Below are 56,190 nucleotides of genomic sequence, written 5' to 3'. Positions count from 1 at the left end.
ACCTGCTCGGGGTGCGCGGGTGAGGTGCGACTGACGGCGCCGCCCGCCTGCGGAGGCGGGCGGGTCCGGACGCGGCGGATCCGGGCGTGGCAAATCCGGACGCGGCGGATCCGGGCGTGCGGGGCCAACTCCCGTACAGAGGTCGCATCCTGAGCGTTTCGGGGTGACTCTTGGCGGTATGGCCATGCCTCCCGAGCCGCCGCCGCAGCCGCCGACACCACCGCCGTCCGGCGGGGGCTTCGGGTCTCCACCGGGCGGCGGTGCGTACGGGGGCGGCGGGTATGGATCCGGCGGCGGACACGGATCCGGTGGGTACGGCCCGCCTCCGGGTGGTGACGGCACCTCGGACGGGGGCTTCGGCCCGCCCGCCGGGGGACCGTACCCGCCGGGCGGTGAACCCCCGGGCGGGCCCCGGCGGCGCGCAGGCCTGCTCGCCCTGCTCGCCGTGATCGTCGCCGTGGGCGCGATCGCCGCGGTCGTCCTGTTCGTCACGAACGGGAGCGACGGCGCCGGGGACGGCGACTCCCCGGACCCCACCACCACGACCAAGAAGCCGACCCCGTCCCTGAGCATCCCGTCCGGCCTGCCGACCGAGATCCCCACCAAGCTCCCCACGCAGCTCCCGAGCGGCTTCCCCACCGAGCTGCCGAGCGGCATCCCCAGCGACCTGCCGAGCGGCATCCCGACCGCGCTCCCGACGGACTTCGCCTCGCCGGCGCCGCTCGGGACGGCGGCCGCGGGCGGGTGATGCCGCGTCATCGGGACCGGCGCCCGGGGCTGCGCGTTCCGCCGTCGCCACGGCCCTGTGTCGTACCCCGCGCGATACGAGCGCCGACGACCCAGCGGCGAATTCGGCCAACTGCTCGAACAGCCCGCTCAGTCAGCCTTCCGCGCGAAGAACGTGCCGCCGGGCCACTTGCCGCCGTTCGTCGGCGCCCGCACCATCCGGTCCGTCACCTCGAGACCGGCCCGCTCGATCAGCGCGGCGATCTCGTCCGCGGGCCGCAGATAACTCCCGTACGACACCGGGTGACCGCCGTAGGCCTGCGTCGGGTGGAGCTCCTCGCCGTCCCCCCACATGCCCCGAGACCATCAGGATGCCGCCGGGCGCGAGCACCCGCCGGAACTCGCCGAACACGACCGGCAGCGCCCCGGGCGGTGTGTGGTGCGTGCTGTAGTACGCGAGCACACCGGTCAGTTCGCCGTCCGCGAAGGGCAGCGCGGTCATCGAGCCCACACGGAAGGGCAGTTCGGGATGGCTCTCCCGCGCGAGGCGCACCATCTCGGGCGACAGGTCGACACCCGTCATCGTCAGGCCGAGCCCGGCGAGGTGCGCGGACACCTTCCCCGGCCCGCACCCCACGTCCGCGACGACCCCGCCGCCGGCCTCGCGCACCGACTCGGCGAACGCGCCGAGCAGCGCCCGCGAGAGCGGGTCGAGATCGGACGGCGCCGGGACCCGGTCGGCGTACGCGACGGCGACGGTGTCGTACGACTCGCGGACGGAGGCCAGGTACGACAGGTCGGGGGAGGACGGGAGGGGCGGGACGGGGGCGCTGGGCAAGGTCGGTTCCGGGGCGCTGGGCAAGGTCGGTTCGGGCACGACGGCGACCCTAGGCGATCTGCTCGCCGCCGAGGAGTCCCGCGAGCGCCGCCGCCGGATCCTGCGCCGCCCCGCCCGCGGGCACCCAGCGCCCCCGCTCCTTGCGGTAGGGCCACCAGCGGCCGTCGCGCCCGTACCGCAGCTGGGCCGGTGCGTCCGCCACGGTCCAGCGGTTGCCGGAGGCCTTCAACTGCGGCCGCTCGTCCGGCTCCCAGGCCGTGTCGAGCGCCGCCCGCGCCCGTACGGCCTCGTCCCCGGCCGGCGTCCACGCGTGCTCCAGGACGTCCAGCGCCGCCGCGCCGCCGAACTCCCACGCCTGCACGGCCAGTTCGAGCCCTTCGCGGCTGCGCCCGGAGCCCTCGGCGAGCCGCGCACGCACCGGAGCCGACGCGCCGAGCGCAAGGCGTACCGCGTCCTGGCTCGCCTCCAGCGGCGCGGGGAAGGGGAGTCCCGCCAGCGCGGCGGTCAGCAGCTGATGCGCCTCGTGCGCGGCGCGCTCCGCGAGGAACTGCACCGAGGAGACCTCGAGTCCGGGCGCCGGAGCCGTCTCCGTGTCCAGCGCGGGCGGCCGCCCCGGCGCCTCGGGCAGCGCCGGGAGCGGGGGCAGCGGCGGCAGGATCGCGCCCATCGCGTACGCCTCCTCGGCGCGGACGCCCTGCGCCGGCTCCGGCCGGTCGTCGTCCGCGTCCGGCTCGAGCGTCGAGGCCCGCGCCACGCTCCGCACCTGCAACTCGTCCAGGAGCGCCCGCTCGCCGCGCCCCCGCATCAGGAGCAGCACGAACGGGTCCTGGTCGAGCAGCCGCGCCATCTGGTAGCTGAGCGCGGCCGTATGACCGCAGTGGTCCCAGGCCTCACAGCTGCACTCGGGCTCCAAGTCGCCGATCCCCGGCAGGAGATGGATGCCGGCCGCCGCCGCGTCCTCGACGAGATGCGGCGGCAGCTCGCGGTCGAGGAGCGCCGCGATGTGCCCTGCGCTGTCCACGGCGAGGTCGAGGAGACGGTCCCACTCGTCCTCGCTCAGCTGCTGCAGGAGCACGTCGCTGCGGAAGGCGGCCCGCCCCTTCTCCTGGACCACGGCGGTGATCCGCCCGGGCCGCACCGACACGGCGCCGACGGCACCGGCCCGCGCGAGCCTGCGTCCCGCCTTGGTCATCTGGTTGTCCAGAGCCGTGTCCTCCAGGGCCTTGAGCCAGGCCTGGCCCCACCAGGTCGTGGCGAAGCCGCGCCCGTGGGCGGGCGGCAACGGCTCGAAGGTCCGCTCGGCACCGGCGTTCATCGCGTCCCCCGTCTGCATTCCGTCTTCCCTGTGCATCGCGTCCCCCGAGGTCATCGGCCCTCTCCTCGCAGCTGGACCAGCTCGGCCAGTTCGGCGTCGGTGAGTTCGGTCAGGGCGGCCTCGCCGGCGCCGAGCACCGAGTCGGCGAGGTCCTGCTTGCGCGCGAGCAGGGCGGCGATGCGGTCCTCGATGGTGCCCTCGGCGATCAGCCGGTGCACCTGCACCGGGCGGGTCTGCCCGATCCGGTACGCACGGTCGGTGGCCTGGGCCTCCACGGCCGGGTTCCACCAGCGGTCGTAGTGCACGACGTGCTCGGCCCGGGTCAGGTTGAGGCCCGTGCCCGCGGCCTTCAACGACAGCAGGAACACCGGGACTTCACCGTCCTGGAAGCGGTTCACCATCGCCTCGCGCTCGGCCACCGGTGTACCGCCGTGCAGGAACTGGGTGCGCACGCCCCGCGCCGCCAGGTGCTGTTCGAGCAGCCGTGCCATCTGCACGTACTGCGTGAACACCAGCACGCTCGCGTCCTCGGCGAGGATCGTGTCGAGCAGTTCGTCGAGCAGCTCCAGCTTTCCGGAGCGGCCGCCGATCGCGGGGCGCTCCTCCTTGAGGTACTGCGCGGGGTGGTTGCAGATCTGCTTGAGCCCGGTGAGCAGCTTCACGATCAGGCCGCGCCGCTCCATGCCGTCCGCCTCGGAGATCGCGGCGAGGGTCTCGCGCACCACGGCCTCGTAGAGCCCGGTCTGCTCGGCCGTGAGCGAGACGGCGCGGTCGGTCTCGGTCTTGGGCGGCAGTTCGGGTGCGATGCCCGGATCGGACTTGCGGCGGCGCAGCAGGAAGGGCCGCACGAGTTTGGCGAGCCGTTCGGCGGCGGCCGGGTCCGTGCCGCTCTCGACGGCCTGCGCGTACCGGCTGCGGAACGTCCCCAGGCGGCCCAGCAGTCCCGGCGTCGTCCAGTCGAGGATCGCCCACAGCTCGGAGAGGTTGTTCTCCACCGGGGTGCCGGTCAGTGCGACACGGGCCTTCGCGGGCAGGGTGCGCAGCTGCTTGGCGGTGGCCGAGTACGGGTTCTTCACGTGCTGGGCCTCGTCGGCCACGACCATGCCCCACGCCTGCGCGGCGAGGGTCCCGGCGTCCAGGCGCATCGTCCCGTAGGTCGTGAGGACGAACGCGTCGGGCGCGAGGCCGTCGAGGCTGCGGGCCTGCCCGTGGAAGCGGCGCACCGGCGTGCCGGGCGCGAACTTCTCGATCTCGCGCTGCCAGTTGCCCATCAGGGAGGTCGGGCAGACCACGAGGGTCGGGCCCTGCGTGGACTCGTTCTGCTGCCGGTGCAGATGCAGCGAGATGAGCGTGATGGTCTTGCCGAGCCCCATGTCGTCGGCGAGACAGCCGCCTAGGCCGAGCTCGGTCATCGTCGCGAGCCAACCCAGACCGCGCAGCTGGTAGTCGCGCAACGTCGCGGTGAGCGCGGCCGGTTGGGCGATTCCGGTGGTCTGCTCGGGGTGCGCGATACGGTCGCGCAGCGCGGCCAGCCAGCCGCTCGCGGCCACCTCGACCCGCCGGCCCCCGACCTCGGTGGAGCCGGTGAGCACCGCGCCGAGCGCGTCCACCGGAGTGACCTTGCGGTCCTCGTGCGCACGGGCGCGGCGGGCCTCCTCCGGATCGATGAGCACCCACTGGTCGCGCAGCCGGACCAGCGGCCGGTGCGACTCGGCGAGCGCGTCGAGCTCGGCGCGCGTCAGCTCCTGGTCGCCCAGCGCGAAACGCCAGTTGAAGGCGAGCAGGGCGTCCGGGGACAGCATCGAAGGCGCCCCGTCACCGGCCTGCGGATCACCCGCTCCGTACGGGCCCCTGCCGTCCTGCTCCTGTCCGTACAGGGCCTCGCCAGGCGGTCCGATCACCGCGCGGGCCGTCAGCCTGCGGGCCAGGCCCCGCGGCCAGTGCACCTCGACCCCGGCGCCCGCGAGGGTGCGCGAGGCCTCGCCGAGCAGTTCGGCGATCTCCTCGTCCGCGAGCTCCACCGCGTCCGGCACGGCGGCCGAGAGCAGCGGCGCCAGGGGCGCCCAGGCACGGGCCGCACGGCGCAGCGCGAGCAGCGCGTCGAGCCGGCTGCGCGGCCCGAACGCCCCTGCCGCGGCGCCGGATTCGGCCCATACGTCCGCGGCATCGGCGATACGGGAGGGGTCGGCGGCGCTGTGCATCTGGAGCACGGCACGGAACCGGGCCTCGCCCGGACCGTCCTGCGCTCCGGACCCGTGCAGCCCGGGCACTTCGATGCGCAGGGACAGCCGCACGCCCGCGTCGTGCCCGGCGGCCACATCGGCTGCCCAGTCGCGCTGCTCCGGGAGCCGCTGAGGCTCCCGGGCGGCGAATCCCGGATGCCCGGCGGCGAGCGGCGCGGCGGGGGAGCGCGGCAGCGTGTCGGCCACGGCGTCCAGGAACTGCCGTACCAGCGCTTCGGGTTCGGCCAGGAAGAGCTCGCCCGCCTCGGGTGCGCCGTGCCCGTCGTCCTCGACATCAAGGGGGACGGCGTGGGCCTGCGGTGGCATCGCCGCGGCGAGCTCTCGTACGAGCTCCAGGTCGGCGGCCGTGAGCGGACCGGCGCGCCAGGCGTCCTCGTCCCGCGCCGTGAGACCGGGCAACAGCAGCCCGCGGGCGGTCAGTTGGAGGGCGAAGAGCGTGGCCGCGCCCCAGAACGCGGCCGCGGGATGGGCGTCCTCGCCGCTGCGGGCGCGGGCCAGCACGGGCAGCGCCTCGCGTACGGACAGCAGACGCGCGGGCACGCGGACCGGCTCGACGGCGCCGTCGCCGGCGGGCAGGGCGACGGTCAGGTCCTCGACGGCGGTCGGAGCCTCGGCCGAGCCTTCGCCGACGGGCGAGACCGGCAGGCCGCCGTCCTCGTTCCAGAACGCGAACCGGCTGGTGCGGGCGGGAGCCGAGGGCAGGAACACCACGGCACTACGGGTGAGTTGAAGGATCTCTGCAGCGGTGAGCGGGGCGGGCCTGTGCGCAGGAATGGCTGATTCCTCAAGTTTGACTAGTCGAACCGGAGCAGCCGACGGTACCCGACGATCACCCCGGAACAGGGCCGAAGCGACGTGACGCCCCTCACACGGCCGCGGCGGGGGTGGTGCTGGATACACCCCGCCCTGGGGCTGGCCTCAACAGCTCCTGGGGGCACCACCCCCGCGTACACGGGTGGTGGCGCCATGGTCGCCGACGGTTGCGGAAATCTACGTTTATGCAGGTCAGAACGAGTTTCAACGCGCCACAGCGACCGGAGACCGGAGACCTGCCATGACGACCGCAGCCCCCGCAGCAGAGCGCCCCGCCACCAGAGCCGACGGCCGTGGCAGCGAGTTCGCACCGCTCCTGCGCACCGTCAAGGGCCAAGGCCTCCTCGAACGGCGCATCGGCTGGTACGCACGGAGCATCGCCGTGAACACCGTGGCGCTGGCGGCTGTGATCACCGCCATGGTCCTTGCCGGCAACTCGTGGTGGACGCTGCTGCTCGCCGTGCCGCTCGCCCTGTTCTCGGCGCGCAGTTCGTTCATCGGACATGACGCCGGGCACTTCCAGATCGCCCGGCGCCGCTCGGCCAACCGCGTCCTCGGGCTGATCCACGGCAACCTGCTCGTCGGCACCAGCGCCGCCTGGTGGAACGACAAGCACAACCGCCATCACGCCAACCCCAACCACGTCGACAAGGACCCCGACGTGGCGCCGGACGTGCTCGTGTTCGCCGGGGAACACGTCGAGGGGCGCACCGGGTTCAGGGCCTGGCTGACCCGCCACCAGGCCTGGCTGTTCTTCCCGCTCTGCCTGCTCGAAGGACTCAACCTCAAGGTCCAGGGCTTCAAGGACCTGCGCCGCCAGACCCCGCGCGAACGCACGGTGGAAGGCCTGCTGCTGCTCCTCCACGCCGTCGCGTACGTGACCCTGCTCCTGCTGGTCCTGTCGCCCGGCAAGGCGCTGCTGTTCGCCCTGATCCACCAGGCGCTCTTCGGCCTGCACCTCGGCCTCGCCTTCGCGCCCAACCACAAGGGCATGCCGATGCCCGACAGCACCACCGAGCGCTGGGGACACCTGCGCCGCCAGGTCCTGACCTCCCGCAACATCCGCGGCGGCCCGGTCACCGACTGGCTGCTCGGCGGCCTCAACTACCAGATCGAGCACCACCTCTTCCCCAGCATGCCCCGCCCGCACCTGCGCCTGGCCCGGCCCCTGGTCCGCGCGCACTGCCGCGACCTGGGCATCCCGTACACGGAGACCGGCGCCGTCGACTCGTACCGCCAGGCGCTCGGCCACCTGCGCGAGGTGGGCGAACCGCTGCGGGCCGAGTAGGGCCCAGCAGTCATCCACTGCCCGGACGTGCGGGCGGGATCCGCCGCCGACTAGGGGATCCGTCCGGGGCGGACCTCAGGGTCGAGTCAGGGTCCAGACTGGAACCAGGGCGGCGGCGGGCCCGTTCTCCACTGATGAGAGCGGCGGCAGCCGCGAAGGAGGCGACACTGATGTCCAGGAACGCGAAAATCGCCGCGGGTGGTGTGGCGGCCGGGATCATCCTGCTGATCTGGCTGCCCTGGTGGGCGGCGCTGCTCATCGTCCTCGGCGTGCCGACGGCGGCCTATCTGACCCTCGACGAATCACAGCGGCGCCGGCTGCGGCGCGTCACGCGCAAGGAGCTCGGGCGCTGAAAGTGCCTTGTCCGGTACGGGTACGGGGTGGGGGCGCGGGCCGTCGGGGTCCGCGCCCCTGACCGTACTGCGGAGTCCGGGCGCCGCGGCACCGGCAGGTGTTCAGGAGCGGCGTTCCGGAGGGACGTTCAGGAGGGGCGTACCGCCATCTTGTCCAAGGCCTCGAGCAGACCGGGGAGTTCGGGGCCGCGGCCCACCGGCAGCACTTCGCCCGGCTCCTCGTCGAGGAGCACGAAAGCGATGTCGTCGGTGCGGGCGACCATCGACCAGCCCGGTCCGTCGGCCCGCAGCGTACGGGCCTCGCCGGTGGCGAAGGCGGAGCGCACCCGGCCAAGGGGCGGGGGAGTGTCGATGTAGGCCCGGGCCTCGGCGAGGACGCGGCGGATCGCTGTGCGGGTGGAGGGCTGGTCCTCGGTGGGCGTGGAGCCTTCCGTGGAGGCGGAGTCCTCGGAGGAAGCGGTCCCGGAGTCCGGGGCGGACGCGACCGCTCCGGACTCGGTGAGCGGGTCCGGGGCGTCCGAGTCCGAGCCCGGTTCGCCGTCCTCGGCGCCCGCATCCGCCGTGGTGGCGTCGGTGTCGGCGGGGTCGTCGGTGTCCAGCGCGCCCGGTCTGTCCTCGCGCGTCCCGTCGGCCACGGAGGCGGAACCTTCCTGCTCCGCACCCGGGCCGCCCGCAGCCCCACGCTCGCCGTCCGCGCCTGACCGGGCAGCCTCCTGCCCGTCCTCGCGCGTCACGAACGTCGAGTCGTCGATCTGGGACCGCCACATGGCCCACTGCAGGGCGATCTCGTCGGCGCCGAGGCGCCGTTGGGCAGGGCCCCACGTCATGGTGTCCGGCGGCGAGAGGGTGAGCCGGTCCGGGTCGTCCGGGTCGGGCTCCGGATCGTGCGGAGCCGGAACGCCGGGCGCGGCCACGGCCACCTCGAGCGGCCAGCCGCCCAGGGCGGTGACCACAGTGCTGTCGTCCGGGGACAGGTCGTACTCCATGCCGCAGTCCCACGAGGCGATGGCGACCGCGACGAGCGACACGTCGTCGATCACCACGGTCCAGCGCGCGCCCTGCGAGTCCTGCCCGAGCACCAGTCCGTAGCCGTCGACGATCGGCAGCAGGCCGAGCGCCGCGCACGCCTCCGGGTAGTCGTCGCCGAGCACGCTCGGGAACTTCGCAGGCGTCAGCAGCACCGCGGTCAGCACATACAGCGCGTCGTCGTCGGCGGCAACGGCCTCGTCACTCCCGGCCATGGCAGTGCCCTCCCCCTTCATGAATTCCGTCGGCGCACCTTAACCAGTCGGTAATCGACTCGTCGAGGTCTGGGCGACCTTGAGGGCGCGAGCAGGAGGCGGACGGGGGCGGGCCGCTCAGGCGGCGGGCAGTCCGAGCAGGCTGCGGGCCACCTCGCCCGGCGGCTCGTCCCGTTCCCGGGCCAGTGCGATGACGGCGCGGCAGGCCAGTTCGTTGATGCCGAAGTGCAAAGCCTCGGGCTGGACCCAGCCGGCCGCCTCGTCCGCCTTCTCCTGGTCGTCGTCGACGCAGGCGGTCACGTAGGTCGCGGCCGCCTCGAAGATGTTGTGCGTACGCCGCCGGTCGTCGGCCGCACTCCGTTCCGCCGCCTTGCGCCCGGCCGGGGCCGCCGGCGCGGACTCGCCCGGCTCCCGCCCGTCCGGCTGGAACAGCCTGCCGATTCTGCGCAGCACCGGATGCAGCTCTCCCATGGGCGACCACCTTCCCCCTGCGTGGCGCGGCCGCTTCAGGTCGGTTCCGCGGCCGATCTTCCAAGTGTGCCGTATCCAGACGGAGTTGCTCAGCCCTCGCGTACGGCGAGAACCAGGAAGCGGGAGTCCTCGTCCACGTACGAACGCATCTGCCACCCCGAACCGGCGAGCAGCGGGCGGAGGTTGGGCTCGGCGCGCAGGTCGTCGGGGGTGATCTGCCGTCCGTGCCGCGCCGCGAGCGCCCTGCGGCCGACGGGGTGGAAGAGCGCGAGGAGGCCGCCGGGTCGCACCGCCCGGGCCAACTCGCGCAGATTCGCGGCCGGTTCGGGCAGATGCGAGATCAGGCCCGCGCCGAACACGGCATCGAGGACGCCGTCGCGCAGCGGCAGCCGCGCCACGTCGGTGAGCAGCAACCGGCCATCCGCGTCACGTCCGGCCTCGACCGCCTCCTTGAGCATCGCGGGGGTCAGATCCGCACCGAGGACGGTGCCCTCAGGGCCCACCGCGGCCCGCAGCACGGGCAGGGCGCGCCCGGTCCCGCAGCCGGCGTCGAGCACCTTGTCCCCGGGCCGCAGGCCGATCGCGGCGACACCGGCCGCGTACGCCGGACCGTCGTCGGGGAAGCGCGCGTCCCAGTCGGCCGCACGCGCGGAGAAGAACTCCTGGACATCCCTGGGGTCGTTGCTCATGCGATCCATGATTCCTCAGCCGGCGAGGGGACGGCGGAAAACGGTCGAACTGCCACGCGGGTGTCCACCGATGGCCCGTACGCGCGTGCGGTGCGCATGTTCGAGCGGGACGCGATCGTTCTTGCACATCTCTCTGTCATATTCGGCCAGCTTTCGTAATGCGCCCCCTCTTCACGCCTCCTTCACGACTAGCGTCCCGCGGCATGGGACACCTGGACCACGCCGCCTTCGGCTGGCTTACCCCCGCGCTGTCGTACGTGATGGCCTGCATCGGCGCCGCGCTCGGACTGCGTTGCATGGTGCGCGCGCTCGCCGCCACCGGAAAGTCGCGGCGCAACTGGCTCATCACCGGCGCCTCCGCGATCGGCTCGGGCATCTGGACGATGCACTTCGTGGCGATGTTCGGCTTCAGCGTCACCGGCACGGAGATCCGTTACAACGTGCTCCTGACCGTCGTCAGCCTCGTCGTCGCGATGGCCGTCGTCGGCGTGGGCGTCTTCGCCGTCGGCTACAGCAGGAACAAGGGGCGGGCGCTCTTCCTCGGCGGCCTGACCACCGGCATCGGGGTGGCGAGCATGCACTACCTCGGCATGGCCGCCCTGCGGCTGCACGGCGAGGTGAGCTACGACCCCGCCATGGTCGGCCTCTCCGTGCTCATCGCCGTCGCCGCGGCGACGGCCGCCCTGTGGGCGGCACTCAACATCAAGGCCCCGGTGGCCGTGGCCGTCGCCTCCCTGGTCATGGGCGCCGCGGTCACGAGCATGCACTACACCGGCATGATGGCCGTCAGCGTGGAGGTCACGCCCGGCACCGAAGCGCTCCCCGGGGCCACGACCATGCAGTTCATCTTCCCCCTGGCCGTGGGCCTCGGCTCCTATCTCTTCCTGACCTCAGCCTTTGTCGCGCTGTCCCCGACCGCCACCGAGCGCGAGGCCTCCGCCTCGGCCCAGCGGCCGATGGAGAGCGCACTCCCTTAGCGGTGCGGCCGGGCCGCCCGCCGACCGGCCCGGCTGCACCGCACCGTCCCTGATCCAGAGCGAGGAGGCCATGCGTACACCCCGCAACACCCCAGGCTCCCCGGGCCCGACCGGCCCGGACGCGGCGACCGCACCCCCGGTGCGCGGCCGCCGCGCCCACGCGGGACCGCCCGCCGACGAACAGCCTGACGAAGGCCCCACGGCACAGGCCGACATACCCACGCCGCCCGAGCGCGGCCCCATCTGGCAGCTCCGCCCCCGACGGGTCCGGGCGAAGATCGTCTGCCTCCTCATGGTCCCCGTCGTCTCGCTCATCGCCCTGTGGGCCTACGCCACCGTGACCACGGCCCAGGACGTCAGCCGGCTCAGCCAGTTGCAGCGCGTCGATGAGCAGGTCCGTACCCCGGTGGCCGCCGCCGTCGCCGAGCTCCAGGACGAGCGCGCCGCCGCCGTGGCCTACGCGGCCCGGCCGGACAACGCGCGCGCGGACGCCCTGCGCAACCAGGCCGGCCAGACCGACAAGGCGATCGGCGAACTCCGCCTCGGCGAGAAGCACACCGTCGCCGACGGCGCCGACTTCCCCGCCGGGGTCGCCGAGCGCCTCGGCGCCTTCGTCTCCGACGCGGACCGGCTGGTCGGCCTGCGCACCACCGTCCTCGACCGGCGCACCGGCTGGGACGAGGCGTACGACCAGTACACCGAGACCATCGGCAAGGCGTTCGCCGTCGGCGGCGCGCTCACCGGGGTGCAGGACGCCGAACTCGGCTCCGACGCCCGCGTGGTGCTCGACTTCTCCCGCGCCGGCGAGATGCTCGCCCGTGAGAACGCGCTGCTGTCCACCGCACAGCTGACCAACACCCTCGACGGCAAGCGCCTGCAGAGCTTCGTCGGCACCGTCGAGACCCGCCGCATCCTGCTCGACAACGTCGTCGAGGACCTGCGCGGCGAGGAGCGCACGGCCTGGCGCGACCTGGAGAAGGGCAGCGCCTACGCCGACGTCCTGTCGGTCGAGGACAAGGTCCTCGCCGCACCGGCCGGACGCAAGGCCGCCGAATCCGTCGACGCGGGCGTCTGGGACAAGGCGTACACGGAGATCCAGGACGACCTGCGCGCCATCGAGACCGACGCCGGACAGCGCGCGGCCGACCGAGCCGACCCGTTCACCCGCGGCATCCTCACACCCGCGGGCGCCGCCGTGCTCCTCGGCCTGCTCGCCGTCGCCGCCTCACTCGTGATCTCCGTACGCATCGGCCGCGCGCTCGTCGTCGAGCTGGTCAGCCTGCGCAACAGCGCCCTGGAGATCGCCCGCCGCAAACTCCCCAGCGCCATGCGCCGGTTGCGGGCCGGGGACGAGATCGACATCCGCGCCGAGGCCCCGCCGGGACCGCCCGCCGAGGACGAGATCGGACAGGTCTCCGAAGCCCTCGGCACCGTGCACCGCGCCGCGCTCAGCGCCGCCATCGAACGCGCCGAGCTCGCCAGCGGTATCTCGGGCGTCTTCGTGAACCTCGCCCGCCGCAGCCAGGTCCTGGTGCACCGCCAGCTCAACCTGCTCGACTCCATGGAGCGCAGGGCCGAGGACCCCAACGAGCTGAGCGACCTGTTCCGCCTCGACCACCTCACGACGCGTATGCGCCGGCACGCGGAGAGCCTGATCATCCTCTCCGGCGCCGCGCCCGGCCGCGCCTGGCGCATGCCGGTCTCGCTCACCAACGTCGTACGGGCCGCCGTGTCCGAGGTCGAGGACTACGCACGCGTGGAGGTGCGCCAGCTCCCCGAGACCGCCGTGATCGGCGCCGCCGTCGCCGACCTCACCCACATGCTGGCCGAACTCGTCGAGAACGCCGCCCAGTTCAGCCCCCCGCACACCAAGGTGCGCGTCAGCGGCGAACCCGTCGGCAACGGCTACGCACTCGAAGTCGAGGACCGCGGCCTGGGCATGGGGAAGGAACGTCTCGCCGAGGCCAACCGCCGCATCGAGCAGTCGGAGGCGCTCGACCTCTTCGACAGCGACCGGCTCGGCCTGTTCGTGGTCAGCCGGCTCGCCGCCCGCCACGGCATCAAGGTCCACCTGCGGACCTCCCCGTACGGCGGCACCACCGCGGTGGTGCTGCTGCCGACCGCCCTGTTGCAGGACGCCCTGCCCAAGGGCAACGGGCGCGCGGCACCCGACGAGATCGAACCGGCCGCCGAGCACACCCGGGTACCGGGCGCGGGCCCCGTCCGCGAGGTCGGCGTCAGCCCCGTGCGCGAAGTGGGCGGCGGAAACTCCCTGCCCGGCCCGCGGCCCGCGCTCGCGGCCATGCCGGACCCACCGGCCCCGCGGGGTGTGACCACCCTGCGGCTGCACACGCGGAGCAGCGAGGAACAGCGCGCACCGCAGCGCGAGGCCGCACCGACGCAGCCGTCCACGAACGGCGACGCCACCCCGAGCGCCGACCTGCCGCGCCGGGTACGCCAGGCGAGCCTCGCACCGCAGCTGCGCGAGGAACCCGCCGCCGAGACAACCGAACCACCCGCCCCGGCACACAGCACCGACGAGCGCACCCCGGAACAAGTCAGGGAACGGATGACCGCCTACCGCGAGGGCTGGACCAGAGGAGGGGGCCGCCCCGCAGGGCGCAGGTCCGAGGACACACCCGACTTCACCCCGGGCGGCGACCGCCGCGCGCCGGGCGGCAACAGCGAAGGAGACCCCGCATGATCCAGGACCCGAGCATCGGCACCGCGCACCGCTCCGGCGAACTCGACTGGCTCCTGGACGACATGGTCCTGCGCGTCGGCGAGGTACGTCATGCCGTGGTCCTGTCCAACGACGGTCTGGCCGTGGGCTCTTCGAGCGCGCTGCGCCGCGAGGACGCCGAACACCTCGCCGCGGTCGCCTCCGGCTTCCACAGCCTCGCCAAGGGCGCCGGCCGGCACTTCGGCGTCGGCGGGGTGCGCCAGACGATGGTCGAGATGGACGACGGCTTCCTGTTCGTGGCCGCCGCGGGCGACGGCTCCTGCCTCGCGGTGATGTCCTCGGCCGCCGCCGACATCGGCCTCATCGCCTACGAGATGGCCCGCCTGGTCAAGCGGGTCGGCGAACACCTCTACACGCCGCCGCGGTTCGCCGTACAGCCGCCGGCGGCCGGCTGAGCGGGGCGGTCGCCATGAGGAAACTACGGGGCGACGACCCGCCCGAGCCGGGAGCCCAGTGGTACGACGCCGAAGCCGGCCCGCTGGTCCGTCCGTACGCGATGACCGGCGGACGCACCAGCCCCGGCCCGAGCGGTGTCCGCTTCGACCTGATCGCCCTGGTCAGCCTCGACACCGCGGCGCCCGAGACCGGTGACGACACCGCTCTCGGCCCCGAGCACCGCGCGCTGATCGAGCTGTGCCGCATCGAGACGCAGTCGGTGGCCGAACTGGCCGCGGACGCCGACCTTCCGGTCGGTGTGGTCCGCGTGCTGCTCGGCGACCTTCTCGAGCTGGGCGTCGTGAAGGTGACCCGGCCGGTGCCGCCCGCGCAGCTACCCGACGAAAAGATCCTGAGAGAAGTGATCGATGGCCTCCGAGCACTCTGAAGGCGACGGCGCCGAGACATCCGCGCTGGCGCTGAAGATCCTGGTCGCGGGGGGATTCGGGGTGGGCAAGACCACCCTGGTCGGAGCGGTCAGCGAGATCCGTCCGCTGCGCACCGAGGAGCAGCTCAGCGAAGTGGGCGAGTCCATCGACGACGTGGGCGGCGTGGCGCAGAAGACCACCACCACGGTGGCCATGGACTTCGGCCGCATCACGATCCGCAGCGGCCTGTCGCTGTACCTGTTCGGCACCCCGGGCCAGGACCGCTTCTGGTTCCTGTGGGACGAGCTCTCGCAAGGGGCGCTCGGCGCCGTCGTCCTCGCGGACACCCGGCGGCTCGAGGACTGCTTCCCCGCGGTGGACTACTTCGAGCACCGCCGCATCCCGTTCGTCGTCGCCGTGAACTGCTTCGCGGGGGCGCGTACATACGGTGCCCAGGACGTCTCCCGCGCCCTCGACCTCGACCGGGGCACACCGGTCGTGCTGTGCGACGCGCGCGACCGCGACTCGGGAAAGGAGGTGCTGATACGTCTGGTCGAGTACGCCGGGCGGATGCACACCGCCCGGCTGCTCGACTCGGTGGGATGAGGCGGGGCGGCCTCGGGCTCAGTCGGAGACGCCGCCCTGGGCGAGCACCTTCGTGATCTTCACACGGACGAGGAGCTCGCCCGGCACCCCGTTGCGGGCGCCGAACTCCTCCGCCCGCTCCTCGCCCATGTAGCGGGCGGCGATCCGCGTCGCCCAGTGCCGCACCTCGTCGAGTTCCTCGCTGAGTACGGCTTCGCCCTGGATCACGGCGAAGGCGAAGGGCGGCCGGTCGTCGTCCACGCAGAGCGCCACGCGCCCGTCCCGGGCGAGGTTGCGGCCCTTCACCGTCTCCTTGCCGGTGTTGAAGACCAGGTCGTCCCCGTCGAGCACGAACCAGATCGGTGCGATGTGCGGCGACCCGTCGGCGCGGACGGTGGAGAGCTTGCCGGTACGCGTGCCCTCGGAAACGAAGGCCCGCCATTGTTCCTCGGTCATCTTCTGTGCCATGTGGCCATCATCGCTTGCCGATCGGTCGGCCTTGGGGAAGGCTTGCGGCCAAGTGCACGAGGGGGAGGGCCCCGGGTGTACGGGGGGAGGTCCACGCGATGCCAGAGGACACCGGACTCGGCTGGCTGCTCGACGACTTGACCAAGCGGGTCGACCACGTGCAGCACGCCCTGGTGCTGTCCAACGACGGCCTGGTCACCGCCACCAGCACGGGTCTCGTCCGCGAGGACGCCGAGCATCTCGCGGCCGTCTCCTCCGGACTGCACAGCCTGGCCAAGGGATCGGGCCGGCACTTCGGCTCCGGGAAGGTCCGGCAGACCCTGATCGAGTTCGACGAGGCCGTGCTCTATGTGATGGCCGCGGGCGAGGGCAGCTGCCTGTGCGTGCTGAGCACCGCAGAGGCGGACATCGGCCAGGTCGCGTACGAGATGACGCTGCTCGTGAACCGGGTCGGCGAACACCTCGGCGTGGAGGCACGGCAGCCCGGCCGCACACCCGTCGTGGACGTCTGACTCCCTTCCCGCACGCGGTACGTCTGACTCCCTTCCCGCACGCGGTAGATGAGGCCTGAGCTGGGCGTTCGGGAGTTATCCACAGGGCTCTGCGGGCTCGTTGCGTGCGGGCTACGGTCTTCACCGAGAGTAATCGGATGCACGCCGGACTCACGGGGAGACCACCATGACCGTCATCGACACGACCACCATGCCGTCCACCGGCCAGGACGGTGCGCCGTCACGGGACGCGCTGCTCGACCTGAGCCACCCGGCTCACTGGGCCGCCAAGGAACTGCTGCTCACACGGGCGGAGTTCGAGCTCGCGGTACTACGCGGCCTCATCGCCACCGTGCCGGGGGAGAGCGGCGGACAGCGCCGCGTGACCCGCCGCGAACTGGACCGGCTGCAAGCCGCCGAGGGCTTCGCGGAAGCGCTCCGTGATCGCGTGCGGCTGGCCGGCACCTCCGAGGCCGCCGACCTCCTGGGCATCACGAAGGACCGCTTCACGCGCATCGCCCGGGCCGGCCTCCTCACTCCGGCCCGCTTCCAGCTCAACCGCTACCGGTCGGTGGTCTGGTTCTACTTCGCCGATGAGGTACGGGAGTTGGGCGCCGCACACCCCGAACTGCTCGCGGGCCGGGCCCCGGAGGCGATGAGAAGCCGCCTGCGCGACGGTGAGGATCTACGGGCCCCGGGCTGGCGGGACCGGATGCACCAGTATCTGATGGGGCTCGCCACGGGCCCCTGGGAGCGGGCCGCCGTCACTGCCTCGTTCCTCGACCCGGTCGACGTGGCCGAGGTCGTCACCGATCCGCACGAACGGGCCCTGCTCAACCACCACCGCCTGGACCTCGGTTCGTCCGGCCGTCCGGGCGCGGTGCCCTCGCCGGGCGACCTGCTCATGGAGCGCATGATGTGCGCCCGCGTGCCGGAGGAGATCCACGGCTACCGGGTCCTCCTCGCCCTGTCGGCCGCGGTCGCGAGGGAGGAGGCGCCGCCGCGACCATGACACCGGGGGCCTGTCAGGGAGTTGGCGCCTTCAGCAGGCCGCGCGCTCAGAAGGTGGCGTCGAGATCCTTGGCGTACTCCTCCAACGCCGGGCGGTAGGCGGCGATCTGCGGATCCTCGGTGGTGGCGACGAGCAGCCCGAGCAGCAGCTCCATGCCCTCCTTGCCGCGACCGGCGTTGTGGAGCGCCAGCGCGAGGAAGGTGCGCAGCGCGCGGTCCTCGGGGAACTCGGCACAGCCCCGCTCCAGGGTCTCCACGGCCTCGGAGTAGCGGCCGAGCGCCCGGTAGGTGGATCCGAGCCCGAGCAGCGCGCCGGCGCGGTCCTCGGCGGGCAGCCCGGGCGCGGACACGGCGGTGACGTAGTACGGCACCGCCTCGGCCTCCAGGCCGAGCGTGTCGTGCACCCAGGCGGTCTGGTAGGCGACTTCGACGTCGTGGGGGAACCGGGCGGCGAGCGCCACGAGCAGCTCGCGCGCCTCTTCCCGGCGCCCGCTCTCGCGCAGCGCGATCGCGTCGGCGAGCTGTCGGTCGCGCTGCGGGGCGGCGCCCTGATGTGCGGGACCGGCGGGGACGTGGGAGGCGCTCGGCTCGATGCTCATGCCGGGCACGCTACAGGCCGCCCCGCCGCGCCGGTCAGGAGCCCGGCTTGGGCGCCCAGGTGCGGAACAGGCCTTCCTGCACCACCGAGACGAGCAGCCGGCCCTCGCGGTCGTAGATCCGGCCGCGCGCCAGACCACGGCCACCCGTCGCGATCGGGGACTCCTGGTCGTACAGGAACCACTCGTCCGTACGGAACGGACGGTGGAACCACATCGCGTGGTCCAGCGAGGCCATGTCGAACCCGCGCCGCCCCCACAGCGGCTCCACCGGAATACGCACCGCATCGAGGAGGGTCATGTCACTCGCGTACGTCAGCGCGCACGTGTGCACCAGCGGATCGTCGCCCAGCGGTCCGACCGCGCGCATCCACACGGCGCTGCGCGGCTCGGCGTCCTGGACCTCGTCGGAGGTCCAGCGCAGCCGCTCGACGTACCGGATGTCGAAGGGCTGGCGCCGGGCCATCCGCTCCAACTGCTCGGGCAGCGCGCCGAGATGCTCGCGGATCTCGTCCACCACGCTCGGCAGCGTCTCGGGGTCCGGGGCGTCGAGCCGCGGCGGCAGCTGGTGCTCGAAGGGCCCTTCCTCCGGCTGGTGGAAGGAGGCCGTGAGATTGAAGATCGTGCGGCCCTGCTGGACCGCCGTGACCCGGCGCGTGGTGAAGGAGCGCCCGTCGCGCACCCGTTCCACCTGGTACACGATCGGCACCCCCGGCCGGCCGGGACGCAGGAAGTACGCGTGCAGCGAGTGCACCGGACGGTCGCCGTCCGTGGTGCGGCCCGCGGCGACCAGGGCCTGGCCCGCGACCTGCCCGCCGAAGACGCGCTGGAGCGACTCCTCGGGGCTCGCGCCGCGGAAGATGTTGACCTCGATCTGCTCCAGGTCGAGCAGGTCGACGAGGCGTTCGGCGGGGTTGGTCATCGACTGTGTTCTCCGGTTGCTGCGAAAGGGGCGGGGGCTGAGCGGACGCGGTGCGGATCGGGCGGGACCCGCGCCGGATTCCCTACAGCTGGCCGACGTCCGTCACGCGGATGACCGCGAGGCCCTCCGCATCGGACGCCGTGAGATCGACCTCGGCGCTGATTCCCCAGTCATGGTCGCCGTTCGGGTCGGCGAAGGTCTGCCGGACGCGCCAGAGCCCGTCGTCGGGCCGCTCCTCGATCTGCAGCAGCTTCGGACCGCGCGCGTCGGGACCGGTGCCGAGATCGTCGTACTCGTCCCAGTACTTGTCCATGGCCTCACCCCACGCGTCGGCGTCCCAGCCCGCGTCGGCGTCCATCGCACCGAGCTCCTCGACCTGGTCGAGGGCTGCGAGTTCCACGCGGCGGAACATCGCGTTGCGCACGAGGACGCGGAAGGCGCGCGCGTTGGAGGTGACCGGCTTGACCTGGTCGGCCTTCTCCTGGGCCTCCTCGGCGGTCATCTCCTCCGGGTTGGCCAGTTGCTCCCACTCGTCGAGGAGGCTGGAGTCCACCTGGCGCACCATCTCGCCCAGCCAGGCGATCAGATCCTCCAGGTCCTCGGACTTGAGGTCGTCGGGGATCGTGTGCTCGAGCGCCTTGTACGCACTGGCGAGGTAGCGCAGGACGATGCCCTCGGTGCGGGCCAGCTCGTACCAGGCGGTGAACTCCGTGAAGGTGAGGGCGCGTTCGTACATGTCGCGGATGACGGACTTCGGCGAGACCGGGTGGTCGGCCACCCACGGGTGCGACTTCTTGTAGAGGTTGTACGCGTGCCACAGGAGGTCTTCCAGCGGCTTCGGGTACGAGATGTCCTGAAGGCGCTCCATGCGCTCCTCGTACTCGACCCCGTCCGCCTTCATCTGGCCCACGGCCTCGCCGCGCGCCTTGTTCGTCATGGCGGCGAGGATCTGACGCGGGTCGTCGAGGGTGGACTCGACCACGGAGACCATGTCGAGCGCGTACGAGGGCGACTCCGGCTCCAGGAGGTCGAAGGCGGCCAGCGCGAAGGTCGACAGGGGCTGGTTGAGCGCGAAGTCCTGCTGGAGGTCCACGGTGAGCCGGATGGTGCGGCCCTCGGCGTCGGGGGTGTCCAGCTGCTCCACGACCCCGCCGTCCAGCAGCGAACGGTAGATGGCGATGGCCCGGCGGATGTGCCGCAACTGGGCCTTGCGCGGCTCGTGGTTGTCCTCCAGGAGCCGGCGCATCGCCTGGAAGGCGTCGCCCGGCCGGGCGATCACCGAGAGCAGCATGATGTTGGTGACCCGGAAGCGCGAGGTGAGCGGCTCCGGCTCGGAGGCGATCAGCTTCTCGAAGGTGGTCTCCGACCAGGCGACGAAACCCTCGGGGGCCTTCTTGCGCACCACCTTGCGGCGCTTCTTCGGATCGTCGCCCGCCTTGGCGAGCGCCTTCTCGTTCTCGATGACGTGCTCGGGCGCCTGCGCGACCACGAAGCCCGCCGTGTCGAACCCGGCCCGCCCCGCCCGTCCGGCGATCTGATGGAACTCACGGGCGCGCAGGGTGCGCACCCGGTTGCCGTCGTACTTGGTGAGGGCGGTGAACAGGACCGTGCGGATGGGCACATTGACCCCGACGCCGAGCGTGTCCGTGCCGCAGATGACCTTGAGCAGACCCGCCTGCGCGAGCTTCTCCACGAGCCGCCGGTACTTGGGCAGCATGCCGGCGTGGTGCACACCGATGCCGTGCCGCACGTAACGCGACAGGTTGCGGCCGAACTTGGTGGTGAAGCGGAAGTTGCCGATCAGCTCGGCGATCTGGTCCTTCTCCTCGCGCGAGCACATGTTGATGCTCATCAGCGACTGCGCCCGCTCGACGGCCTGCGCCTGCGTGAAGTGCACGATGTAGACCGGCGCCTGCTTGGTCTCCAGGAGCTCGGTCAGCGTCTCGGTGATGGGCGTGAGCCGGTACTCGTACGACAGCGGCACCGGACGCGTCGCCGAGCGCACCACGGACGTGGGCCGGCCGGTGCGCCGGGTCAGGTCCTTCTCGAACATCGAGACGTCGCCGAGCGTCGCCGACATCAGGATGAACTGCGCCTGCGGCAGTTCAAGGAGCGGGATCTGCCAGGCCCAGCCGCGGTCGGCCTCGGCGTAGAAGTGGAACTCGTCCATGACGACCTGGCCGACGTCGGCGTCCTTGCCGTCGCGCAGCGCGATCGAGGCCAGCACCTCGGCGGTGCAGCAGATGACGGGCGCGTCGGCGTTCACCGACGCGTCACCGGTCAGCATGCCGACGTTCTCGGTGCCGAAGATCTTGCACAGCTCGAAGAACTTCTCCGAGACGAGCGCCTTGATCGGCGCCGTGTAGAAGGTGACCTCGTCCCGGGCGAGCGCCGCGAAGTGCGCCCCCGCCGCGATCATGGACTTACCGGAGCCGGTCGGAGTCGAGACGATCACGTTCGCCCCGGACACGACCTCGATCAGCGCCTCCTCCTGGTGGGGATAGAGGGTGATGCCGCGTTCCTGCGCCCAGCCTTCGAAGGCTTCGTAGAGGGCATCGGGGTCGGCTTCCGGCGGCAGCTGATCGATAAGGGTCACGCCCCCATCTTGCCTGCCCTGTCCCCCGTAAGGGGAATCGGCCGTCCGTACGAAGATCACGAACGCTACGCTGTGCAGCCGACCGGGACGCCGGCCGCCGCAACCGCGGACCGGCCCCGGGCGTCAACTGGACATCGGCACAACAGAGATGGGGCGGGTAGCGGCCATGATGGGTCCGGCACACTCACTGTCCGGCGCGGCGGCCTGGCTGGGGGTGGGTGCGGCAGCGGCGGCCCTGGACCACGCGATGCCGTGGCCCGTCCTCCTGGTCGGCGCCCTGATCTGCGCGGGCGCGGCCCTCGCCCCCGACCTCGACCACAAGTCCGCCACGATCTCGCGCGCCTTCGGACCGCTGTCGCGGGCCCTGTGCGGCATCGTCGACAAGATCTCCTACGGGGTCTACAAGGCCACGAAGTCCTCCAGGGACGCCCGCCGCTCCGGCGGCCACCGCACCCTGACGCACACGTGGCTGTGGGCGGTGCTGATCGGCGCCGGATTCTCGGCCCTGGCCGTCCTCGGCGGCCGCTGGGCGGTCCTCGGCATCCTCTTCGTGCACCTGGTGCTCGCGGTCGAGGGCCTGCTGTGGCGGGCGGCCCGGGTGTCCAGCGACGTCCTCGTCTGGCTGCTCGGCGCGACCAGCGCCTGGATCCTCGCGGGCGTCCTGGACCAGCCGGGCAACGGGGCGGACTGGCTCTTCACGGGCGACGGCCAGGAGTACCTGTGGCTGGGCCTGCCGGTTCTCCTGGGCGCCGTCGTCCACACGATCGGGGACGCCCTGACGATCTCGGGCTGCCCGATGTTCTGGCCGCTGCCCATCGCCGGCAAGCGCTGGTACCCGGTGGGCCCGCCGAAGCTGATGCGCTTCCGTGCGGGCAGCTGGGTGGAGCTGAAGGTCCTGATGCCGGCGTTCATGCTCCTGGGCGGAGCGGGCGGGGCGGCGGCTCTCGGATACATCTGACGAGCGCCCCACCGGGAAGGGGAGAGGGCGGGTGCGCCGCAGCACACCCGCCCACCCGGTCGATCCGCCGAAGCCCCTCCGGACCCGCCCGGGTCTCACCCGTGCCAGGACCGCCACAGCGCCGCGTAGGCGCCGTCCGCCGCCACCAGCTCGTCATGGCTGCCGAGCTCGCTGATCCGGCCGTTCTCCACCACCGCGATCACATCCGCGTCGTGCGCGGTGTGCAGCCGGTGCGCGATGGCCACGACGGTCCGCCCGTCGAGCACCCGGGCCAGGGACCGCTCCAGATGCCGCGCGGCCCGCGGGTCGAGCAGCGAGGTGGCCTCGTCGAGCACCAGCGTGTGCGGATCCGCGAGCACGAGCCGTGCCAGCGCGATCTGCTGGGCCTGCGCCGGGGTGAGGGCGAACCCGCCGGAGCCGACCTCCGTGTCGAGCCCCTCCGCGAGCGCACGGGCCCAGCCGTCGGCATCGACAGCGCCGAGCGCCGCCCACAGTTCGGCGTCCTCGGCGCCGGAGCGTGCGAGCCGGAGATTGTCGCGGAGCGAGCCGACGAATACGTGGTGTTCCTGGTTGACCAGGGCCACGTGCTCGCGCACCCGCTCCGCGGTCATCCGCGACAGCTCGGCGGAGCCCAGCGTCACCTCGCCGGTGCGCGGGGCGTAGATCCCGGCGAGCAGCCGGCCGAGCGTGGACTTGCCTGCACCCGACGGTCCGACCAGGGCGAGGCGCGTGCCGGGGCGTACCCCGAGCGACACCTCCCGCAGCACGTCCACCCCGGGCCGGTACCCGAAGTGCACATCCGCCGCCTCGACATGCCGGCCCTCGGGGCGTACGGACTCGTCTCCCGCACCGGGTTCGATCTCGCGTACGCCCACCAGGCGGGCCAGCGACACCTGCGCGACCTGCAACTCGTCGTACCAGCGCAGGATCAGGTTGACCGGATCGACCATCATCTGCGCGATCAGAGCGCCCGTCGTCAGCTGACCGACGCTGATCCAGCCCTGCAGCACGAACACGCCGCCCACGATGAGCGTCGATGCCAGCACGGTCGTGTGCGTGAGGTTGATGACCGGGAACAGCACGGACCGCAGGAACAGGGTGTACCGCTCCCACTGGGTCCATTCGCGCACGCGCCGGTCCGACAGGGCGATCCGCTCCTTGCCGAGGCGGTGCGCCTCGACGGTGCGGCCCGCGTCCACCGTCTCCGCGAGCACCGCGGCCACCGCCGCGTAGCCTGCCGACTCCGAGCGGTACGCGGAGGGCGCCCGCTTGAAGTACCAGCGGCAGCCCACCACGAGCAGCGGTACGGCGAGCAGCACCGCGGGCGCCAGCGGTGGCGCGGTCACGGTGAGACCGCCCAGGAGCAGCACCACCCACACGACGCCGATGGTCAGCTGCGGCACGGCCTCCCGCATGGCGTTGGCCAGCCGGTCGATGTCGGTGGTGATGCGGGACAACAGGTCGCCGGTGCCCGCCCGTTCGAGTACACCCGGCGGCAGGCCCACCGAGCGGACGAGGAAGTCCTCGCGCAGATCGGCCAGCATCCGCTCGCCGAGCATCGCCCCGCGCAGCCGCACCAGCCGCACGAAGAAGGCCTGCGCGAGCAGCGCCACGGTGAACAGCGCGACGGTGCGGCCCAGATGGAGGTCGTACGCGCCCGCGGAGGCCTTCTCGACCAGGCCGCCGAGCAGCCAGGGGCCGACCAGGGAGGCGATCACGGCCACCGTGTTCACGGTGATCAGGACCGTGAAGGCCTTGCGGTGCCGCCCGAACAGGTCGCGGACATAGCCGCGTACCGTCGCGGCCGAGCCCACGGGCAGGGTGTTCGCACTGCGAGGGGCCGCCGGGTCGTAGGCCGGGGGCGCTACGCCGATCATGCCGACTCCTCCGTTTCGTACGTGTCGCGTTCATAGGCCTCGGAAGCCTTCCTGGCTTCGTCGGCGGCTTGTTCGTCCTCGGTCTCGCGCGTGACGATCGCGCGGTAGCGGGGCTCGGTGTGCACAAGGTCGCGGTGCAGGCCCACCGCCGCCACCTCGCCCTCGTGCACGAGCACCACGCGCTCGGCGCGGTCGAGCAGCAGCGGCGACGAGGTGAAGACCACCGTGGTGCGGCCCTTGCGCAGGGCGCGCAGGCCCTCGGAGATCCGCGCCTCGGTGTGCGAGTCGACCGCTGAGGTCGGCTCGTCGAGCACCAGGACCTCCGGGTCGGTCACCAACGACCGCGCCAGCGCGAGGCGTTGGCGCTGGCCGCCCGAGAGGGAACGGCCGCGCTCGGTGATCGGCGCCTGCATCGGGTCGTCGTCCACCGACGCCTGCGCGAGCGCGTCGAGCACGTCCCCGCACTCGGCCGCCCGCAGGGCCTCCTCGGCCGTGACGTTCCCGGAGGAGGGCACGTCGAGCAGCTCGGTCAGCGTGCCCGAGAGCAGCACCGGGTCCTTGTCCTGCACCAGGACGGCCGCGCGCGCCGCGTCGAGCGGCAGTTCGTCGAGCGGCGTGCCGCCCAACCGTACGGACGTGACCGGCTCGTCGAGGGCCGGATGGCCGCCGAGCCGTTCGGCCAGGCGCCCCGCCTCGTCCGGATCGCCGCACACCACGGCCGTCAGCCGGCCCGAGGGTGCGAGCAGCCCGGTGACCGGGTCGTACAGGTCGCCCTGCGGTGTGACGTCCTCGATGGTCCCGCTGCCCTCGATCGACCGCTCGATCGACAGGACGCGCGCGGCCCGCCGTGCCGAGGGTCGCGAGAACGAGTACGCCATCGCGATCTCCTCGAAGTGCCGCAGCGGATACATCAGGAGCATCACGGCGCTGTAGACGGTGACGAGTTCACCGATCTGGATGCGGCCGTCGCGGACGAGGCCGATGCCGTACCAGACCACGGCCACCAGGAGCAGACCGGGAAGCAGCACCTGCACGGCGCTGATCGCCGCCCACATCCGGGCGCTGCGCACGGCGGCCCGCCGCACCTCCTGCGAGGCCTCGCGGTAGCGGGTGAGGAAGAGCTCCTCGCCGCCGATGCCGCGCAGCACGCGCAGGCCCGCGACGGTGTCGGCCGCCAACTCGGTGGCCCGTCCGGCCTTTTCCCGCTGTACGTCGGCCAGCTTGGTGGCCCGCGGAAGCAGCGGGATCACGCCGAGCGCGAGCACCGGGACGCCGATCACCACGACCAGGGCGAGAGCCGGCTGGTACACGGCCAGCGCGACGCACACCAGGACCACGGTCATGGCGGCGGCCAGGAACCGCGAGAGCGCCTCGACGAACCAGCCGATCTTCTCCACGTCACCCGTCGAAACAGCGACCACTTCTCCGGCCGCCACGCGACGGGTCAGCGCGGAGCCCAGCTCGGCGGTCTTGCGGGCGAGCAGCTGCTGGACACGGGCCGCCGCGGTGATCCAGTTGGTCACGGCGGTGCGGTGCAGCATCGTGTCGCCGAGTGCGATCGTCACGCCGGTCAGCGCGAGCAGACCGCCCGCGAGGGCGAGCCGCCCGCCGTCGCGGTCGACCACCGCCTGGACGGCGTACCCCACTGCGAACGACAGCGCCATCACCGCCGAGAAGTGCAGCAGGCCCCAGGAGAACGAGCGCACCTGGCCGCCGAGCTGGTTCCGCCCCAGCCACAGCAGGAAGCGGGAACCGGAACGCGCGTCGGGCACACCCGGGTCGGGATACGGAAGGTCACTGATCTGCATGATGTCCAGAGCTCGCGGGGCGGATGGGGAAGACGGCCGCACAGGGCGGCCGGTGGAGTCAGGGGTGCGATCGCGGGTTGCACCGGGGGTGGAACAGGGAACGTGCAAGGTTCTCCGCCGGACGGCGGCGGGGGCAAACGGTTTTCCCGTCGAATGTGCGGTTTCCGGACGGGCCGCCGCCCGCCGCAGGAGGCGGGCGATGCGCACAGCCCGCTGCTGCCACGGCCGGCCCGCGTGCGAGCATGGACCGCATGCGCATATCCGGCACGCCGCGTACCCCGCTCGTCGCCCTGGCCCTGGCCGCGGTGCTCACCGCCTGCGGTGGCGGAACCTCGGGCACCGACGGCGGCGGACAGCACGGCGGCCGACAGGACGGCCGGCCCGGGACGCAGGCGCGGCCGAGCGCCTCGCCCAGTACCGACCTCACCCGCATCCCCGGCGTGGGCGACCGGCTGCTGCGGCAGATCCCGGCGCAGTCCCGGCAGGTCGTCGCCGTCTACGGAAAGGGCGAGGACTCGGCGCAGTCCACCGTCGCCCTGTTCACCAAACGCGGCGGCACCTGGGACCGCGACCGCACCTGGACCGCGCACAACGGCAAGAAGGGCTGGACCACCGACCACCGCGAGGGCGACAAGCGCAGCCCGGTCGGCGTGTTCACGCTCACCGACGCGGGCGGCGTCCTCGCCGACCCGGGGTCCAAGCTCCCGTACAACCGCTCCTCGGCCTTCGCCGCGCCCCGTTACTGGCCCAGGACGCACTGGCACGACTTCGACCTGGTCATCGCGATCGACTACAACCGCGTCAAGGGCACCTCACCGATCGACCCGACCCGCCCCGAGGGCCAGGCGAAGGGCGGCTCGATCTGGCTGCACATGGACCATGGCAGCGGCACCTCCGGCTGCGTCAGCCTGTCGAAGCCGGCCATGGAACACCTGCTGCGCACCCTGGACCCGAAGCAGCACCCGGTGATCGTGATGGGCGACCGGGCCAACCTCGGGGCCTGACACGCCCGTTCCCGCGCACGTCGCGTTCCCGCGCACGTCGCGTTCCCGTGCACGTCGCGTTCCCGTGCACGTCGCGTTCACCGCGTCTGCCGCATCAATCCATTGGCGGTGCGCGCGGGCGGAGGGCAGGATCGCCGGGGTGCCTGTCACCACGTTTGCGCAGCACCGGGAGGACGCCGGATGATCCCGCCCCGCAAACAGCTCGGATCCACCTCCGTACACGTCGGCGAACTCGGCTTCGGCGGCGGACCGTTGGGCGGCCTGTTCGCCCCGCTCGACGACGCGACCGCGGCGGCCGCGCTCGACGCCGCCTGGGACGCAGGGATCCGCTTCTACGACACCTCGCCGCACTACGGCATCGGCCACTCCGAGCGTCGCATCGGCGACCTGCTCCACGACAAACCGCGCGACGCGTACACGCTGTCGACGAAGGTCGGCCGGCTGCTCGTGCCGCAGGAGGCGGCGGGCCGGCTCGACGAGGCCTTCCACGTGCCGGCCACGCACCGGCGCGTGTGGGACTTCTCGCGGGACGGGATCCTGCGCAGCGTCGAGGACTCGCTGCGGCGCCTGCGCACCGACCGGATCGACGTGCTGTTCCTGCACGACGCCGAGCAGCACTTCGAAGCGGCGCTCTCCAGTGGGTACCCGGCGCTCGCCGAGCTGCGCGCGCAGGGCGTCGTCGGCGCGATCGGCGCCGGGATGTACGACCCCGCGCTGCTCACCCGCCTGGTGACCGAGGCAGACCCGGACGTGGTGATGCTGTCCGGCCGCTACACCCTGCTCGATCACAGCGCGCTCGACACGCTCTTCCCGGCATGTGCCGCACAGGGCGTGTCCGTGCTGGCGGCGTCGGTGTTCAACTCGGGGCTGCTCGCGAGCGAACAGCCCCAGGAGGGCGCCCCGTACGACTACGCGCCCGCATCCGCCGGACTCCTCCGGCGTGCCCGGCGTATCGCGGAGGTGTGCCGGGCCCACGGCGTGACCCTCCCGCAGGCGGCCCTCGCCTTCGCCCGCCGCCACCCCGTGGTGGCCGGGGTAGTCGTCGGAATGCGCAGTGCGGACGAAGTCACCGCCAACTGTGCGGCGTTCGAAGCCCAGGTGCCTGCCGCGCTGTGGCCGGCGCTGCACGCCGAGGGACTGATCGACGCCCGCGCGCTCTGATCCCGTGGCAGCCGCTCCCCTGCGGGGCGAGGACCAAGCTCTTCGTCCCGCAGGCGGGTGCCGCCCCGCAGCAACGAGGCGGCACCGCAAGCGCGTTGATCATGCGGAGGGCTTCTCCGAGTCCACGCCCGACCGCTTCTTGCGCCACTCGCCCCGCGTGAAGTCCGGGATCTCCTGCGGCTCGCCCTTGGCCTTGATCGACAGGTGGCTCAGCGGCACCGGGGCGGTCCAGGTCGCCGCGTCGTACACGTCGAAGTCCGGCACGAGACCCAGCTGCATGCACTGCATCAGGCGGAAGATCATGATGTAGTCCATGCCGCCGTGGCCGCCGGGCGGGTTGGAGTGCTCCTTCCAGAGCCAGTGGTCCCAGTTCGCGTAGTCACCGAAGTTGTGCCACTGGTCGTCGCTGTGGTCGGGCTCCAGGTAGATCCGCGCGGGATAGTCCTCGAAGACACCCTTCGTACCGCCGAGGCTGTTGATCCGGCTGTACGGGTGCGGGGTCGACACGTCGTGCTCGAGGCGGATGACGCGGCCCTTGGCCGTCTGCACCAGGCTGATGGTGCGGTCCGACTCGATGTAGGTCTCCTTCCAGCTCGGGTCGTTCGGCGGCATGTGGGCCTTGCGGTACTCGGCGAGACCCAGCGCCGGGGTACCGAAGCTGGAGATGTGCGTGACGCGGTCGCCGCGGTTGATGTCCATGTAGTTGGAGACCGGACCGAAGCCGTGGTTCGGGTAGAGGTCGCCGCGCAGCCGCGTGTGCCACAGCCGCCGCCAGGGTCCTTCGTAGTAGTCCGGGTCGAACATGAGGCCGCGCAGATCGTGGTTGTACGCGCCCGCTCCGTGCAGCAGATCGCCGAACAGGCCGGCGTGCGCCATGCGCAGCACCCGCATCTCGTTCTTGCCGTAGCAGCAGTTCTCCAGCTGCATGCAGTGGCGGCGGGTGCGCTCGGAGAGGTTCACCAGCTCCCACAGCTGCCCGAGCTCCATGGCGATCGGACACTCCACGCCCACGTGCTTGCCGTTGAGCATGGCGCTCTTCGCCATCTCGAAGTGCCAGTCCCAGGGCGTCGCCACGTACACGAAGTCCAGGTCTGAGCGCTTGCAGAGGTTCTCGAAGTCGTGGTCGCCCTTGGCGTAGGTGCCCGGTGCGGGCTGACCGGCGTCGGTCACCTTCTTCGCGGCCCGCTCGATCTTCTCCTTCACGGGGTCGCAGATCGCCACGACCTGCACCCCGGGGATGGCCAGGAAGAGGTCGATCATGCTGCCGCCGCGGTTGCCGAGGCCGATGATGCCGACCCGGACGGTGCTGCGGCCCTCGAAGGGCACGTTGACCATGGTCCGGCCGGTGCGGGCCTCGACTCTTCCCGTCGCCGTGGCCGCGGCGCTGTCGGCATGCGCCGAGCCGGTGCCTATTGCGCCCAGACCGATGCCCGCGGCTCCCGCGAGACCCGCGGCGCGCAGTGCGGTACGGCGGGACAGGCCGTCGGCGGATTCATCGGGGGTGTGGGTGGCGTTCTCGTCCTGCATCGGACCTCCGTCGGTAAGGCGGGGATGGATGGAGCAACGGCGCCAGCCACCCTCGTCGTGGGAAGTCCGGGGCGCAAGATGCCGAAGTGGACAGGGAGTTGGACTTTCCGCGGCCTGCCTTGGACTCGCCGAGCCGGAAGTCGAGCCGGTTCGTCCTTGATCAGGACAATGTGTCCGTTCCTGACATCGGATCAATTTGGCTGCGGGAAGGGCGGATCACGTCCGTACACGCTGGGGAGACGGACCCGCCGAGCAGCTGTGCGCACGCGCGTGCGCGAAGTCCCCGTACCGCAGACCGCACCGCAACGCGCGAGCGCATCTTGACGCAGAGAGCCCCGCAACGCAGAGCGCCCCGGCCCGTGCGTACGGGCCGGGGCGCTCAAGCGCCGTACCGGGTCAGGCAGTTGGACGGGTGGCGCGCTCCAGCTCGATCAGAACGGAGTAGTACGAGCGGCCGGTGGCGTGATCCATGCCGACCTCGCACATCCGGTTCGCCGACAGATGCGCGTCGAACCGGCGCGAGGTCACCATGGCCGCCTCACGTGCGGTGGCCGATTCCGTGAGCTCCTTGTGCAGCATGCCGCGGTCGCCCGCGAAGGCACAGCAGCCCGCGTCGTCCGGCACGACCACCTCGTCCGCACAGGCCTCGGCCACGGTCCGCAGGGTCCCGTCGTCGCCCAGATGCCGCATCGAGCAAGTGGGATGCACCACCGCCGAGGCGATCTTGCGGTGCACGGTGAGGTGGGGGAGGAGCTCGTCCGCGGCCCACACCAGCGAGTCCACGACGGTCAGTTCGGCGTGCAGCTCGCGGTTGGTGTCCGTCAGATACGGCACCACCTCGTGCGCGATGCCGAGGGTGCACGAGGAGGCGTCGACCACCAGCGGCAGTTTTCCGCCGGCCGTCCAGCCCCAGGCCGCCTCGACGATGCGGTTGGCCATGACGGTGTTGCCCTCGTCGTAGCCCTTGGAGTGCCAGATGGTGGCGCAGCAGGTTCCGGCCACGTCCTGCGGGATCCAGACGGGCTTGCCCGCCCGCGCCGACACGGCCACGACGGACTGCGCGAGCGAGGGGCCCTTGTGGTCCTCGGGGCCGCCGAAGATCCGGTTCACGCAGGCCGGGTAGTACACGGCGCTGGCGCCCGCACGGGAGGTGTGCGGCAGCTTGCGGGCCGCGGCGCCGGGCACCTCGGGCAGCCATTCGGGCACGAGGTCGGGCCGTACGGCCTTGCGCGCGGTGCGCGTGACGGCGGTGAGCAGCCGGTCACTGATCTTGTCGGCGGCCGCGACCGCGAGCCGCGCCGACTTCTCCACCGCCTTGAAGTTCTTGGCCGCGAGCGCCGCGATCCGCTCCTCGCGCGGTGAGTGCCGCGCATGCCGGAAGGACTTCATCATCATGCCGGTGTCGATCCCGACCGGGCAGGCCAGCTTGCAGGTGGAGTCACCGGCGCAGGTGTCCACGGCGTCATAGCCATACGCCTCGACCAGCCCGTCCTCGACCGGCGAACCGGGGTCCTGCCGCATCATCTCGCGGCGCAGCACGATGCGTTGGCGCGGCGTGGTGGTCAAGTCGTGGCTGGGACAGGTCGGTTCGCAGAAGCCGCACTCGATGCACGGGTCCGCGATCAGCTCGACCTTGGGGATGGTCTTCAGGCCGCGCAGATGGGCCTTCGGGTCCCGGTCGAGCACGATGCGCGGGGCGAGCACCCCGTCCGGGTCGATCACCTGCTTGATCCGCCACATCAGCTCGGTGGCCTGCTCGCCCCACTCCAGCTCGAGGAACGGCGCGATGTTGCGTCCGGTGGCGTGCTCGGCCTTGAGGGAGCCGTCGAAGCGCTCCACGGTGAGCCGGCAGAACTCGTCCATGAACGCGGCGTACCGGTCCACGTCCTCGGGCTTGCCCGCGTCGAAGGCGAGCAGGAAGTGCAGATTGCCGTGCGCCGCGTGTCCCGCGACGGCGGCGTCGAAGCCGTGCCGGGTCTGGAGTTCCAGCAACGCCGAGCAGGCGTCGGCCAGTTGCGCGGGCGGCACGGCGAAGTCCTCGGTGATCAGGGTCGTACCGGACGGGCGCGAACCGCCCACCGCCGTGACGAACGCCTTGCGCGCCTTCCAGTAGCCCGCGATCGTCTTCGGGTCCCTGGTGAACTCGTTCGTCACGGACGCGACGGGCCGCACGAGTTCGAGCCGCGTCAGCACCTCGGCCGCGGCCTTCTCGTACGCGGCCTGCCGCTCCTCGTCCGGGGCGCGGAACTCCACGAGCAGCGCCGTGGTCTCCTTGGGCAGCTGCGCCCAGTCCTGCGGCACGCCCTGCACGCTCACCGAGGCCCGTAGCGTATTGCCGTCCATCAGCTCGACCGCGAGCGCACCCGCCTCGTTGAACAGCGGCACCGCGGCCGCCGCGTCCCTGAGCGTCGGGAAGAACAGCAGCGCCGAGGACACCTGACGGTCGAGCGGCAGCGTGTCGAACACGACCTCCGAGATGAACCCGAAGGTCCCCTCCGAGCCCACCATCAGGCCGCGCATGATCTCCACGGGCGTGGACCCGTCGAGGAAGGCGTCAAGCCGGTAGCCGTTGGTGTTCTTGATCTCGTACTTGGCGCGGATCCGGCGGACGAGCGCGGGGTCCGCCTCGATCTCCCGCTTGATCGCCAACAGGCCCTCGCAGAGCGCCGGTTCGGCGTGCGCCAGCTGCTCGTCGGCGTCCGGCTCGGCGGTGTCCACGACCGTGCCCGACGGCAGCACGAACGTGAGCGAGGCGAGCGTGCGGTACGAGTTGCGCGTGGTGCCCGCCGTCATGCCCGAGGCGTTGTTGGCGACGACCCCGCCGAGCGTGCACGCGATCGCACTCGCCGGGTCCGGGCCGAGGACGCGCCCGTGCCGCGCGAGCGTCGCGTTGGCCCGTACGACCGTCGTGCCCGGCCGGATACGAGCCCGCGCACCGTCGTCGAGCACCTCGATCCCGGCCCAGTGCTTGCGCACGTCCACCAGGATGTCCTCGCCCTGCGCCTGTCCGTTCAGCGAGGTGCCGGCCGCGCGGAACACCACCTGCCGGCCCTTGCCGTGCGCGTACGAGAGCACCGCCGACACGTCGTCGATGTCCTCCGCGACCACCACGACCTGCGGCACGAACCGGTACGGGCTCGCGTCGGAGGCGTACCGCACCAGATCCGAGATGTGCCAGAGCACCTTGTCCGCGCCGAGCAGCTCGATCAGGTCGGTGCGCAACGGCTCCGGCGTGCCCTGCGCCTGACCGTCCTGCACCCGGTCGGGTGAGGGACCGCCCCGGGCAAGGCGCGGGCGCAGCGCGTCGGGGTTGGGCTCCAGCAGGGGCATCGGTGCTCTCCTCGGCGTCGTTCGGCTGCCTCGTGCGTCTCCGCGTCCGGCGCGGCGGCGCGCGGTCAGGGGCGCCCCGGCTCGTCCACCGGGGCGGTGGTGTCGGCCCGGCTCCTCCACCCGGGCGGTCGGTGTCGCCCCGGCTTCGTCCGCCAGGCCGTCAGTGCCGCCCGGGCTCGTCCACCAGGGCGGACAGGAGACCGCCGAACACCTCGCGCTGCTCGGCGGTCAATGGAGCCAGGATGTCCTGCGCGGCGCTGCGGCGCGCGTCGCGCAGGGCCCGCAGGGCCTCGCGCCCCGCCTCGGTCAGCTCGATCCGGATCACCCGGCGGTTGGCCGGATCGGGCACGCGCCGCACCCGGCCGCCGCCCTCCAGACCGTCCACGAGCGTCGTCACGGCCCGCGGCACGACCTCCATGCGCGCCGCCAGATCGGCCATCCGCGGCGGCTCGTCGTAGTGCGCGAGGGCGCGGAGCAGCCGCGACTGGGCCGGTGTGATGCCGAGGCCGGACTCCTCCAGGTAGCGCTTGTTGATGCGGTGCATCCGGCGTGTGAGCCGGAGCAGCTGCTCGGCGAGGAGGCCGTCGCGGTCGGCCGCGGAGCCGGCCGGGCGGTCCTCGCGGTCCATGGCCTGGTTCGTCATGCCGGGAGCGTATCAGGACACCGCTCATTGTGAATATAGGTAACAATGAGCTATGCTCCTCGGGTGATGTGCTTACCCCGCCCCTAGGAGGCCCATGAAGCCCGCCCACACCGACCTCGAAAGCACCTGGTCCGCCCCGCCCCGCGACCCGGAGCAGCCGCGTGAGCTGCGCCGGATCGCCCGTCTCTTCCGCCCCTACCGCGGCCGGCTCGCAGTCGTCGCACTGCTGGTGGCCGCCTCGTCACTGGTCTCCGTCGCCACCCCCTTCCTGCTCAAGGAGATCCTCGACACCGCGCTGCCCCAGGGCCGCACCGGGCTGCTCAGCCTGCTCGCCCTCGGCATGATCGCCGCGGCGGTGGTCGGCGGCGTCTTCGGCGTCCTGCAGACCCTGATCTCCACGACCGTGGGCCAGCGCGTCATGCACGACCTGCGCACTGCCGTCTACGGACGGCTCCAGCAGATGTCGCTGGCCTTCTTCACGCGCACCCGCACCGGCGAGGTGCAGTCCCGCATCGCCAACGACATCGGCGGCATGCAGGCCACCGTCACCTCCACCGCGACCTCGCTCGTGCAGAACTTCACCGGCGTCGTCGCCACCGTCATCGCCATGCTCGCCCTCGACTGGCGGCTCACCCTCGTCTCGCTGCTCCTGCTGCCCGTCTTCGTGCTGATCAGCCGCAAGGTGGGCAACGAGCGCAAGAAGATCACCACCAAGCGGCAGAAGCAGATGGCCGCGATGGCCGCCACCGTCACCGAGTCGCTGTCCGTCAGCGGCATCCTGCTCGGCCGCACCATGGGCCGCTCCGACTCGCTGACCCGGTCCTTCGCCGACGAGTCCGAGAAGCTGATCGACCTGGAAGTGAAGGCCAGCATGGCCGGACGCTGGCGGATGTCGACCATCGGCATCGTCATGGCCGCGCTGCCCGCGCTCCTGTACTGGGCGGCCGGACTCGCCCAGGGCCTCGGCGGCCCGGCGGTCTCGCTCGGCACCCTCGTCGCCTTCGTGACCCTGCAACAGGGCCTGTTCCGCCCGACGGTCAGCCTGCTGTCCACCGGCGTCCAGATCCAGACCTCGCTCGCGCTGTTCCAGCGCATCTTCGAATACCTCGACCTGCCCGTGGACATCCGCGAGCCCGCCGAGCCCGTACGCCTGGAAAAGGTCAGGGGCGAAGTCCGGTTCGAGAACGTCGAGTTCCGCTACGACGCCGAGTCCGAGCCCATCCTCGACGCCATCGACGTCACCGTGCCCGCGGGCGCGAGCCTCGCCGTCGTCGGACCCACCGGATCCGGCAAGTCCACGCTCAGCTCGCTCGTGCCGCGCCTGTACGACGTCACCGGCGGGCGGGTCACCATCGACGGCGTGGACGTGCGCGACCTCGCCTTCGACACCCTCGCGGACACCGTCGGCGTCGTCTCGCAGGAGACGTACCTCTTCCACGCCTCCGTCGCCGACAACCTCCGCTTCGCCAAGCCCGACGCCACCGACGAGGAGCTGTACGAGGCGGCCAGGGCGGCCCAGATCCACGAGCACATCGCCTCGCTGCCCGACGGCTACGACACCGTGGTCGGCGAGCGCGGCCACCGGTTCTCCGGCGGCGAGAAGCAGCGCCTGGCCATCGCGCGCACCATCCTGCGCGACCCGCCGGTGCTCATCCTCGACGAGGCGACCAGCGCGCTCGACACCCGTACGGAAGGCGCGGTCCAGGAAGCGATCGACGCGCTGTCCGCGAACCGCACCACGATCACCATCGCCCACCGCCTCTCCACGATCCGCTCGGCGGACGAGATCGTCGTCCTCGACGGCGGCCGCGTGGCCGAACGCGGCACGCACGCCGCGCTCCTGGGGCAGAACGGGCGCTATGCCGCGCTGGTGCGCCGGGATGCGGAGACGGCGCCGGGAAACGAGCCGGGGGACTCCGGCGAGCCGTCCCAGGACGGGAAGCGGCTGGCCCCGGTGGCGTAAGAGGGACGACGCCGCGCTGAATGTCGGATTTATCCCCCGCGCGGGGTTAGCGTGCCCGCATGCGCAACGACAGTCAGGGCAGGATCCGTCTCACCCGCAGGGGCAAGGCCGCGCTCGCCGTGACCGGGGCCCTGCTCGCCGGCACCGCGGTCGCCGTGCCCGTCCTCCTGGACCGGGCCGCGCCGCAGCCGCAGGCCAGGACCCTGCTCGTGCCCGAGGGCTGGCGCACCGCGCAGGTGTACGCGGCGATCGACAAGGCCCTCGACGCGAAGCCCGGCACCGCGAAGAAGTCCGCGCACACCATCGGTCTGAAGCTCCCGGGCGAAGCGGCCGGCAATCCCGAGGGCTACCTGTTCCCGGCCACGTATCCGATCGGCGAGGACGCGACACCAGCCTCCGTGCTCGCGTACATGGTCGACACCGCGAACCGGCGCTTCGGCGCCCAGCACGTGAAGAAGGCCGCCGAGGACAAGGCGGTCTCCGTCTACCAGGCGGTGACCATCGCGAGCATCGCGCAGGCCGAGGCCGAGACGAAGCAGGACATGGGCAAGGTGGCCCGGGTCGTCTACAACCGGATGAACCTCGGGATGCCGCTCCAGATGGACTCGACCATCAACTACGCCATGAACCGCTCCACGGTGGACACCTCGATGGCGGACACGCGGATCAGCAGCCCGTACAACACCTACGCGCACATGGGCCTGCCGCCCACCCCGATCGCGAACCCGGGCGACGACGCCCTCGCGGCCGCGCTCGACCCGCCGCAGGGGGACTGGCTGTACTTCGTCACGGTCAAGCCGGGGGACACCCGCTTCACGGCGGACTACGCCGAACACCAGCGCAACGTCGCGGAGTTCAACGCCCTGCGGCAGGCGGAGAAGCAGGGCCAGGCGGAGAAGCAGGGGCAGGCGAAGAACGGCGCTCCCGGCGCCGGGTGAACCGTCCGTCACGGGGCCTGAGTTGTCGACCCTGGTGCACCGGACCCCGCTCCGTCCGCCTCAGGACACCAACTCCCGCTCCTGGGCGAGGAGTCGGCGGATCTCCGTCACCGCCGCCCGGCCCGCGCGGTTCGCGCCGATGGTGCTGGCCGAAGGGCCGTAACCGACCATGTGGATCCGCGGGTCACGCGCGACACGTGTCCCTTCGAGCCGGATCCCGCCGCCACTCTCGCGCAGCCGCAGCGGCGCGAGATGGTCGACGACCGGGCGGAATCCGGTGGCCCACAGGATCACGTCGGCCCGCTCCTCGCGGCCGTCCGCCCAGGCCACCCCGTCCGGCGTGATTCGGTCGAACATCGGCTGCCGGTCCAGCACACCGTCCGCGATGCCCTTGCGGATCGCGTCGTTCAGCGGCAGCCCCGTCACCGAGACCACGCTGCGCGGGGGCAGCCCCTGCCGCACCCGGTCCTCGACCAGGGCGACCGCCGCGCGGCCCTCCTCCTCGCCGAACGGGCCCTTGCGGAACACGGGTTCACGCCGCGTGACCCACAGCGTCGAGGCCGCGTACGGGGCGATATCGAGCAGATGCTGCGTGCCCGACGCGCCCCCGCCCACGACCACCACGCGCTGTCCGGCGAACTCCTCGGGCCCCGCGTACTGCGCGGTGTGCAACTGCCGCCCGCGGAAGGTCTCCTGGCCCTGGTAGCGCGGCCAGAAGGGCCGGTCCCAGGTGCCGGTGGCATTGATCAGCGCCCGTGTCGCATACGTGCCCTCGGAGCTCTCGACGAGGAGCCGCCCGCCCGCGCCCTCGCGCACGGCCGTGACGTCCACGGGCCGGTGCACGCGCAGGCCGAACCGTTCCTCGTACGCCGCGAAGTATCCGCCGATCACCTCGGACGAGGGGCGGGCGTCGTCGGCGCCGGTCAGTTCCATGCCGGGCAGCGCGTGCATGCCGTGCACCCGTCCGTACGGGAGCGTCGGCCACCGGAACTGCCAGGCCCCGCCCGGCCGGGGCGCGTGGTCGAGCACCACGAAGTCGCGGTCGGGCACCAGGCCCGTGCGCCGCAGGTGGTACGCGGCGGACAGGCCGGCCTGTCCCGCGCCGATGACGAGGACCTCGACCTGCCGTGCTTCTGCTGCCCCGATGTCGTTCACGTTTCTACCAACTGTCGGCGGCCACGACTTCTTCCCGGCCGTCGAGGGCGCGTTTACGGGCGTGCCTTCCGCCCGGGAAGCCGCCCCGTACGCATTCCCGCAACTCACCTCCGGGCACGCCCCCCGAGCCCTAGGGTCGAGTCATGTCCACGCTGATCTTCGTCCACGCCTTCGGCTCCAGCGGGCGCGCCTTCGCGGCGCAGGCCGCCGCGCTGGGCGAGGAGCACCGCGTCCACACGCCCGACCTGCCCGGCCACGGCTCGAGTCCCGGGCCGTTGACCCTGGACCGGGCCGTCGCCACGGTGCGGGACCTCCTGGCGCAGGAGGACGGACCCGCGTATCTCGTGGCGCTGTCCGGCGGCGTGAGCGTGGCGCTGCTCGCCGCGCTCGACGCCCCGGAGAAGGTGGCGGGCCTCGTGCTCTCCGGAGGCGCCGCTCACGCGGACGGCGCCGGCGCCGCGGTGCAGCGGCGCGTGCTCGGGCTGCTGCCCGAAGGGGTGCTCGTCCGGGCCATGACCTCGATGTACGCCGGCGGCCGCGCGGAGCTCAAGGAGCAGGCGGCGGAGGATCTGCGCCGGCTCGGCAAGCGGGGATTCCTGGCGGGGCTGGGGGAGTTGGGCCGCCTGGACCTGCGGCCGCGTCTTGCCGGGATCAAGGTGCCCGCGCTGGTGCTGTGCGGCGAGAAGGACCGGTCCAACATCCCGCTCGCGCAGGAGCTGGCCGACGGACTGCCCGACGCGGAGCTGCGGATCGTCCCGGGAGCGGGGCACATCTGGAACCTGGAGCAGCCCGAGCAATTCACCCGTACCGTCAGGGAGTTCATCACCTGACGAGGGCCGGGGAGTCCGGCGCCGTGCGCGTACTCACGGACGGCTAGCCGAGGAAGCTCAGCCGCACCTGACGGTTCGGATTGTCGACGTTCGTGTCCACCAGGCACACCGACTGCCACGTACCCAGCTCCAGGCTGCCCTCGATCACGGGCAGCGTCGCGTGCGGGGCCACCAGGGCCGGCAGGACGTGGTCGCGGCCGTGCCCGGGGGAGCCGTGGGCGTGCTGCCAGCGGTCGTCGGCGGGCAGCAGGGTGTGCAGCGCGGCGAGGAGGTCGTCGTCGCTGCCGGCGCCCGTCTCGATCACGGCGACCCCGGCCGTGGCGTGCGGCACGAAGATGTTGAGGAGGCCGTCGCGGCCCGACGCGACCTCCCTGAGGAAGGTCTCGCACTCGCGGGTCAGGTCGACCACGCGCTCCGAGGTGCCGGTGGACAACTGCAGGATGCGGCTCGTGAAGGCATCGGACATGTCCCCATTGTCCCGGCCGGAGCGGCGGAGTGCGCCCCCGCGTCGGCGGGAAACCTGAGGCTCAAGGGCAGGGTGGGGGTTGGGTTTCCCGGAGGGAACCGGGGGCCCGATTCCGCCGCAGGTCAGCCCCCCGTATGGCGGATGCCTAAGGTTAGGCTAACCTTCCGGCGTGCGAGTTGTTGAAGAGAGCTCCGCGGACCGGCGTCCCCGCGGCCATGAGCTGTCCGCCGCGGACGTGACCGTGGCCTACGACGGCGTCGACGTCGTCCACGACGCCTCGATGTCGCTGCGCCCGGGCGAGGTCACCGTCCTGGTCGGCCCGAACGGCAGCGGCAAGTCCACGCTGCTGCGCACCATCGCGCGCCTGCAGCAGCCCCGTACCGCGAAGATCACGCTGGACGCGGACACCGACGGACTCGCCCTGAGCCCGCGCGAGTTCGCCCGCAGCGTCGCCCTGCTCACCCAGGGACGGCCCACACCCAGCGGACTCACGGTGCGCGACGTGGTCGAGTTCGGCCGCTACCCGTACCGCAGCCGCTGGGGCAAGAGCGACCCGGGCGGCCGGGAAGCCGTCGACCGCGCGCTGGCCATGACGGACATGACCGACCTCGCCGAGCGCGGCGTCGAGCACCTCTCCGGCGGTCAGCTGCAACGCGTCTGGCTCGCCGGCTGTCTCGCCCAGGAGACGGGCGTCCTGCTCCTCGACGAACCCACCAACCACCTCGACCTGCGCTACCAGGTCGAACTCCTCGACCTGATGCGGGATCTCGCGGACGGCCACGGCATCGCCGTCGGCGCCGTCCTGCACGACCTCGACCAGGCCGCGTCCGTCGGCGACCGGATCGTGCTGCTCAGCGCGGGCCGCGTGATCGCCGACGGCCACCCCGAGGACGTCCTGACCGCCGAGCGGCTCACCGACACGTACGGGATCCGCATCGAGGTCGACTCCGACCCCCTCACCGGCCTTCTGCGCACCCGCGCGATAGGCCGTCACCACTCGCGAAGCGAAAGGCTCACCACCCAGTCATGAGGCGCATTCTGCTCGCCGCGGCCGTCACCACGGCAGCGGCTCTCACCCTGTCCGCCTGCGGAACCACCGAGCCCGCCGCCGACAAGAAGGACGACACGAAGAAGTCGTCCGAGGCCATCACCCTCACCGACGGCACCGGCGCCGAGGTCAAGCTGGACGGGCCGGCCAAGAAGGTCGTCGCCACCGAGTGGAATGTCGTCGAGCACCTCGTCGAGCTCGGCGTGGACCCGGCGGGCGTCTCCGACGTCAAGGGCTACAAGCAGTGGGACCAGGCCGTCCCGCTCACCGGCAACCCCAAGGACGTCGGCACCCGCGGCGAGCCCAGCATGGACTCCATCGCCGCCCTCGCCCCCGACCTGATCGTCGCCACCACGGACCTGCCCGAGGCTGCCATCAAGCAGCTCAAGGAGGTCGGCAAGGTCATCACGATCAAGCCCGCCGACGCCAAGGACCCGGTCGGCCAGATGACCAAGAACCTGGACCTCCTGGCCCAGGCCACCGGCACCACCGACAAGGCCGACCAGCTCAAGAAGGACTTCGACGCGAAGATCGAGGAAGGCAAGAAGGCGCTCGCCGACGCCGACCTCGCGGGCGCGAACATCGCCTTCGCCGACGGCTACGTCGTCTCCAACCAGGCCTCCATCCGCCCCTTCACCAGCGGCTCGCTGATCGGCGGCGTGAACGAGAAGCTCGGTCTGAAGAACGCCTGGACCGTCGAGGGCGACCCGGCCTACGGCCTGGGCAAGACCGACGTCGAGGGCCTGACCAAGCTCCCGAAGGACGTCCACTTCGCCTACATCGGCAACAAGGACGACAAGGCCTCCACCCCGTTCACCGGCATCCTCGCCAAGGACAAGGTGTGGACCTCGCTGCCCTTCGTGAAGGACGGCAACGTGCACCGTCTCGACGACGGCATCTGGATGTTCGGCGGCACCGGCTCGATGTCCGCGTACGTCGACGGCCTCGTGAAGGCGCTGACGAAGTAACCGATGGCCGTCACCGCAACCACTCCCGCCACCCGTCCGCAGACGGCCGCTCCGTCCCGTTCGGGCGCGGCCGCGGTGACGGCCCTCCTGGTCCTGGTCGTGGCCGCGTTCGCGGTCGTCGACATCACCCAGGGCACGGCCGACGTGGGCGCCTTCGAGGTCTGGAAGGCGCTCACCGGCCAGGCCGAGGCCACCGACTCCTCGGTGGTCATCGCCTCCCGGCTGCCGCGCATGGTCGCCGGTCTGCTCATCGGCGCCGTGCTCGGCATGGCCGGTCACACGCTTCAGGCCGTCAGCCGCAATGTGATCGCCTCGCCGGACACCCTCGCCGTCAACGCCGGCTCGTACTTCGCGCTCGCCATCGCCGCGGCCACCGGTCTGACGCTGCCGATGCTCGCCTCCTCGGGCATCGCCTTCGTCGGCGGTCTCGCCGCCGGCGCGATCGTGCTCGCCCTGTCCGGCCTCGGCGCCGGCACCGTACGGCTGGTGCTCGCGGGCACCGCTCTCACGCTCGGTCTGACCTCCATGACCGAGGGCCTGCTGCTGCTCTTCCCGCAGGAGACCGACGGCCTCCACCAGTGGAACCACGGCAGCATCGCGCAGAACGGCTTCGACGGCGTCCTGCAGATGCTCCCGATCGCCGTCCTCGCGCTGATCGGTCTGATGCTCCTGGCCCGCCGGGTCGACGCGCTCGCGCTCGGCGACGACGCGGCCAAGGGCGTCGGTGTCCCGGTGCGCTCCACGCGCGTGACCGCCGTGACCCTCGCGGCCCTGCTCTCCACCGCCGCCGTCACCCTGGCGGGCCCGATCGGTTTCGTCGGTCTCTGTGCGCCCGCGCTCGTACGCTTCCTCGCGCGCCGCTTCCGCACCTTCAACAAGTCCCGCGCGAGCCTGCCGTTCTCGGCCCTCGCCGGTGCGGCCCTGGTGCTCGGCTCGGACGTCGTACTGCGCGCCCTCGTCCCTGCCGACACCGCCGTGGCGGTGCCCACCGGCGTGGTCACCAGCCTCGTCGGCGCGGTGTTCCTCGTGGTGCTCGCGGCCCGGGTCAAGGACGCGGGCGGCTCCGCGGAGGCCGACCGTCTGAAGATCCGCAGCCGCGCCGTCTTCCTCACCACCACCGTGGTCCTGGTGGTCGTCCTGGTGGGCGTGACGCTCACCGGGGTGCTCCTGGGCGACGCCAAGCTGCTGCTCGGCGATGTCCTCAACTGGGCGCAGGGCAGGGCCGGTCAGACGGTGTCGTTCGTCCTGGACACGCGGATGCCGCGCGTCACGGCGGCGCTGCTCGCCGGCGGCGCGCTCGCCCTCGCGGGCACCCTCATCCAGGCTGTGACCCGCAACCCGCTGGCCGAGCCGGGCGTGCTCGGCGTCTCCAACGGCGCCGCGGTCGGAGCCGTCCTGCTGGTCACCACCGTGCCACTGGCCAGCGCCTGGAGCGTGGCCGGTGCGGCGCTCGCGGGCGCCGCGATCAGCTCGGTGATCGTCTTCGGGCTCTCGGCCAAGGGCGGCTTCCAGCAGAACCGCGTGGTCCTCGTCGGCTTCGGCATGGCGACCGCCGGCTATGCGCTGACCAGCTTGATGATCATCCTCACCGACCCGTTCAACGCCACCAAGGCGCTGACCTGGCTGTCGGGATCCACGTACGGCCGGACCTTCGTGGACACGCTGCCGCTCGCGGTGGTGCTCGCGGTCGGCCTTGCGGTCTCGGTGGCCCGGCGGGCCGAACTCGACCTGGTCTCGCTCGACGAGGACACCCCGCGGCTGCTCGGCCTCAATCTGAGCAAGGGGCGCCTGGGCTTCCTGGTCCTCGGCGTGCTGCTCACCGCCACCGCCGTGGCCGCCGCCGGCACGATCGCCTTCGTCGGACTCGTGGCCCCGCACGCGGCCCGCGGACTGGTCGGCCGGCAGCACGCCCGGGTCGTACCGGTCGCGGTGCTCCTCGGCGCGATCCTCGTCTGCACGGCGGACCTGGTGGGCCGCACCGTCATCGCGCCCGCGCAGCTGGGTGCGGGACTGATGACCGCGGTGATCGGCACGCCGTACTTCCTGTATCTGCTGGTACGCAGCCGGCGTTGACCCGGCGGGCGGGCTGCCGCCTGCTCAGCCCCGGCCCCTAGCACGCGTGTGCTGGGGGCCTCGGAGTGCGCGTCACGCAACCGGACCGTCCCTGCCGGGTGCGGGGCGCGCTCCGTTCGCGGCCCGGTCGGACACGATGGCCTGAAACGTGGTGCAGGTGAGCAGATCCTCGTGCGGGCAGTTCAATCCGCACTCCACGAGCGCGAGTTGGGCCTGGAGCCGGGCGATCTCCGCCGTCAGGGCCGCCCGCCGCTCTCGGAGCAGCGTGCGCCGGGCCGGGCCCGCGGGCGCCGAGGTGAGCGTGTGGATCTCGGCGAGCGAGAGGCCCGCGTCCTTGGCGCACAGGATCGCGCCGATCCGCAAGCGGTCCGCATGCCCGTACACCCGGCGTCCCGCGGTGTCCCGGTGCGGGTGGAGCAGGCCGACGCTCTCCCAGTGGCGCAGCACGTGCGTGGCGAGCCCGTAGTGGGCGGCGAGTTCACCGATCCCGTAGGCCTCGTCGTGGTCCGGGGTTGACTTCATGTCGACATGAAGTCGGAGTCTGAGCCGTATGTCCACTCACACCACGGAGTCCGGCCACACCGCAGAGCCCGGGCACACCGAAGAGTCCGGCCACACCGCAGACCCCGAACGGGACCCGGTCCCGCAGCTCGTCGCCCTGCTCGACGCGCACGACGCACTGCCCGCGGCACGCCGGCTGCGCGCCCGTACGTACGAACTCCTCGACGCCGGGCCTGGCCGCCGCATCGTCGATGCGGGGTGCGGCGCCGGACGGGCGGTGGGCGAACTGGGGGAGCGGGGCGCCCGGGCCGTCGGCGTCGACATAGATCCGGACATGCTGCGGATCGCGCGCGAGCGCCACCCGCAGGCCGAGTTCCGGGCGGCCGACCTCGCCGAACTCCCCTTCGGGGACGCCACGTCGGACGGCTACCGCGCGGACAAGGTCCTGCACACCCTGCCCGACCCGTCCCGCGCACTCGCCGAGGCCCGGCGCGTCCTGGTGCCCGGAGGGCGGGCGGTGCTCGTCGGACAGGACTGGGACACCTTCGTCGTCGACGCGGCCGACCCCGCGCTCACCCGCACGATCGTGCAGGCCCGCGCCGACCTGGTCACCAACCCGCGCGCCGCACGCGCCCACCGGGCCCTGCTGCTCGATGCGGGCTTCACGGACGTGACCGTGGAGGTGCACACCTCCGTGTTCACCGACCACGGCGCGCTCGCGCTGCTTGGCGGATTCGCCGCGGCCGCCGCGCGCACCGGCGCGATCACCGCCGAGGAGTCCGCGGCCTGGATGGAGGACCAGCGGCAACGGGCCGCCGCCGACCGCCTGTTCGCCGCCGTCCCGATGTTCCTGGCCGCCGGCATCCGCCCGTGACGGCGCCGCGCAGGAGCGGTCAGTCGGCGGACGACCCCGTGACGGTGCACCTTGGAAGCGTCAGGCGGCGGAGGACCTCAGCCAGTCGTACGCGGCCTGCGCCGTGAACTCCCGCTGACCGCCGCGGAACAGCAGCCCCGCCGTCGCGAACTCCGCGTCGTCCGCCGCCGAGGCCACGTACGGAATCGCGATGCACCGCATCCCGGCCTTGTGCGCCGCCACGCAGCCCGGAGCGGCGTCCTCCATGACCACGCAGTCCGCCGGCTCCACGCCGAGCCGGCGGGCCGCCTCCAGGAAGACGTCCGGCTCCGGCTTGCCGTGCGGCACCTCGTCGGCCGAGACGGCCTCGGTCAGATACGCGTCCAGGCCGGTGCCCTCGAGGATCGCGTGGATCGCGGCGAGCGAGGAACCGGACGCCACGATCATCGGCACCCCGTCCGCGTGCAGCCGCTGCACGAACGCGACCATCTCCGGGTACGCGTGCGTGGAGCGGCGCGCGAGCCGCAGATACGCCGCGTTCTTCTCGTCGAGCAGCTGGTCGAGCGGATCCGTGATGCCGTACTTGTCCTGCCAGATCTGCAGGGTCTCGGCCGTCGACACCCCGATGTACCGCTCGTGCTCCGCCCAGGTCAGCGTCACCCCGTAGCGGGCGAGCAGCTCGCGGCCGGCCTCGAAGTAGTTGGGTTCGCTGTCGACGAGGGTGCCGTCGAGGTCGAAGACGACCGCCGTACGGCCGAGGGGGCGCGTGCTGTGCGAGGTGCTCATGACCCCAGCATGCCAAGCCGGGGATCAAGGCCGCCTTCCGGAGGTCCGGATCAGGACGTACGGCGGGCGGCTCCGGTCCCTTCGGCCCGCGGGCCGGCTGCCGTGCGGCCCACCGACTCCACCAGCGGCAGCACGCGATACGGCACCCGCTCGCGCAGCGCCACCTCCGTGCGCGTCCGCACCACGCCGGGCAGCCGGATCAGGAGCTGGATGACGTCCTCCAGGTGCGCATTGTCCCGCGCCGCCACCCGGGTCAGGAGGTCGCCGCCGCCCGTGATCGAGAACGCCTCGATGATCTCCGGCACCTGCGCGAGCGCGTCCCCCACATCGTCGAGATGCCCCTGGGTGACCTCGACGTGCACGAAGGCGAGCACGGGGTGGCCCAGCGCGGCGGGCGACAGCGTGGGGCCCGACCCGGTGATCACCCCGTCCCGTTCGAGGCGGTCGAGCCGTGCCTGCAGCGTGCCGCGCGCGACCCCCAGGATCCGCGCGTACTCGCGCACGCTCGTCCGCGGCTGCTCGATGAGGAGACGCAGGATCCGCGCGTCCAGGGCATCGACGGCCATTGGCCCTCCATTGGCTGTACGAAACGGGCTCTGACTGTACCAATGGCACAGGCCTTCCGGCCTGAGTTGAGCCACTGGGGACGTAAATGCTTTCCTTATGCAGTCGATGGCGCTGCGGGAGATTCCGCGGCGCCTTTTCCATGTCCGTCCACTGCCAGGTCTGCCGAAGACCGGCGCGGGCGGACCGCACAGCGAGGGTGCGCGCGGGGAACGCGCGCGCCAGGCGGGGGTGAGTGAGCACGGTGAAGAGGATGTTCGTGGCACCGGATCCGGGGCTGCTGCGTCTGCGGGTCTCCCTGCGCGCGGTGCTCGGTGTCGGCCTGGCCGTGACGGCCGCCGAACTCGCCGGGTTCTCGCTGACCGCCTCCATCACCGGCGGGCTCGCCGCCCTGCTCGCCCTCTTCACCGTCGCCGACCCCACGGTCCGCCGTCAGGCGGTGACCACTGCGCTGCTCCCGGCCGCCGGCTTCCCGGTGCTCGCGCTCGCCGCCTCGCTGCACGCGGTGCCGCTCGCGCGGGACGCAGCCTTCGTGGCCGTGGTGTTCGCCGGGGTGTACGCCCGGCGCTGGGGCGCGCGCGGGCATGCGCTCGGGATCTTCGCGTTCATGATGTTCTTCGTCACGCAGTTCCTGCACGCGCTGCCCGCCCAGCTCCCCGAGCTGTACGCCGCCGTGGCCCTGGCCCTGGCCGCCAGTTCCACCGTCCGCTTCGGACTGTGGTGCATCGAGCGCCGCACCCCGCCCGCCGCCCAGCCCGCACCGCTGGACGGACGCGGCCTGTCCCGGCCGAGCACCCGCCAGGCCTTCCAGGCCACCGCCGCCTGCGCCTTCGCCGTGGTCGTCGGCCAGCTGGTCTCCGGCGACCGCTGGTACTGGGCCGTGGGCACCGCCTGGTGGATCTTCGTCAACACGGCCTCGCGCGGCGAGACCCTGGTCCGCGGCTTCCGCCGGGTCCTCGGCACCGTCGTCGGCATCGCGGCCGGACTGCTCATCGCCGTACCGCTGCACGGCGCGCCCGCCCCGACCGCGGCGCTCGTGGCCGTCTGCGTCTTCGGCATCTTCTACACCGCGGCGCCTTCGTACAGCTGGATGATGTTCTTCGTCACCGTCATGGCGGGACTCCTGTACGGACTGCTCGGCGTGCTGCACCCGGGGCTGCTCGGCCTGCGCTTCCTCGAGACCGCCGTGGGTGCGCTGGGCGCCGCCCTCGCCGTGCTGGTCGTGCTGCCGATCACCACCCATCGCGCCACCGACGCCTGGATCAAGCGCGCCCTCGGCCGCGTGCATGTGTGCACCACGGAGGCCGCGCGCCGCCTGGCCGGCGACCCCGCCGCCGACCCCGCGCTGCTTCAGCAGGCGCTCGGCGACCTCGAAGTGCTGCTCGCCCGCGTACGGATGGCGCTCGCCCCGCTCGTCCACCCGCTCAGCCCGCAGCGCTCCCGCAAGCAGCGCGCCCGCCAGGTGCTCGCGCTGCTCGACGACTGCGCCCGCGAGATCCGGGGCCTGGCCGCGGTCGCCGCCGACCCGGTGGCCTCCCACGATGCCCGCCTCACGGCGGCCTGCGCCCGCGTCGAGACCGCGGTGGCCGCACTCGTCGGCACCGAGGCCACCATGGCGCACCACCCGGAACCGGAAGCCGCGCCCCACCACAGCGCCGCCGAACCGGCACTCGCGCACCTGCACGCGCTCGAGCGGGCGCTCGTCGCGCTCGCCGCGCCCCTGCGCACCGCACCGCGCTCCCCGCTCGCCGGCACCTGACGCCGCCCCGCACCCCGTCCCACCTGGCGGCATGTACAACCCGCCCTCGGGTGAGGCACATTCACGGGGCACATACAGGGTGGATCAGGCGCGGCCGGGGGTAAGCCCCGCGTCACACATGGGGGAAGCGCACGGGTCGTGCGGGAGCGGCCCGTGTCCCCCCAGGACGCGGGAGGACACATCATGCGGAACTTCCTGCGCCGCGACCAGGCCGTCCTCACCGGTCGCGGCAGCCTGCCCGACGGCGCCTCCGCCGCTCCCTCCGGCAGCGCGCCCGATGGGGCCTTCGCCGCTCCCTCCGGCAGCGCGCCCGACAGCGCCTCCATCGCTCCCTCCGGCAGCGCGGAGGCCTTCGTTCTCTCCTCCGGCGGCGCGGAGAGCGGTACGCCGGCCGGCTTCCCCGGTGACCTGCCGCGCCACGACGGCCGGTCCGCGAACCCGAGCGGGACCGAGACGCGAGGCCACCCCGGGCACACCACCGACGGCGAGCTGTGGCGGCAGGCCGCCGAGTTCACCGCGCAGTTCCACCGCGAGGCGCTCGACGGTGCCGACCCCGCCCACAGGCTCGCCGCGATCCGCGCCGAACTCGACGCGACCGGCACCTACGTCCACACCGCGGACGAACTCGCCTTCGGAGCCCGGGTCGCCTGGCGCAACGCCAACCGCTGCATCGGCCGCCTGTACTGGCGCTCCCTGCGCCTGCGTGACCGGCGCCACGTGCGGACCGCCGCGGGCATCGCGGCCGAGTGCGTGGCGCATCTGCACGAGGCGGGCAACGGCGGCCGGATCCGCCCGCTGATCACCGTCTTCGCCCCGGACGCCCCCGGCACGCCGGCGCCGCGCATCTGGAACGAACAGCTCATCCGGTACGCGGGCTACACCGCCGAGGACGGCACGGTGACCGGCGACCCGCGCAACGCCGGCCTCACCGCACTCGCCCGCGGCCTCGGCTGGCCCGGCGGCCCCGGCACCCCCTTCGACGTACTGCCGCTCGTCGTCCAGGAACCCGGCCACTGCCCGCAGTGGTACGCGCTGCCGCCCGAGGCCGTGCTCGAAGTGCCCATCGAGCACCCGGAGTTCGGCTGGTTCGAGCTGCTCGGACTGCGCTGGCACGCCGTGCCCGCACTGGCGAACCTCTGCCTGGAGATCGGCGGCATCTGCTACCCGAGCGCGCCCTTCAACGGCTGGTACATGGGGACCGAGATCGGCGCCCGCAACTTCGCCGACACCGACCGCTACGACCTGCTCCCGGTGATCGCGTCCCGGCTCGGCCTCGACCTGCGCGACGAACGCTCCCTGTGGCGCGACCGCGCCCTGGTCGAACTCAACCGCGCCGTCCTGCACTCCTTCGACCGCGCCGGCGTCACCGTCACCGACCACCACACCGAATCGCGCCGCTTCCTCACCCACATCGGGCGCGAGGAGCGCAGCGGCCGTCCCGTCGGCGCCGACTGGTCGTGGATCGTGCCGCCGATCTCCGGCTCCGCGACCCCCGTGTTCCACCGGACCTACGACGCGACGCAGCGGCATCCCGCGTACGTGCACCACCCCGAGGCCCGGGCCCGGGCCTCCGGGAACGGCCTGTTCTCCGCGCCCGACGGCTGCCCTGTGGTCTAGACCGGCTGCTAGGGTCGCCGCAACTCATGTACCCGCAGCGGTACTCAGGGCGGACGGAAGGCGGCACATGGCGGGCGGACGGGCGTACATCGGTTCCTTCACCTCGGCGGGCGGGCAGGGGGTCACGGTGGCGGAGGTCGATCCCGCCACCGGCGCCCTCACCGTGGTCGCGACCACGGACGCGCTCGCCGACCCCTCGTATCTCGCCCTGGCGGACGGCCTGTTGTACGCGGTGTCGGAGGCGGACGCGGGATCGGTCGGCGTCTTCGAGCTGACGGACGGCACGCCGCGCCTGACCGGCGCACCCCGTTCCGTCGGGGGCTCGGGCCCCACGCACCTCACCGTGGCGGGCGGCCATGTGATCACCGCGAACTACGGCTCGGGGAGCGTGTCCGCGCTCCCGCTGGACGGCGGCGCCGTGCGCGTCGTGCAGCACGAGGGCTCGGGGCCGAACGAGGCGCGGCAGGCGGGTCCGCACGCCCACCAGGTCGCGGTCGACCCGAGCGGCCGCTGGCTCCTCAGCGTGGACCTCGGCACCGACTCGGTGCGGATCCGGCCGCTCGGTTCGCTCGGCTTGCAGGGTTCGGTGGGCTCGCACGGTTCGCTCGCCGAGGATGAGGCGGCTGCGCAGCAGGAGGTGGCGTTGCGGCCCGGTAGCGGACCGCGGCACCTGGCCTTCCACCCGTCGGGCTCTCACGCGTACGTCCTGAACGAGCTGGACCCGACGCTGACCGTCTGCGCCTGGGACGCCGGGCCGGGCACGCTCACGCCGCTCCGGGAGATCCCGGTCCTCCTGGACGAGCCCAAGGGGGACGCGTACCCCTCCGCGATCACCGTCGCGCCCGACGGCCGTCACCTGTGGACGGCCACGCGCGGCGAGGACGCCATCTCCGTCTTCGCGCTGGGCCCGGAGGGACCGGTGCTCACCGCGGTGGCCGGCTGCGGCGGGCACTGGCCGCGCGACCTGGCGGTCCACCCCTCGGGACGCTTCCTGTACGCGGCCAACGAGCGGTCGGGGGACGTGTCGTGGTTCACCGTGGACGAGGCGGGGGTGCCGCAGCCGGCCGGGTCGCTCGCCGCGCCTGCCGCCTCGTGCGTGGTGTTCGGGAGCTGAGAGTACTCCTGCACACGTGAGGGCCCGCCCGGACAGTCCGGGCGGGCCCTCACGTCGTGCCGGGCGTCGGTCAGCGGACCGGAGCGCCCGCCTGCTGCTGCGGCGGGGCGATGCCCAGCGCGTTCATGTAGTTCGACAGCGTCAGCTTGCCGATGGCCGGGTACGCGCCCAGCGGCTCGGCGGTGGCGCAGCCGGCCTCCTTCGCGGCGGCGTCGAGCAGGCCCTCGGCCGCCTCCGGGCCGATCACGTACGGCGCGAGCGCCAGCTGGGCCGAGCCCGAGCCGCGCAGCTGCTCGGCGATCGCGGCGACGGAGCCCGGCTCGTCGAGCGCGGCGGCGAGCACCGGCACGGCGAGCCGCGCGGCGAGCAGCATGCCCGTGATGCCCGCGGCCTGGACCGCCTCCTCGCCGCCCGTGGTGGCGAGGATGATGCCGTCGGCCGCCGTGGCCACCGTGAACAGCCTGGCCCTGTCGGCGCGGGACAGGCCGGCCTCGGACAGCCGTACGTGCAGGGCCTCGGCGAGCAGCGGGTGCGGGCCGAGCACATCGGTCAGCTCGGCGGGCGCGCTGCTGTCCACGACGGCCTGGCGGACCCGGCGCATCAGCGCGTTGTCCGGCCCCGCCAGCAGCGGGACGACCACGGCGACGGGACCCTGCGGCTCGCTCGCCTCGACACCGGCGGCAAGAGCCTGCTGGTAGCGGGCGGTGCGCTGCTCGGCGCACTGTGCGAGCACCGTCTGGAGGGTCGGGAACTCCGCGCCCTCACCGTCCACGTAGCCGATCCGGGCGTCGAGGCCCGGCAGCTCGGAGCGTGCGATCGAGATGACCTCTTCGGCCAGGGAGCGGGCGGCGGCGCTCGGCGTCCCGGGCACGGCGAGAACCAGTGCGGGTGCTCCCTCGGGAGCCACCGCGGGTTCCGGGCGGCGGTGCCGGCCGGGCTGGCGGGGTCGCGGCATTCGTACAGGCAGGCCGGATGCGGGCCCAGTGGGGGAGCTCATGGCGCCGCATGCTACTGGCTTGTGGGGGTCTTCTGTTCGGGGAGGGGGAGGCTGCGAGGCCTACGTCCGTATTTTTCCCTTGAGTGATAATTGTCGTCACTGTCAGGAACATTGAGGACCACTCGATACCGCCGAGTACGCCTCAATCCTTTGCATCCGGAACGTGCAACAGCCGCCCGTCGCACGGCAGGGCGAGGGCGTCGAGCGCCAGCGCGGTCGCGAGGACCACCGCACCCTCCAGCGGATTGCCCTCGGCCGGCACCGCGCGCGCACGCGGGAGTTGCACGGCCAGCTCCTCCTTCAGCGGGACGACGAGCGGGTCACCGATGCCGAACAGGCCGCCGGTCAGGGCCACTTCGCAGTCGGTCTCCGGTGGGCACACCGCTGCCGCCGTATCGGCGATGTGCACCGCGGCGGCCTGGAGGATGCCGGCCGCGACCGGGTCCTCCGCCGCGCAGCCGGCCACCTCGGGGACGAAGGAGGCGAGCACCGCGGGGCGGTCGGTCCGCGGGTAGAGCTTCGCGGGGAGTTCGCTGACGGGACCGTCGAAGAACGCCTCGGCGCGCGCTCGTAGCGCGGCCGACCCGCCGCGGCGGCCGTCGTGGTCGCGCAGCGCCGCGTCCAGCCCGGCGCGGCCGATCCACGCTCCGCCGCCGCAGTCCCCGAGCAGATGTCCCCACCCGTCGGCCCGGTGCCATGTCCGGCCCTCGGTGCCCAGCGCGATCATGCCGGTGCCCGCGGCGACCACGGCGCCGGGACGCTGGCCCAGCGCACCCGCGTACGCCGTCACGGCGTCGGCCGCCAGGGCCAGTCTGCGGACGCCGAACGCCTCGGCGAGCGCCTCCGGGAGTCGGGCGCGCAGATCGTCCCCGAGCGTGGCCATGCCGGCCGCACCGACCGCCACGGCCTTGACCGCGCCGCCGCCCGCCTCGTCCAGGAGCGCCTTGGCCATGGGCACCAGCTGCTCCATGAGGTGCCCCGCGTCGATCCCGTCCGGGCCGGTGCGGACGGGCTGCCGGGACACCGCGGTGTCGGCCCGGGACTCGGCGAGGTCCGTGCGGGAGTCGTCGGCGGTGCTCCGCGCCCCCGGTACGGGGGCGAGCGCGACCCGCAGCCCGGAGCCGCCGGAGTCCACGCCGAGCACCCAACGCGGCGTGCCCATGGGGGTGTCGGTCACGGGAGTCTCCAGTCCACCGGCTGCGCCCCTTGCCGGACGAGCAGTTCATTGACCTGGCTGAACGGCCGCGACCCGAAGAAGCCGCGGTCGGCCGACATGGGGGAGGGGTGCGCCGACTCCACGGCCGGCAACGAGCCGAGCAGTGGCCGCAGATTGCGGGCGTCCCGGCCCCACAGGACGGACACCAGCGGCCGGCCGCGCGCCGCGAGCGCGCGGATGGCCTGCTCGGTGACCTCCTCCCAGCCCTTGCCGCGGTGTGCGGCAGGCCGGCGGGGAGCGGTGGTCAGCGCCCTGTTGAGCAGCAGCACGCCCTGCCGCGTCCACGGCGTGAGGTCACCGTTGGACGGCTGGGGCAGCCCCAGGTCGGTGTTCAGCTCCCGGTAGATGTTGATCAGACTGCCGGGCAGCGGCCGCACCTCCGGCGCCACCGAGAACGACAGGCCGACGGCATGCCCCGGGGTCGGATACGGGTCCTGCCCGACGATGAGCACCTTCACCTCGTCGAAGGGCTGCTGGAAAGCCCGCAGCACATGCGCTCCGGCCGGCAGATAGGTGCGTCCTGCGGCGATCTCCGCGCGCAGGAAGTCGCCCATAGCGGCGATCCGTTCGGCCACGGGCTCAAGTGCCTTGGCCCAGCCGGGTTCGACGATTTCGTTCAATGGTCGTGCAGCCACGGGGTCACCTTAGTGGCGTAACGCACGAGCCGATCACCCGCGGTCGGAAGCGGAGCCGGGGGCGCGGGACCGGCCTTGCGCGCCGGTCCCGCCCACGCTCCCCGCTCAGCCGATCGCGGCGGCCCGTACACACAGCACATCCGGCAGCTGCGAGGCCACCATCTGCCACGAGTCGCCGTCGTCCGCGCTGGCGAACACCTCACCGTTGCGGTTGCCGAAGTACACCCCCGCGGGGTCCAAGTCGTCGGTGCACAGCGCGTCCCTGAGCACCGTCCCGTAGTGGTCGCCCTCGGGCAGGCCCGCCGTGAGCGGCTCCCACGAGGCGCCGGCGTCACGCGTGCGGTACACGCGACAGCGGCGGCCCGCGGGCACACGGTCCGCGTCGGCGTTGATCGGGAACACATACGCGGTGTCGCCGCGGTGCGGGTGCGCTGCCGCCGCGAAGCCGAAGTCCGACGGCAGGCCGGAGCCGATGTCGACCCACTTGGCGCCCGCGTCGTCACTGCGGAACACACCCCAGTGGTTCTGCAGATAGAGCCGGTCCGGGTCGGCCGCGTCCCGGGTCACCTTGTGCACGCACTGCCCGAACTCCGGGTTGGGGTCCGGCAGGAACACCGCGGACACACCGGAGTTGGACGGGGCCCAGGTCTGCCCGCCGTCCTGCGTACGGAACACCCCCGCCGTGGACACGGCCACGGTGATCGAGCCCGGGTCGCGGGCGTCGGTCAGGATCGTGTGCAGCCCCTCGCCGCCGCCGCCCGGCACCCACTTGGAGCGCGTCGGGTGCTCCCACAGAGGGCGTACGAGTTCGAAGGTCTCACCGCGGTCCTCGGATCGGTACAGCGCGGCCGGCTCCGTGCCCGCCCACACCACGTCCGGCTCGGCCGCCGACGGGTGCAACTGCCAGACCCGCTCCAGCGAAGCGCCCGTGTCCTGCGGGAACTTGACGGCCGGCTTGGCCGGCTCGGTCCAGGAGGCGCCGAGGTCGTCGGAGTGGAACACACTCGGGCCCCAGTGGGCGCTGTCCCCGCCGACCAGCAGCCGCGGGGTGTCACGCCGGGTGTCGATCGCGATCGAGTAGATCGCCTGCGCATTGAAGTGCGGCCCGCCGAACTCCCAGGCGCCGCCTCGGCGGCGGCCGATGAAGAGTCCCTTGCGGGTGCCCACGGTCAGAAGTACCTCGGCCATCGCTGGCCACCTCCGTCGGAGTCGGTCGACCTCGTTGTCGTTCCTTCGTGGACCACGAAGTGCGCTCAGTCTGCACCCGGGCACTGACAACAGCGCCCGAACCGCCGCGGACCAGGCGTTTCACAGCATCACGGGTGCATCCGCCCGCCGGTGCCTGCGCGCCGGGGGCATCCGTCCCGGGTTCACGTGCCAGCGGGCGGGTGCGGGCAAGCCTCCCGTGCGGGTGCGGGCAAGCCTGCCGTGCCCGCCGTACGGGAATCCGGTTTCCGTCATGCCCGCACCTGCGCGGCCAGTGTGGCGATACCCTCCGGCCCGACGCGGCAGCACCCGCCGACCAGCCGCGCCCCGTCCCGCACCCAGCGGGCCGCGCGTCCCTCGGCCGTGAACGTCGCGGGACCGCACCACGCGCGCCGCTCGGCGTCCCAGCGCTCGCCGCTGTTGGGGTACACCACGACGGGTCTGCCCGTGATCCGCGCGGCCCGCGGCACCGCCGCGTCGGCGTCCTGCGGCGCACAGCAGTTCACTCCCACCGCGACGACCTCCTCGGCTTCCGCGGCCACGGCGAAGGCCTCATCGAGCGGCTGCCCCGCCCGCGTCCGCCCGCAGGCCACGCTGAACGACAGCCATGCGGGCACCCCGAGCCCGCGCACGGCCCGCACCAGCGCCCGCGCCTCCAGGACGTCCGGCACGGTCTCCAGGGCGAGCACGTCCGGACCGGCCGCGGCAAGGACCTCCAGGCGCGGCCGGTGGAACCGCTCCAGTTCGTCCACGCTCAGGCCGTACCGGCCGCGGTACTCGGAGCCGTCCGCGAGCATCGCTCCGTACGGCCCTGCCGACGCGGCCACCCATAACGGACGCGTCACCCCCTCCGCCTGTGCCTGCCGTGCCGCCTCGCGCGCCAACTGCACGCTCAGCGCGAGCAGTTCGCTCGTTCGGCCCGCGTCGATGCCGCGCCCGGCGAAGCCCTCGTACGTCGCCTGGTACGAGGCGGTGGTCGCCACGTCGGCGCCCGCCCGGAAGTACGCCAGATGCGCGGCGCGCACCGCGTCCGGCCGGTCCGCGAGCAGCCGCGCCGACCACAGGGCGTCGCCCAGATCGTGCCCGCCGGCCTCCAACTGGTTCGACAGGCCGCCGTCGAGCACCACGGGCCCCGCGGCGAGCGCCTCCGTGAAGCTGACCATGCCCCGACGCTAACCCGCGGCCCCGCGGGCGGCAGCCTTAGGCTGTGACCATGGCTTCCGTACTGGTCCTCAACGGCCCCAATCTCAATCTCCTCGGCACGCGCGAGCCCGGCGTCTACGGGGTGCAGACGCTCAAGGACGTGGAGGCGCTCTGCCAGGAGACGGCCGCCGCGCTCGGGCACACGGCCGACTGCCGGCAGTCCAACCACGAGGGGCAGCTGATCGACTGGATCCATGAGGCGGGGGAGCGGCAGAGGTCCGGCGAGCTGATCGGCGCGGTGTTCAACGCGGGCGCCTACACGCACACCTCGGTCGCCCTGCACGACGCGATCAAGGGGACCGGGCTCAAGGTCATCGAGGTGCACATCTCCAACGTCCACGCCCGCGAGTCCTTCCGCCACCACTCGTACCTGTCGCCGGCCGCGGCGGGCATCGTGGTCGGGTTCGGCACGGACGGCTACCGGCTCGCCATCGAAGGACTGCACCGGCTGCACACCGCGGCCGCGTAACCACCGAGTACTCCGGAACCACCGGACCGCGCCGGCGCGTTGTCCATGCAGCGGCACCAACCACAGCAGGGGGAGGACGCCATGGCGCATGGCGAGGTACGGATCGACGGTGACCGGCTGCGGCTGCCCGGCGGGGTGAGCGTGCAGTTCATGCGGACGCTGCGGCTGCCCGAGACGGGCACGCACGCCCTGCCGCCGGGGCTGGGCGTCTTTCCGCTGCGACGCGTGGAGGACTTCCCGGACACCGCGCCGCAGGAGTGGCTGGAGCGCGGCGGAGTGCTGCTGCCCGTGTATCTGCGCGAGGCCATGTGGCTGAGTTTCGGCGGGAGTTCGGAGCCCGCGGCGCTTCAGG

51 protein-coding genes (2 of these 51 cut by a window edge) are annotated in these 56,190 nt (G+C 72.6%); 26 read left to right on the top strand and 25 right to left on the bottom strand.

Annotated features, from left to right (window positions below):
* On the top strand, positions 1-23 hold the 3' end of the coding sequence (gene xylA / locus BLT97_RS01565) for a xylose isomerase (RefSeq protein WP_093606805.1). 1,144 nt of this gene lie to the left of the window's left edge; 23 of the gene's 1,167 nt are visible here — the last part of the coding sequence; its start codon lies beyond the left edge, outside the window; the stop codon is at positions 21-23.
* 155 nt (positions 24-178) lie between these two features.
* Positions 179-748 carry a hypothetical protein gene (locus BLT97_RS01560; RefSeq protein ID WP_093606804.1) on the top strand — a complete coding sequence of 190 codons (570 nt, stop codon included), beginning with the start codon at positions 179-181 and terminating at the stop codon, positions 746-748.
* Between the two features lie 132 nt (positions 749-880).
* On the opposite strand, the gene BLT97_RS01555 is transcribed toward BLT97_RS01560, so the two are convergent.
* The 3 genes from BLT97_RS01555 to BLT97_RS01545 are packed head-to-tail and all read right to left on the bottom strand — an operon-like array spanning position 881 to position 5,833.
* Positions 881-1,603, bottom strand: a complete 723-nt coding sequence (locus BLT97_RS01555; RefSeq protein WP_342742681.1) for a class I SAM-dependent methyltransferase — start codon at positions 1,601-1,603, stop codon at positions 881-883.
* 10 nt (positions 1,604-1,613) lie between these two features.
* Positions 1,614-2,879 carry an SWIM zinc finger family protein gene (locus BLT97_RS01550; RefSeq protein WP_093607692.1) on the bottom strand — a complete coding sequence of 422 codons (1,266 nt, stop codon included), beginning with the start codon at positions 2,877-2,879 and terminating at the stop codon, positions 1,614-1,616.
* Between the two features lie 50 nt (positions 2,880-2,929).
* Positions 2,930-5,833, bottom strand: a complete 2,904-nt coding sequence (locus tag BLT97_RS01545) for a DEAD/DEAH box helicase (protein ID WP_245769085.1) — start codon at positions 5,831-5,833, stop codon at positions 2,930-2,932.
* Between the two features lie 343 nt (positions 5,834-6,176).
* Between BLT97_RS01545 and BLT97_RS01540 the strand changes: the two genes are divergently transcribed.
* Both BLT97_RS01540 and BLT97_RS01535 read left to right on the top strand, forming a co-directional pair.
* Complete coding sequence (locus tag BLT97_RS01540) at positions 6,177-7,223, top strand: fatty acid desaturase family protein (protein WP_093606803.1); 1,047 nt, start codon at positions 6,177-6,179, stop codon at positions 7,221-7,223.
* 170 nt (positions 7,224-7,393) lie between these two features.
* The gene (locus BLT97_RS01535; protein WP_093606802.1) at positions 7,394-7,576 is read left to right on the top strand and encodes a hypothetical protein; all 183 of its coding nucleotides are present in this window, start codon (positions 7,394-7,396) and stop codon (positions 7,574-7,576) included.
* A gap of 128 nt (positions 7,577-7,704) precedes the next feature.
* Here the strand turns inward: BLT97_RS01535 and BLT97_RS01530 are convergent, their stop codons facing one another.
* The 3 genes from BLT97_RS01530 to BLT97_RS01520 form a co-directional block, all read right to left on the bottom strand.
* Complete coding sequence (locus BLT97_RS01530; protein ID WP_093606801.1) at positions 7,705-8,817, bottom strand: hypothetical protein; 1,113 nt, start codon at positions 8,815-8,817, stop codon at positions 7,705-7,707.
* 117 nt (positions 8,818-8,934) lie between these two features.
* Positions 8,935-9,288 (bottom strand): hypothetical protein, encoded by a 354-nt coding sequence (locus BLT97_RS01525; RefSeq protein ID WP_245769084.1) that lies wholly within the window; start codon positions 9,286-9,288, stop codon positions 8,935-8,937.
* 89 nt (positions 9,289-9,377) lie between these two features.
* Complete coding sequence (locus tag BLT97_RS01520; protein WP_093606800.1) at positions 9,378-9,977, bottom strand: class I SAM-dependent methyltransferase; 600 nt, start codon at positions 9,975-9,977, stop codon at positions 9,378-9,380.
* Positions 9,978-10,180: 203 nt separating this feature from the next.
* Between BLT97_RS01520 and BLT97_RS01515 the strand changes: the two genes are divergently transcribed.
* The 5 genes from BLT97_RS01515 (at position 10,181) to BLT97_RS01495 (ending at position 15,106) form a co-directional block, all read left to right on the top strand.
* The gene (locus tag BLT97_RS01515) at positions 10,181-10,954 is read left to right on the top strand and encodes an MHYT domain-containing protein (RefSeq protein ID WP_093606799.1); all 774 of its coding nucleotides are present in this window, start codon (positions 10,181-10,183) and stop codon (positions 10,952-10,954) included.
* A 70-nt stretch (positions 10,955-11,024) separates the two neighbouring features.
* On the top strand, positions 11,025-13,658 hold the full coding sequence (locus tag BLT97_RS01510; RefSeq protein WP_093606798.1) for a sensor histidine kinase: 2,634 nt from the start codon (positions 11,025-11,027) through the stop codon (positions 13,656-13,658).
* Complete coding sequence (locus BLT97_RS01505; RefSeq protein WP_093606797.1) at positions 13,655-14,092, top strand: roadblock/LC7 domain-containing protein; 438 nt, start codon at positions 13,655-13,657, stop codon at positions 14,090-14,092. The genes BLT97_RS01510 and BLT97_RS01505 overlap by 4 nt, the downstream gene beginning before the upstream one ends.
* A 14-nt stretch (positions 14,093-14,106) precedes the next feature.
* Positions 14,107-14,520 carry a DUF742 domain-containing protein gene (locus BLT97_RS01500; RefSeq protein WP_093606796.1) on the top strand — a complete coding sequence of 138 codons (414 nt, stop codon included), beginning with the start codon at positions 14,107-14,109 and terminating at the stop codon, positions 14,518-14,520.
* Positions 14,501-15,106, top strand: coding sequence for a GTP-binding protein (locus tag BLT97_RS01495; RefSeq protein ID WP_093606795.1), 606 nt, complete (start codon positions 14,501-14,503; stop codon positions 15,104-15,106). The genes BLT97_RS01500 and BLT97_RS01495 overlap by 20 nt, the downstream gene beginning before the upstream one ends.
* A gap of 18 nt (positions 15,107-15,124) precedes the next feature.
* Here BLT97_RS01495 and BLT97_RS01490 read toward each other — a convergent pair whose 3' ends face one another.
* Complete coding sequence (locus BLT97_RS01490; RefSeq protein WP_093606794.1) at positions 15,125-15,553, bottom strand: PPOX class F420-dependent oxidoreductase; 429 nt, start codon at positions 15,551-15,553, stop codon at positions 15,125-15,127.
* A gap of 98 nt (positions 15,554-15,651) precedes the next feature.
* Between BLT97_RS01490 and BLT97_RS01485 the strand changes: the two genes are divergently transcribed.
* Together BLT97_RS01485 and BLT97_RS01480 are read left to right on the top strand one after the other, a co-directional pair.
* Positions 15,652-16,065 carry a roadblock/LC7 domain-containing protein gene (locus tag BLT97_RS01485; RefSeq protein ID WP_093606793.1) on the top strand — a complete coding sequence of 138 codons (414 nt, stop codon included), beginning with the start codon at positions 15,652-15,654 and terminating at the stop codon, positions 16,063-16,065.
* A gap of 166 nt (positions 16,066-16,231) precedes the next feature.
* Entirely contained in the window at positions 16,232-17,056 is an 825-nt protein-coding gene (locus BLT97_RS01480; RefSeq protein WP_093606792.1) for a DUF6397 family protein, read from the top strand.
* A 46-nt stretch (positions 17,057-17,102) separates the two neighbouring features.
* Here the strand turns inward: BLT97_RS01480 and BLT97_RS01475 are convergent, their stop codons facing one another.
* The 3 genes from BLT97_RS01475 to BLT97_RS01465 all read right to left on the bottom strand — a co-directional run bounded on the left by BLT97_RS01475 (position 17,103) and on the right by BLT97_RS01465 (position 21,229).
* Positions 17,103-17,654 (bottom strand): tetratricopeptide repeat protein, encoded by a 552-nt coding sequence (locus tag BLT97_RS01475; protein ID WP_093606791.1) that lies wholly within the window; start codon positions 17,652-17,654, stop codon positions 17,103-17,105.
* Positions 17,655-17,688: 34 nt separating this feature from the next.
* Positions 17,689-18,573, bottom strand: a complete 885-nt coding sequence (locus BLT97_RS01470; protein WP_093606790.1) for an acyl-CoA thioesterase — start codon at positions 18,571-18,573, stop codon at positions 17,689-17,691.
* A gap of 82 nt (positions 18,574-18,655) precedes the next feature.
* Positions 18,656-21,229: a DEAD/DEAH box helicase gene (locus tag BLT97_RS01465; RefSeq protein ID WP_176953594.1), complete on the bottom strand. Its 2,574-nt coding sequence runs from the start codon at positions 21,227-21,229 to the stop codon at positions 18,656-18,658.
* 106 nt (positions 21,230-21,335) lie between these two features.
* Here BLT97_RS01465 and BLT97_RS01460 point away from each other — a divergent pair, with 106 nt between their 5' ends.
* On the top strand, positions 21,336-22,127 hold the full coding sequence (locus BLT97_RS01460) for a metal-dependent hydrolase (protein WP_093606789.1): 792 nt from the start codon (positions 21,336-21,338) through the stop codon (positions 22,125-22,127).
* Positions 22,128-22,222: 95 nt separating this feature from the next.
* On the opposite strand, the gene BLT97_RS01455 is transcribed toward BLT97_RS01460, so the two are convergent.
* Both BLT97_RS01455 and BLT97_RS01450 read right to left on the bottom strand, forming a co-directional pair.
* A complete protein-coding gene (locus BLT97_RS01455) occupies positions 22,223-24,004 on the bottom strand; it encodes an ABC transporter ATP-binding protein (RefSeq protein ID WP_093606788.1) in 1,782 nt (593 codons plus the stop codon).
* Positions 24,001-25,812 (bottom strand): ABC transporter transmembrane domain-containing protein, encoded by a 1,812-nt coding sequence (locus BLT97_RS01450; protein WP_093606787.1) that lies wholly within the window; start codon positions 25,810-25,812, stop codon positions 24,001-24,003. Before BLT97_RS01450 ends, BLT97_RS01455 begins: the two co-directional genes overlap by 4 nt.
* 251 nt (positions 25,813-26,063) lie before the next feature.
* Here BLT97_RS01450 and BLT97_RS01445 point away from each other — a divergent pair, with 251 nt between their 5' ends.
* Complete coding sequence (locus BLT97_RS01445) at positions 26,064-26,816, top strand: L,D-transpeptidase family protein (protein ID WP_093606786.1); 753 nt, start codon at positions 26,064-26,066, stop codon at positions 26,814-26,816.
* A 180-nt stretch (positions 26,817-26,996) separates the two neighbouring features.
* Positions 26,997-27,977 (top strand): aldo/keto reductase, encoded by a 981-nt coding sequence (locus BLT97_RS01440; protein WP_093606785.1) that lies wholly within the window; start codon positions 26,997-26,999, stop codon positions 27,975-27,977.
* A gap of 99 nt (positions 27,978-28,076) precedes the next feature.
* Here BLT97_RS01440 and BLT97_RS01435 read toward each other — a convergent pair whose 3' ends face one another.
* The 3 genes from BLT97_RS01435 to BLT97_RS01425 all read right to left on the bottom strand — a co-directional run bounded on the left by BLT97_RS01435 (position 28,077) and on the right by BLT97_RS01425 (position 33,477).
* Positions 28,077-29,504 carry a Gfo/Idh/MocA family protein gene (locus BLT97_RS01435; RefSeq protein WP_093606784.1) on the bottom strand — a complete coding sequence of 476 codons (1,428 nt, stop codon included), beginning with the start codon at positions 29,502-29,504 and terminating at the stop codon, positions 28,077-28,079.
* A gap of 396 nt (positions 29,505-29,900) precedes the next feature.
* Positions 29,901-32,834, bottom strand: coding sequence for an FAD-binding and (Fe-S)-binding domain-containing protein (locus tag BLT97_RS01430; protein WP_093606783.1), 2,934 nt, complete (start codon positions 32,832-32,834; stop codon positions 29,901-29,903).
* A 160-nt stretch (positions 32,835-32,994) separates the two neighbouring features.
* On the bottom strand, positions 32,995-33,477 hold the full coding sequence (locus tag BLT97_RS01425; RefSeq protein WP_245769083.1) for a MarR family winged helix-turn-helix transcriptional regulator: 483 nt from the start codon (positions 33,475-33,477) through the stop codon (positions 32,995-32,997).
* Between the two features lie 94 nt (positions 33,478-33,571).
* Between BLT97_RS01425 and BLT97_RS01420 the strand changes: the two genes are divergently transcribed.
* Both BLT97_RS01420 and mltG read left to right on the top strand, forming a co-directional pair.
* Complete coding sequence (locus BLT97_RS01420) at positions 33,572-35,440, top strand: ABC transporter ATP-binding protein (protein ID WP_093606782.1); 1,869 nt, start codon at positions 33,572-33,574, stop codon at positions 35,438-35,440.
* A gap of 59 nt (positions 35,441-35,499) precedes the next feature.
* A complete protein-coding gene (mltG, locus tag BLT97_RS01415) occupies positions 35,500-36,378 on the top strand; it encodes an endolytic transglycosylase MltG (RefSeq protein WP_107406982.1) in 879 nt (292 codons plus the stop codon).
* 60 nt (positions 36,379-36,438) lie between these two features.
* On the opposite strand, the gene BLT97_RS01410 is transcribed toward mltG, so the two are convergent.
* Positions 36,439-37,533, bottom strand: a complete 1,095-nt coding sequence (locus BLT97_RS01410) for an NAD(P)-binding domain-containing protein (protein ID WP_176953593.1) — start codon at positions 37,531-37,533, stop codon at positions 36,439-36,441.
* A 143-nt stretch (positions 37,534-37,676) separates the two neighbouring features.
* Between BLT97_RS01410 and BLT97_RS01405 the strand changes: the two genes are divergently transcribed.
* Positions 37,677-38,363 (top strand): alpha/beta fold hydrolase, encoded by a 687-nt coding sequence (locus tag BLT97_RS01405; RefSeq protein ID WP_093606781.1) that lies wholly within the window; start codon positions 37,677-37,679, stop codon positions 38,361-38,363.
* A gap of 43 nt (positions 38,364-38,406) precedes the next feature.
* On the opposite strand, the gene BLT97_RS01400 is transcribed toward BLT97_RS01405, so the two are convergent.
* The gene (locus BLT97_RS01400; RefSeq protein WP_093606780.1) at positions 38,407-38,829 is read right to left on the bottom strand and encodes a secondary thiamine-phosphate synthase enzyme YjbQ; all 423 of its coding nucleotides are present in this window, start codon (positions 38,827-38,829) and stop codon (positions 38,407-38,409) included.
* Positions 38,830-38,998: 169 nt separating this feature from the next.
* Between BLT97_RS01400 and BLT97_RS01395 the strand changes: the two genes are divergently transcribed.
* Genes BLT97_RS01395 through BLT97_RS01385 form a run of 3 tightly spaced genes read left to right on the top strand, consistent with a single transcriptional unit; the run spans position 38,999 to position 42,918 of the window.
* A complete protein-coding gene (locus BLT97_RS01395) occupies positions 38,999-39,859 on the top strand; it encodes an ABC transporter ATP-binding protein (RefSeq protein WP_093606779.1) in 861 nt (286 codons plus the stop codon).
* Complete coding sequence (locus BLT97_RS01390; RefSeq protein WP_093606778.1) at positions 39,856-40,845, top strand: ABC transporter substrate-binding protein; 990 nt, start codon at positions 39,856-39,858, stop codon at positions 40,843-40,845. The genes BLT97_RS01395 and BLT97_RS01390 overlap by 4 nt, the downstream gene beginning before the upstream one ends.
* Before the next feature lie 3 nt (positions 40,846-40,848).
* The gene (locus tag BLT97_RS01385; protein ID WP_093606777.1) at positions 40,849-42,918 is read left to right on the top strand and encodes an iron ABC transporter permease; all 2,070 of its coding nucleotides are present in this window, start codon (positions 40,849-40,851) and stop codon (positions 42,916-42,918) included.
* A 72-nt stretch (positions 42,919-42,990) separates the two neighbouring features.
* On the opposite strand, the gene BLT97_RS01380 is transcribed toward BLT97_RS01385, so the two are convergent.
* Positions 42,991-43,440: a MerR family transcriptional regulator gene (locus BLT97_RS01380; RefSeq protein WP_093606776.1), complete on the bottom strand. Its 450-nt coding sequence runs from the start codon at positions 43,438-43,440 to the stop codon at positions 42,991-42,993.
* 28 nt (positions 43,441-43,468) lie between these two features.
* On the opposite strand from BLT97_RS01380, the gene BLT97_RS01375 reads away from it, so the two are divergent.
* Positions 43,469-44,293 carry a methyltransferase domain-containing protein gene (locus BLT97_RS01375; protein WP_093606775.1) on the top strand — a complete coding sequence of 275 codons (825 nt, stop codon included), beginning with the start codon at positions 43,469-43,471 and terminating at the stop codon, positions 44,291-44,293.
* 60 nt (positions 44,294-44,353) lie between these two features.
* Here BLT97_RS01375 and BLT97_RS01370 read toward each other — a convergent pair whose 3' ends face one another.
* Positions 44,354-45,058 carry an HAD family hydrolase gene (locus BLT97_RS01370; RefSeq protein ID WP_093606774.1) on the bottom strand — a complete coding sequence of 235 codons (705 nt, stop codon included), beginning with the start codon at positions 45,056-45,058 and terminating at the stop codon, positions 44,354-44,356.
* Between the two features lie 50 nt (positions 45,059-45,108).
* Positions 45,109-45,624 (bottom strand): Lrp/AsnC family transcriptional regulator, encoded by a 516-nt coding sequence (locus BLT97_RS01365; protein WP_093606773.1) that lies wholly within the window; start codon positions 45,622-45,624, stop codon positions 45,109-45,111.
* 251 nt (positions 45,625-45,875) lie between these two features.
* Between BLT97_RS01365 and BLT97_RS01360 the strand changes: the two genes are divergently transcribed.
* From BLT97_RS01360 to BLT97_RS01350, 3 genes are all read left to right on the top strand, one after another.
* Entirely contained in the window at positions 45,876-47,381 is a 1,506-nt protein-coding gene (locus BLT97_RS01360; protein ID WP_093606772.1) for an FUSC family protein, read from the top strand.
* A 183-nt stretch (positions 47,382-47,564) separates the two neighbouring features.
* Entirely contained in the window at positions 47,565-48,998 is a 1,434-nt protein-coding gene (locus BLT97_RS01355; RefSeq protein ID WP_107406981.1) for a nitric oxide synthase oxygenase, read from the top strand.
* A gap of 67 nt (positions 48,999-49,065) precedes the next feature.
* On the top strand, positions 49,066-50,112 hold the full coding sequence (locus BLT97_RS01350) for a lactonase family protein (protein WP_093606771.1): 1,047 nt from the start codon (positions 49,066-49,068) through the stop codon (positions 50,110-50,112).
* A gap of 70 nt (positions 50,113-50,182) precedes the next feature.
* On the opposite strand, the gene BLT97_RS01345 is transcribed toward BLT97_RS01350, so the two are convergent.
* The 5 genes from BLT97_RS01345 to mmuM form a co-directional block, all read right to left on the bottom strand.
* Positions 50,183-51,109, bottom strand: a complete 927-nt coding sequence (locus BLT97_RS01345; protein ID WP_093606770.1) for a sirohydrochlorin chelatase — start codon at positions 51,107-51,109, stop codon at positions 50,183-50,185.
* Between the two features lie 142 nt (positions 51,110-51,251).
* On the bottom strand, positions 51,252-52,271 hold the full coding sequence (locus BLT97_RS01340; protein WP_093607685.1) for an N-acetylglucosamine kinase: 1,020 nt from the start codon (positions 52,269-52,271) through the stop codon (positions 51,252-51,254).
* Between the two features lie 11 nt (positions 52,272-52,282).
* On the bottom strand, positions 52,283-52,960 hold the full coding sequence (locus BLT97_RS01335; RefSeq protein ID WP_093606769.1) for a uracil-DNA glycosylase: 678 nt from the start codon (positions 52,958-52,960) through the stop codon (positions 52,283-52,285).
* Between the two features lie 105 nt (positions 52,961-53,065).
* Positions 53,066-54,232 (bottom strand): WD40/YVTN/BNR-like repeat-containing protein, encoded by a 1,167-nt coding sequence (locus tag BLT97_RS01330; protein ID WP_425442626.1) that lies wholly within the window; start codon positions 54,230-54,232, stop codon positions 53,066-53,068.
* A gap of 185 nt (positions 54,233-54,417) precedes the next feature.
* Positions 54,418-55,329: a homocysteine S-methyltransferase gene (mmuM, locus tag BLT97_RS01325; protein ID WP_093606767.1), complete on the bottom strand. Its 912-nt coding sequence runs from the start codon at positions 55,327-55,329 to the stop codon at positions 54,418-54,420.
* 50 nt (positions 55,330-55,379) lie between these two features.
* Here mmuM and aroQ point away from each other — a divergent pair, with 50 nt between their 5' ends.
* The gene (gene aroQ / locus BLT97_RS01320; protein ID WP_093606766.1) at positions 55,380-55,838 is read left to right on the top strand and encodes a type II 3-dehydroquinate dehydratase; all 459 of its coding nucleotides are present in this window, start codon (positions 55,380-55,382) and stop codon (positions 55,836-55,838) included.
* Between the two features lie 81 nt (positions 55,839-55,919).
* On the top strand, positions 55,920-56,190 hold the beginning of the coding sequence (locus BLT97_RS01315) for a hypothetical protein (protein WP_093606765.1). 785 nt of this gene lie beyond the right edge of the window; only the first 271 of its 1,056 coding nucleotides appear in the window; it begins with the start codon at positions 55,920-55,922; its stop codon lies off the right edge, out of view.

Source organism: Streptomyces indicus (assembly GCF_900100315.1).
Classification (GTDB): Bacteria; Actinomycetota; Actinomycetes; order Streptomycetales; family Streptomycetaceae; genus Streptomyces; species Streptomyces indicus.
Note: the sequence above shows the minus strand (reverse complement) of the source record. Positions and strands in the feature narration are given on the sequence as shown.

Coding starts and splice junctions, on each gene's coding strand:
- BLT97_RS01435 (WP_093606784.1), bottom strand. CDS start 29,504: ATGCAGGACGAGAACGCCACCCACACCCCCGATGAATCCGCCGACGGC.
- BLT97_RS01550 (WP_093607692.1), bottom strand. CDS start 2,879: ATGAACGCCGGTGCCGAGCGGACCTTCGAGCCGTTGCCGCCCGCCCAC.
- BLT97_RS01520 (WP_093606800.1), bottom strand. CDS start 9,977: ATGAGCAACGACCCCAGGGATGTCCAGGAGTTCTTCTCCGCGCGTGCG.
- BLT97_RS01440 (WP_093606785.1), top strand. CDS start 26,997: ATGATCCCGCCCCGCAAACAGCTCGGATCCACCTCCGTACACGTCGGC.
- BLT97_RS01375 (WP_093606775.1), top strand. CDS start 43,469: ATGTCCACTCACACCACGGAGTCCGGCCACACCGCAGAGCCCGGGCAC.
- BLT97_RS01530 (WP_093606801.1), bottom strand. CDS start 8,817: ATGGCCGGGAGTGACGAGGCCGTTGCCGCCGACGACGACGCGCTGTAT.
- BLT97_RS01475 (WP_093606791.1), bottom strand. CDS start 17,654: ATGAGCATCGAGCCGAGCGCCTCCCACGTCCCCGCCGGTCCCGCACAT.
- BLT97_RS01345 (WP_093606770.1), bottom strand. CDS start 51,109: ATGAGCTCCCCCACTGGGCCCGCATCCGGCCTGCCTGTACGAATGCCG.
- BLT97_RS01370 (WP_093606774.1), bottom strand. CDS start 45,058: ATGAGCACCTCGCACAGCACGCGCCCCCTCGGCCGTACGGCGGTCGTC.
- BLT97_RS01405 (WP_093606781.1), top strand. CDS start 37,677: ATGTCCACGCTGATCTTCGTCCACGCCTTCGGCTCCAGCGGGCGCGCC.
- BLT97_RS01380 (WP_093606776.1), bottom strand. CDS start 43,440: ATGAAGTCAACCCCGGACCACGACGAGGCCTACGGGATCGGTGAACTC.
- BLT97_RS01450 (WP_093606787.1), bottom strand. CDS start 25,812: ATGCAGATCAGTGACCTTCCGTATCCCGACCCGGGTGTGCCCGACGCG.
- BLT97_RS01340 (WP_093607685.1), bottom strand. CDS start 52,271: ATGGGCACGCCGCGTTGGGTGCTCGGCGTGGACTCCGGCGGCTCCGGG.
- BLT97_RS01485 (WP_093606793.1), top strand. CDS start 15,652: ATGCCAGAGGACACCGGACTCGGCTGGCTGCTCGACGACTTGACCAAG.
- BLT97_RS01540 (WP_093606803.1), top strand. CDS start 6,177: ATGACGACCGCAGCCCCCGCAGCAGAGCGCCCCGCCACCAGAGCCGAC.
- BLT97_RS01470 (WP_093606790.1), bottom strand. CDS start 18,573: ATGACCAACCCCGCCGAACGCCTCGTCGACCTGCTCGACCTGGAGCAG.
- BLT97_RS01390 (WP_093606778.1), top strand. CDS start 39,856: ATGAGGCGCATTCTGCTCGCCGCGGCCGTCACCACGGCAGCGGCTCTC.
- BLT97_RS01425 (WP_245769083.1), bottom strand. CDS start 33,477: ATGACGAACCAGGCCATGGACCGCGAGGACCGCCCGGCCGGCTCCGCG.
- BLT97_RS01420 (WP_093606782.1), top strand. CDS start 33,572: ATGAAGCCCGCCCACACCGACCTCGAAAGCACCTGGTCCGCCCCGCCC.
- BLT97_RS01385 (WP_093606777.1), top strand. CDS start 40,849: ATGGCCGTCACCGCAACCACTCCCGCCACCCGTCCGCAGACGGCCGCT.
- BLT97_RS01490 (WP_093606794.1), bottom strand. CDS start 15,553: ATGGCACAGAAGATGACCGAGGAACAATGGCGGGCCTTCGTTTCCGAG.
- BLT97_RS01560 (WP_093606804.1), top strand. CDS start 179: ATGGCCATGCCTCCCGAGCCGCCGCCGCAGCCGCCGACACCACCGCCG.
- BLT97_RS01505 (WP_093606797.1), top strand. CDS start 13,655: ATGATCCAGGACCCGAGCATCGGCACCGCGCACCGCTCCGGCGAACTC.
- BLT97_RS01495 (WP_093606795.1), top strand. CDS start 14,501: ATGGCCTCCGAGCACTCTGAAGGCGACGGCGCCGAGACATCCGCGCTG.
- BLT97_RS01445 (WP_093606786.1), top strand. CDS start 26,064: ATGCGCATATCCGGCACGCCGCGTACCCCGCTCGTCGCCCTGGCCCTG.
- BLT97_RS01515 (WP_093606799.1), top strand. CDS start 10,181: ATGGGACACCTGGACCACGCCGCCTTCGGCTGGCTTACCCCCGCGCTG.
- BLT97_RS01350 (WP_093606771.1), top strand. CDS start 49,066: ATGGCGGGCGGACGGGCGTACATCGGTTCCTTCACCTCGGCGGGCGGG.
- BLT97_RS01460 (WP_093606789.1), top strand. CDS start 21,336: ATGATGGGTCCGGCACACTCACTGTCCGGCGCGGCGGCCTGGCTGGGG.
- BLT97_RS01455 (WP_093606788.1), bottom strand. CDS start 24,004: ATGATCGGCGTAGCGCCCCCGGCCTACGACCCGGCGGCCCCTCGCAGT.
- BLT97_RS01500 (WP_093606796.1), top strand. CDS start 14,107: ATGAGGAAACTACGGGGCGACGACCCGCCCGAGCCGGGAGCCCAGTGG.
- BLT97_RS01430 (WP_093606783.1), bottom strand. CDS start 32,834: ATGCCCCTGCTGGAGCCCAACCCCGACGCGCTGCGCCCGCGCCTTGCC.
- BLT97_RS01535 (WP_093606802.1), top strand. CDS start 7,394: ATGTCCAGGAACGCGAAAATCGCCGCGGGTGGTGTGGCGGCCGGGATC.
- BLT97_RS01400 (WP_093606780.1), bottom strand. CDS start 38,829: ATGTCCGATGCCTTCACGAGCCGCATCCTGCAGTTGTCCACCGGCACC.
- BLT97_RS01480 (WP_093606792.1), top strand. CDS start 16,232: ATGACCGTCATCGACACGACCACCATGCCGTCCACCGGCCAGGACGGT.
- BLT97_RS01510 (WP_093606798.1), top strand. CDS start 11,025: ATGCGTACACCCCGCAACACCCCAGGCTCCCCGGGCCCGACCGGCCCG.
- mmuM (WP_093606767.1), bottom strand. CDS start 55,329: ATGGTCAGCTTCACGGAGGCGCTCGCCGCGGGGCCCGTGGTGCTCGAC.
- aroQ (WP_093606766.1), top strand. CDS start 55,380: ATGGCTTCCGTACTGGTCCTCAACGGCCCCAATCTCAATCTCCTCGGC.
- BLT97_RS01360 (WP_093606772.1), top strand. CDS start 45,876: ATGTTCGTGGCACCGGATCCGGGGCTGCTGCGTCTGCGGGTCTCCCTG.
- BLT97_RS01525 (WP_245769084.1), bottom strand. CDS start 9,288: ATGGGAGAGCTGCATCCGGTGCTGCGCAGAATCGGCAGGCTGTTCCAG.
- BLT97_RS01365 (WP_093606773.1), bottom strand. CDS start 45,624: ATGGCCGTCGATGCCCTGGACGCGCGGATCCTGCGTCTCCTCATCGAG.
- BLT97_RS01355 (WP_107406981.1), top strand. CDS start 47,565: ATGCGGAACTTCCTGCGCCGCGACCAGGCCGTCCTCACCGGTCGCGGC.
- mltG (WP_107406982.1), top strand. CDS start 35,500: ATGCGCAACGACAGTCAGGGCAGGATCCGTCTCACCCGCAGGGGCAAG.